We start from the raw sequence: 54,238 nt of genomic DNA on the forward strand, positions 1-54,238 counted from the left end.
CGACGGGTTGAGCGCATCGTTGAGGGCATCGCCGAGCAGGTTGATCGCCAGAACGACGATGAAGATGCAGAGGCCGGGGAAGAGCGCCAGCCACCAGGCGGTCGAGATGTACGGCTGCGCCTGGTTCAGCAGTGCGCCCCAGCTCGGCCGGTTCGCGTCGCCGATGCCGAGGAACGACAGCCCCGATTCGGCCAGGATGGCGCGGGCGACCGTCATCGTCGTGGCGACGAGCACCGGGGGCATCGCGTTCGGAAGCACGTCGGACCACAGGATGCGGAGGCTCAGGAAGCCGGCGGCGCGCTGCGACTCGACGTACCCGAGCTGGGAGATGCGCATCGCCTCCGCCCGCACGATGCGGGCCACGCCCGGCCACATCGTCACCGCGAGGATGGCCACGATGATGCCGAGGTTCGCGCCGAGGATGGCGGCCGCCACGAGGGCGAGGACGATGCCCGGGATCACCTGGAAGAACTCGGAGATCTTCACCAGCACGGTGTCGAGCACGCCGCCGTAGAACCCGGCGAGTCCTCCTACGATGAGGGCGACGGTGAGGCAGAGCAGCGCCACGCTGAACCCCACGAGCAGCGACACCTGACCGCCCAGGAGCACGCGGCTGAGGTAGTCGCGCCCGAGGTTGTCGGTGCCCAACGGGTATTCGGCGTCGGGCGGGATGAACGTCGGGTGGTTCGTCGCGAACGGGTCTCCGGTCAGCAGCGGGCCGATGACCGACGCGAGGATGATGATCACCAGGATCGGCATGGCCACCCGCACGAGGGGCTTGCGGAAGTACACCCGCCAGATCGCGTCGGGGTTGCGTGGACGGCGGGCCGGGCGCGGCGGCGGTGTCGGCTCCGGCGCCGCGTCGGATGCCGCTCGGGACAACTGCTGGACGCTCACGGTTCGCTCCTTGCAGATCTCGTCACCTGGCTGCGAAGCCGTGGATCCACGAGGCCGTAGACGATGTCGGTCACGAGGTTGACGATGAGGATGGTGACGGTCAGCACGATGACGACCCCGAGCACCAGGAAGGTGTCCTGGCGCTCGATCGCGCCGATGAAGAGGAGGCCCATGCCCGGCCATCCGAAGACCCGCTCCACCAGCACCGAACCGGCGAGGACATGGGAGAGGCTCAGGCCTGCCACGGTCACCATGGGCAGGAGCGCGTTCGGAAGGGCGTGCCGCCAGAGCGCGAGGTGTTCGGCGAGACCCTTCGACCGTGCCGTGTCCATGAAGTCCTGCCCGAGGGACTCGATCATCGATGCGCGCATGATGCGGGCCTTGAAGGCGAGCTCGGCCGTGGCCATCGTGATCAGCGGGAGGATCATGTACTCGATCTGGATGCCCTCCACGCCGTATGGCGCCTTGCCCTGCGTCGGCAGCCAGCCGAGCGTGATCGAGAAGACGATGATCAGCATCAGTCCGAGCCAGAAGTTCGGCAGTGAGAACAGGGCGACCGAGCTGCCCGAGAGCAGGGTGTCGAGCCAGCGCTTGCGCGTCCGCGCCGCGATCGAGCCGATGATGACGGCGCCGATGGTCGAGAGGATGAACGAGGGGATGGCGAGGGCGAGCGTATTGCCGATCCGCTCGCCGATGAGCTGGGTGACCGGTACCTCGGTGCCGAACGAGACCCCGAGGTTCCCGCTGAACACGTTGCCGATGTAGATGAGGTAGCGCTCCCAGGCCGGCTTGTCCAGGCCGAACGTGGCGTAGATCTGCTCCCGCAGCGCATCCGAGATGGGGACGTCGCCGACCAGCGTCTGGATGGGGTCGCCTGGGGCGACTTCGAGGAGCAGGAAGAGGATCGTGATGACGACGATGAGGAGGATGATCGAGGAGAAGAGGACCTTCCCGATGTGGAATGCCATCGCCTTCATGAGACGGCACCGCTCCGCGTCGGCCGTCGAGCGCACGTGCTCAGCATGGGGATCTCCTTTGAAAGCCCGGCGGCCCGACGAGGGTTCATCGCGGCCGACCCGTGAATAGTGGCAACACCCGGCGACGCGCTCAACGAACGCTTCCACCATGTGGAAGCGTTCCGTTCCGACGACGGCGCACCCCGGCCGGCGAGGCCCGACGACGCTCGATTTCGCCTCTCGCGCGTGCTGGCTTAGCCTCGTGACATGAGCACCGAAGTTGCTGCCGATGTCGTCGTCCGCCCCATCCGCGATTCGGATGTGGAGGCCCTTGGCCGCGTTCATGCCACGTGCTGGCACGAGACCTACGACCACCTGATCAGCGCAGCCGCCTTCGAGAACCTCTCTCCGCGCCGCATGGCCGAGCTCTGGACCCACATGGCCGCACGTGGCGAGGAGTACAACCAGTTCGCCGCGCTGGTCGACGGCGAGATCGTCGGCTTCGTCGGTTCGGGGCCCGCCCGCGACGAGAACCCGCCCCGCGAACGGGAGCTCTACTTCATCTACCTGCTCCACGCGTTCCACGGCACCGGCATCGGCCAGAAGCTCTTCGACGCGGCCTGCGGCGACCGACCGGGCTACCTCTGGGTCGCGAAGGACAACCCTCGGGCACACGCGTTCTACAAGCGGAACGGCTTCGTCGCCGACGGCGCCGAGCAGCTGCAGCCCTTCCTCGGCGAGGAGATCCTCGAGGTGCGCCTGGTCCGCTGACCGTGAGACGGTAGCGGCCGCGCCGCCCATGCGGGCGTCCAATACGCTTGGCGTATGCCGATCCCCATCGTGCTCGACGTCGACACGGGCGTCGACGACGCCATGGCCATCCTGTTCGCCGTGCGGCATCCGGGACTCGAGGTGCTCGGCATCTCGTGCGTCGCCGGTAACGCGCCGCTCGCACAGGTCGTCGACAACACGCTTCGCATCCTCGACGCCGCTGGTGCACCCGACGACCTCCCGGTCGCGGCGGGTGCCGTCAGGCCGCTGCTGGAGCCGCCACGCGCGGCACGCCACGTGCACGGCGCCGCCGGGCTCGGCGACCTCGTGCTGCCGCCCACCCGGCGCCAGGCCACCGAGGCGAGCGCGGTGGAACTCATGCGGCGGCTCATCCTCGGGCACCCCACGCCCGTCACGCTGGTGGCGCTCGCCCCGCAGACGAACCTCGCGCTCCTGCTGCGCACCTACCCCGAGGTCGCCGGCAACCTCGAGCGCATCGTCTTCATGGGCGGCTCGGCGAGTGTCGGCAACGCCACGGCCGTGGCCGAGTTCAACGTGTGGCACGACCCCGAGGCCGCGGCGATCGTGCTCGACTCGAACGTGCCGACCTACATGTACGGGCTCGACGTGTTCAACCGGGTCGCCGTCGACCACGAGGCCGCCGTGGCACTGGAACGCGGCGACGACGCCCTCGGCCGGGTCGTCGGCACGCTGCTCGGCCACCGCGTCGCGCTCTCCGAGGACGAGCGAGCCGAGTACACGGGACTGATCGGCGACGCGGGCGCCGTCTGCTCGCTCGTCGACCCGCTCGCCCTCCGCACCGAGGTGCTGCCGGTGCGGGTCGAGCTCGCGGGCTACGGTCGCGGTCAGACGCTCGTCGACCTCCGCGAGAGCTCGCGCGGCGAGAGCATGGTGCAGGCGCGCCCCGACGAGTGGACGAGTGTCGAGGTCGCCCTCGAGGTCGACGGCGAACGGTTCGCGCGTCTGTTCCTGGACACGCTCGGCCTCGCCTGACGCAGACGTTCAGTCGAGCCACTCCGCCCGATGCAACCGACCTAGCGGAGGGCGCCCACGGAAGCGAGCGCCTGCTTGAGCAGCACGCCGCGGCCGCCCTCCATCTCGGCGGCAACACCCGGCGACACCGCCTCCGCCGGGGTCATCCAGGTCACCTCGAGCGCGTCCTGACGCGGTTCGCAGGTGCCCGTCACCGGCACGACATACGCGAGCGACACGGCGTGCTGGCGCTCGTCGGTGAACGGCGAGAGGCCGGGCAGCGGGAAGTACTCGGCCACCGTGAAGGGCACGGGGCTCGCCGGCAGCAGCGGGAACGCCATGGGTCCGAGGTCCTTCTCGAGGTGGCGGAACAGCGCGTCCCGCAGGGTCTCGCCGTACATGACGCGCCCCGAGACGACCGTGCGGGTCATCTCGCCGATGGCGTTCGCGCGGAGGAGGACGCCGACCTCGGTGACCTGCCCGACGCCGTCGACCCGCACGGGTACCGCCTCGACGTAGAGCAGCGGCAGCCGACCCCGGATCTCGGCGAGCTCGAGGTCGCTCAGCCAACCGGGGTTCGTCGCCGGCCGTGCGACGGGCTCGTCGCCGGGAGACCAATCGGGGTCGGGAGTGCGAACGCTCATGCCTCGATTCTGCCCCACGGGGCGCCATACCCCACGGAATCGGCGGGTACGCTCGAACACGGGCGTGAATCCGGACGGCCGGCTCGCGGCATCCGTCGCCCGGACTGGAGGATCCATGCCCGACCTGCGTGTCGACGACGAGGCCGTGATCTGGTCGGCATCGGAGGCCGACCGGGAGGGGCGACCGCTGCTCCTGCTGCTGCACGGGTACAACTCGAACGAGGGCGACCTCTTCGGCCTGGCGCCCTATCTGCCGCTCGAGCCCGCGATCGCGTCCCTCCGGGCGCCGATCTTCACGGGCTACGGCCATGCCTGGTTCCCGCTCCTCGCCGAGGGCGCCGAGCTCGCGATGGCGGCGGCGGATGCCTCGACCGACGCGATCCTCGCCTGGCTCGACCGCGCGGCGCCCGACGCGTCCGCCATCGGGCTGCTCGGATTCTCGCAGGGTGGCGCCATGGCGTTGGAGCTCCTGCGCCGGGCTCCCGAGCGCTTCGCGTTCGCGGTGAACCTCTCGGGGTTCGCGCTCCCCGGCGAGCGCGACGGCGACGCCCGGCTCGCAGAGCTCGCGACGCCCGTGTTCTGGGGTCGCGGCACGGCCGACGGCGTCATCTCCCCCGACTACATCGCCCGAACGCAGCAGTGGCTGCCCGGGCACGCCGACCTCGACGAGCGCATCTACGAGGGTCTCGGGCACTCGATCGCCGAGCGCGAGCTCGCCGACATCGCGGCATTCCTGCGCGCCCGTTACTCGCGCGCCGCCTGAGCCCGGGCGCCGCCTCGCGTGACGACCTCTTGCGCGGTGGAGGACACTCGCATCACGTCGTCAGACGGCAAACGGTCGTGACGCGGCGGTCAGACGCCCCCGCCGCCCTTCGCCGAGCGCTCCGCGTCGCGCTCGGCGACGCGTCGCTTCTCGGCCCGCACGGCGGCCTGCGTGGCCCGTTCCTGCACGAGCCACTGGGGCGGCGCCACGAGGAGCGCCTTGATCTCGGCGGTCGTGAGCGGCTCGGTGATGCCGCCGCGAGCGAGTCCGGAGTTGGACACGCCGAGCTTGGCGGCCACGACGCTGCGTGGGTGCGGCCCTTCGCGGCGGAGCACCTGCAGCCACTCGGGCGGGTCGGCCAGCAGCGCGCTGAGCTCGTCCCTCGTGACGACGCCCTCGCGGAAGTCCTCGGGCGCGGCCTCGAGCAGGATGCCGAGCTTCTTCGCGGCGGTCTCGGGCTTCATCGACTGGCTCTGGCTCACCCTGACACCGTAGCCGATACCCTGAACGGATGGTCCTGAGGCTCCGCTACGTCGCCGGGGTGAGCCCCGCCAAGTGGCTGAGGGTCTGGGCCGAACGTCGCCCCGACCTCCCCATCGAGGCGGCCCGGGTCGAGGAGCCGCGACAGCTCGACGAGCTCCTCGCCGGCGATGCGGATGTCGCGTTCGTGCGCCTTCCCGTCGAGGCCGAGGGGCTGCACCAGGTGCCGCTGTGGGAGGAGCTCGCGGTCGCAGTACTGCCCGCGGACCATCCGCTCGCCGAGGCCGAGGCGCTCACGCTCGCCGACCTCGAGGGCGAACCGCTCTCCCCGGTGCAGCCCGAGTCCGGCATGACCGTCGAGCTCGTCGCAGCCGGTACGGGCCACGCGCTGCTCCCCCAGGGCGTCGCTCGGCTGCACCACCGCCGCGACGTCATCGCCATTCCGGTGACGGATGCCCCGACCACGCGCATCGCGCTCGTGTGGCGCGTCGAGCGCGACGACGACGACCTGCAGGAGTTCGTGGCCGTCGTGCGCGGTCGCACCGCACGCAGCTCCCGCGGCGAGTCGGCGGACCCCGAGGCATCCGCCCCGTCCGCACCCGCACCGACCGCCCGGCGCGCGCAACCGGCGCGCCGTGAGCCCAATGCCCGGCGTGGGGCATCCGCTCGACGTGGACGGCCGGCGCGCAAGCGCGGTCGCGGGCGATGAAGTCGTTCCTGTTCCTCTCGGCGCGTCCCGAGATCGAGGCGGTCGGGCCCGAGTACGAGTCGGTGCGCCGGGCGATGGGCGTCGACGCCTCTCGGCTCGAGCACCTGCGGCTCGATGCGGAGGCGCTCGGCGACGTGCGGCTCGAGGAGTTCGCGGGCGTCGTGGTCGGCGGCAGCCCCTACAACGTGACGACGCCCGACGCGCACAAGCACCCGGTGCAGCGCCGCGTCGAGGCCGACCTTGCACGCCTCGCCGAGGCCGCCCTGGAACGCGACCACCCGCTGCTCCTCACGTGCTACGGCATCGGCGTGCTCACCCGGGTGCTCGGTGGGTACGTCGGCACCCTGCACGGCGAGCAGGCCGCGGCGGTCGAGATCACGGTCAGCGCCGAGGGTCTCGCCGACCCGCTCGTCGGCGTGCTGCCCGTACGGTTCGACGCGCTCGTCGGCCACAAGGAGGCGACCGAACGGCTTCCGCCGGATGCGGTGCTGCTCGCGTCATCCGCTGCCTGTCCGGTGCAGGTCTACCGTGTGGGCCGGCGCGTCTACGCGACGCAGTTCCATCCCGAGGTGTCGGCGAGCGACTTCGTGGCACGAGCCCAGGTGTACCGGCACCACGGCTACTTCCCGGCGAGCGAACTCCGCGCGGTGAGCGAGCGGCTGGCGGCGGCATCCGTCACCGAACCGCAGCGGATGCTTCGCCGATTCGTCGAGCTCGCGGACTCGTGATTCGCCCGGGCCGGGCCCATCTGCCCGGGCCGGGCCCATCTGCCCGGAACGCGATCGAGCGGATGGCGGGAGGCCCGCCATCCGCTCGAATACGTGGTGTTCCGGATCAGGTGGTGCGGCTCCGGTTCCGCGTGATGAGACCCCAGATGAGCAGCACGATGATCGCACCCGCGATCGCGAGCAGCCATGTGCTCAGGTCCCAGAACTCCTCGAGGCCGACGCCGAAGAGGAGGCTGCCGAGCCAGCCGCCGAGCAGGGCACCCACGACGCCGAGCAGCAGCGTCACCAGCCAGCCGCCACCCTGCTTGCCGGGCAGGATGAGCTTGGCGATGGCACCGGCGATCAGGCCGAGGATGAGAAATGCAAGGAAACCCATTGTGTGCTCCTTCTTCCTTTGAGGGGTCCCCAATTCAGGGGTGATTCACGAAACCACGTGCTGAGAGTTTGCCGCAACCCCTTGCCGAGGGCTCGGATTTCGCAGTATGCGCACGCGATCGTGCCCGCGGGGGGCAAACTGGTCGCGTGAGCCTCCATGGCCGGTATTGGGCGCTGCACGTCGACCTCGACCAGTTCATCGCTGCCGTCGAGGTGCTGCGGCATCCGGAACTGGCGGGAAAGCCGCTGATCATCGGCGGGCGAGGGGACCCGACCGAACGTGCTGTGGTGTCGACCGCGTCCTATGAGGCGCGCGAGTTCGGGGTCGGTTCGGGGATGCCGCTGCGGATCGCGGCGCGGAAGGTGCCCGACGCCGTGATCCTGCCGGTCGACCACGAGGCGTACACCGCGGCATCCGCCGAGGTCATGGCAACGCTGCGGGCGCAGCCGGGCGCGACCGTGCAGGTGCTCGGCTGGGACGAGGCGTTCATCGGCGTCGTGACCGACGACCCCGAGGCGTATGCCCGGCAGGTGCAGCGCGCGGTGTTCGACCGCACCGGGCTGCACTGCAGCGTGGGGATCGGCGACACGCTCGTGCGGGCCAAGGTCGCCACCGGCTTCGGCAAGCCCCGCGGCGTGTTCCGGCTCACGGCAGGCAACTGGCTGGAGGTGATGGGCGACCGGCCCACCGTCGACCTCTGGGGCGTCGGCTCGCGGATCTCGGGGCGCCTCGCCACGCACGACATCGTGACGGTCGCCGAGCTCGCCGCAGCGGATCCCGCGGTGCTGATCGGCGAGTTCGGACCAAAGATGGGGCCGTGGTACGGCCTGCTCGGCCGGGGGGAGGGTGCGCAGGTCGTCGATGACACGCCGTGGGTCGCGCGCGGTCACAGCCGTGAAACGACGTTCCAGCAGGATCTGACCGAGCCCGCACAGGTCGCCGCGGCGGTGCGCGAGCTCGCTGCCAAGGTGCTCGAGGACGTCGCGGCAGAGGGGCGCCCGGTGATCGGCCTGACCCTGAAGGTGCGCTACGCGCCGTTCATCACGAAGACGATGCAGAAGAAGATCCCCGAGACCGGGGATCCGGAGGTCGTGACGGTACGGGCCCTCGAGCTCGCCGAGAAGATCGAGGAAGGTCGGCCGATCCGCCTCCTCGGGCTGCGCGCCGAGATGCCGATGCCCGAGGACGCCCGGGAGGGGCACACGCCGACGCGGAGCGGGTGGTGAAGGGCCGCCGAACGTGGCCGAGATGCTGATACTCTTTTAGAGATATGTACGTACTTGTGTAAGAAACGCAGCACACCACGCGCCACCGCACGAAGGGACCCTCCCCATGCCGATCCCCACCGGACTGAAACCGTGCCCGTTCGTCGATCGGGTGCCCACCGATCTGAGCGAGGACGAGTGGTCGGATGTCGCCGGGCAGGCGACGCCGAATCGCGTCGCCGGCACCGAGCTCGAGTACCGGGCGATCCGCACGGGGGCCGGGTTGCTCGACTTCTCGATGCTGCCGAAGTGGGAGATCGTCGGCGACGGGGCGCTCGACGCGCTTAACGCGATCTTCAGCCGAGACGTCACCGCGCTGCGCGCCGGCAGCATCGCCTACGGGGTGATCGTCGACGAGTCGGGCATGATGCTCGACGATTGCACCGTGCTCGTCTACGGCCCCGATCGGGTGCGCATCACGGGAGGCAACCTGCAGGTGGAGGACGTCATCCGGCGCTACCTCGCACCTGGGCTCGAGTTGGTGGAGCTCCGCGACATGCTGGCGACGCTCTCGGTACAGGGCCCGAAGAGCAGGGAGATCCTGCAGCGCCTGACGGCCCACGATCTCAGCAATGAGGCGTTCCCGTACTACACCTTTCAGACGGGGATCGAGTTGGCCGGCATTCCGGCCCACGTCAATCGCATGGGCTTCACCGCCGAACTCGGGTACGAGGTCATGGTCCCCGTCGAGCGCGGCGTCGAACTCTGGGACGCCATCGTCGCGGCGGGACGCGACTTCACCGTAGCCGGATGCGGCGGTGATGCGCTGATGATCGTACGCACGGAGGCCGGCCTCATCATGGGCGGACTCGAGTACGACGACGAGACGACGCCCTTCGAGTGCCGCATGGGTTGGGCCGTCGATCTGGAGAAGTCGTTCCACGGGCGGGACGCCCTGCGCGCCATGGGGCCGGCGCGACGAACGGTGGTCAGCGTGGTGACGGATGGCCCGGCTGAAGACGTGGACGCCGCCGTGCTGGTCGACGGTGATGCCGAGGTGGGCCGCATCACCATGGCGGTGACCTCGCCGTACCTCGGTGGCCGAACCCTCGCCCTGGCCCGCGTGGCGAAGGGGCACCATCTGCCGGGCACGCGCCTCAGGGTGAGGACGCCGTCTGGCGAGGAGATCCCGGCCGAGATCGTGGAGACCCCGGTATACGATCCGCAGCGGCTGAAGGTGCGCTCCTGATGGAGAGCGGCCTCATGAGCCGAAGCACCTCGTACGTCCTGACCCTGCACTGCGTCGATCGGCCGGGCATCGTCGCCACCGTGTCGCAGGCCGTCTTCGCGACGGGTGGCGGCAACATCATCGACAGCGCCCAGTACGCGCACGCGCGCAGTGGGACCTTCACGCTCCGGATGGAGATGGAACTCCCATCCGAGCAGCATTCGGGTTTCGGCGAACAGCTCCGCAACGGCCTCGCGCGATCGACCCGGTGATCTCGATCGGCCGCGACGTCGAACGCCGGGTGCTGACCCAGGCGATCCGCTGGCACGCCGAGGATCGCGTGATGCTCACGGGTCAGCGCACCGTCGTGTTCGAGTGAATGCCCGAGACGTGGGCCCCTCGCTCGGGGGCCTTGCCGCAAGCGCGCCATGCGCATATTCTTCGAGGAATCCTCGCTTTCCCGAAGCCTGCGCCAACCCGAATTCCCCGTCGTCGTGACGTTGCCTCCGTGCTGCGGGGAGGGGGAGCGCAGCCGCGTTCCCAATGAGCCGGGCAGCGACGCCCGGCAGATTCCAAAGGGGAATCATGCGGAAGATGCTCGCAACACTCGCACTCACCGGCTTCCTGGTCGGCGCGTCTGCGATGGGTGCGGTGGCGGCGCCACTTCCCGACAACTGTGAGCGCGTCCAGGGAACTGTGACGTGCACCACGTTCGAGGGACCCGGCAACAACCAGGCCGGCGTGGGCTCCACCTCCACGGATGAGACTCAGGGCAACACCAAGAACACGAGCCCGGAGCCACAGGACCTCTCGTCCGACTGCACGGTCAAGCCGCCGAAGAGCCAGGGGCACCCGACTCCTGTCCGTGACGGCTGCTGAGAGCCCCCTCTCCTGCACGATGGAGGGGGCTCTCGCATGCCCGCTCAAGTCACGAGCGGCGACCTCAGCCGCGCCGTGCGGGCGACCCCAGGGCGCGAATCCGCTGCGTCACCAAGTGCGCCTGCTCGAGGAGCAGGCGGCCGAGCTCGGGTTGGCGGTCGCGGTTGAACCGCGATTCGATGCCGGTGAGGCTGAGGGCCCACGCCGGTCGGCCGGATGGGTCGAACACCGCGGCGCCCATCCCCCAGCTGCCCTCGACGATGAGGCCGGGGTTGACCGAGTATCCCGTGGAGCGGGTGGCGGCGATCCGTCGTCGCAGCGGCCGGGCGGCGTGCGACGGACCGTAGCGGTCGGTGAGGTCGGCCGAGGAGAGGTAGGCCGTCACCGCCTCGTCGGGCAGGAAGGCGAGGATGGCCAAGCCCGCCGATGCCACCCCGAGCGGGAATCGCACGCCCTCATGGAGCACGAAGGACCGGATCGGGAAGCTGCCCTCCTCGCGGAGCAGGCACACGGTCTCGTCGCCGCGGCGGGCCGAGAAGAACGCGCTCTCGCCAGTGGCGGCGGCGAGTTCGCGAACGCTCCCGCGGGCGAGCTCGGTGACGTCGTACCGCTCGGCCGCGATCGCGCCGAGGAGGTAGAGCTCGGGCCCGAGCAGCCATCGGCCCGTGGCGGCGTCGTGGTCGAGGAAGCCCTCGGCGGCGAGCGAGGTGAGGATCCGGTGCGCCGTCGGCCGGGAGAGGCCGGTCGCCACGGCCGCACTGCTCGTGCCGATGCCGGCCGGCATGGCCACGCTCACCGCGCGGAGCACCGACGCCGCTCGGCCGATCGACTGGGTGCCCGGGACATCCGCCATGCCCACATTGTGGACGGTGTTCGCCGAGTTCGCCAGCATGTGAGCGAAACTTGACAGCATTTGCAGTGAACTGCTTGCGTGGCGGCAGCCATATGGTGGACACGAAGGAGTGCCATGGTCTCCAAACTCTTCGATGCGACATCCGCTGCGCTGGCCGACGTCGTGCGTGACGGCATGACCGTCGCCGTCGGCGGCTTCGGGCTGAGCGGCATCCCGGTCAACCTCATCCGCGCCCTGCGGGACACCGGCGTGCGCGACCTCGTCGTCGTCAGCAACAACATGGGGGTCGATGGCAAGGGCCTCGGCGTCCTGCTCGAGAACGGACAGGTGCGCAAGGTGCTCTCGTCGTACGTCGGCGAGAACCGGTTCTTCGCAGAGCAGTACCTGTCGGGCGCGCTCGAGGTGGAGTTCGTGCCGCAGGGCACCCTCGCCGAGCGGCTGCGGGCCGGTGGCGCGGGGATCCCGGCGTTCTACACGCCGACCGGGGTCGGCACCACCGTCGCCGAGGGCAAGGAGGAGCGCACCTTCGGCGGCACCCGCGCGATCCTCGAGGAGGGGATCTTCGCCGATCTCGCCCTCGTCCGCGCCTTCGAGGCCGACCGCGAGGGCAACCTCCGGTACCGGCTCACCGCGCGCAACTTCAACCCGCTCGTCGCGACCGCGGGCCGGGTGACGATCGCCGAGGCCGAGCACGTCGTGGACGGATTCCTCGACCCGAACGAGATCCACACGCCCGGCATCTTCGTACAGCGGCTCGTCGAAGTGGAAGACCCCGTGAAGGACATCGAGCAGAGGACGGTGAGGGCACGTGTGGACGCGTGAGGAGATGGCGGCGATCGCAGCCCGGGAGCTGCAGGACGGCGACTACGTGAACCTCGGGATCGGCATCCCGACCCTGGTCGCGAACCACCTTCCCCCTGGCGTGCGCGTCACGCTGCAGAGCGAGAACGGCATCCTCGGCATGGGTCCGTTCCCCTTCGAGGGCGACGAGGACGCCGACCTCATCAACGCCGGCAAGCAGACGGTCACGCTGCAGCCGGGCGCCTCGATCTTCGACTCCGCGACGTCGTTCGGGATGATCCGCGGCGGTCACGTGGGCACCGCCATCCTCGGCGCGTTGCAGGTGTCGCAGTTCGGCGACCTCGCGAACTGGACGATCCCGGGCAAGCTCGTCAAGGGCATGGGCGGGGCGATGGACCTCGTCGCCGGCACCCCGCGGGTCGTGGTCGTGACCGAGCACGTCGCGAAGGACGGCTCGCCCAAGGTCGTCGCCGAGTGCGACCTGCCGCTCACGGGCGTGCGCTGCGTCGATCGGATCATCACCGACCGCGCGGTGTTCGACGTCGACGACCGCGGCCTGCTGCTGCGGGAGCTGGCCCCGGGCGAGACGGTGGAGTCGATTCGCGAGATCACGGGCGCCCCGTTCTCGGTCGAGGCGGACGGTATCGTGGCCGCCTGACTAAGCTGTGGAGATCCCTCACGCGGACCGCGGGCGCCTGCTCGCGTCCGATGCAGGGTTTGGGGCCTCACGAGCGTCTCCGGAAGCGGGCGAGCTGATGATCGGCAAGCGGCGAGTCCCGCCGTGTTCCGCCCTCCTCGCGACGGCGGTCGTACTCCTCACCGGATGCTCCGTGGGCGACCGTGATCGGTCACCTGTCGCCCCGTCGACGAGTGCGGCTGCGCAACCGGATCGGGCCGGCCCCGTCGACATCGGCGACGGACGCGAGATCTACCTGAAGTGCGCGGGCACGGGGTCGCCGACCGTCGTTCTCGTGTCCGGTCTCCTCGACAACGCCGAGGTCTGGAGCACGGCACCGATCGCTGCTGCGCCCTCCCCGACTGCTGACCCCGAGCCGCCGACCGTCTACGACGGCGTGGCCGAGATCTCAAGGGTCTGCGCGTACGACCGCCCGGGCACGAGCGACAGCCGATCCACCGAGGTGGCGCAGCCCACCAGCGCGCAGACCTCGGCGGACGACCTCGAGGCGCTCCTCGCCGCGTCGGGCGAGACTGCACCCTTCGTCCTCGTCGGGCATTCCTACGGCGGGCCGATCATCCGGCTCTTCGCCGCGGACCACCCCGACCGGGTGGCCGGCCTGGTACTCGTCGACGCCCTCTCCGAGGACCTCGCGTCGGGCCTCACGCCCGAGCAGCAGGCGCTGTTCGAGGCGCTCAACGCCCCGCCTCCGCAGCCGGGCGCCGAGACCTTCGACACCACCACCGTCTTCACCGAGCTCCGCGAGTCGTCGCCGGCGCCCGACGTCCCCGTCGCGGTGCTCACCGCCGACACTCCGCAGCTGACACCCGAGGTGCTGGCGTCCGGTCAGCTGCCGCCCGGCGTGGACAAGGACTTCGCCGACGCGCTGTGGGCGGCGCAGTTGGCCGCCCAGCGCGAGTTGCCCACGAAGTTCCACGACGCGATGCACATCACGGACACTCAGAGCAACCACTACATCCAGTACGGCAATCCACAACTCGTCATCGACTCGATCCGCGCGGTCGTCGACGAGGTGCGCTGAATGCGAGTTCGCTAGGCGGATGTCTCGGCTGCCACCCGTTTCTGTACGCCACGGGGCCGACCGTCGGCGTTCGGGCGCCACCGCAACCACAGCTCTGCCGCGATCACGTGCATCGAGAGGCCGAGCCAGAACGCCGGAGCGAAACTCTCCTCGAGCGGCAGCAGTTGCGTGCCGGCGAGCAGTCCCACCCAGATCCGGATGGTGCCGACGCCGAGGCCGACCGCAAAGGCGCGGATCATCCAGCGCCGATGCATCCGCACGTTCCCACTGCGGATCGCGCGGTACGCGAGCAGGAGCGAGACGAGGAACCACGAGCCGAACACAGCGGCGGCGAGCGACTGCCACGCCCCGCCGTACGAGAACGGCACGCCGAACGCGAGCGCGAACACCCCGCTCACGAGGCCCAGGGTGAGCAGTACCCGCCCGAGGCGGCGGTGGAACCTGAAGTGACGCTCGCGGAACCGGCGCCAGAGTTGCAGCGGCGCGCCGACGAGGTAGAGGACGCCCGGCACCAGATGCAGGTACGCGAGCCACGGGTACGCGACGTAGCGGAACTCGAACGTGTCACCCTCGGCCGGCGTCCCGGTCACGATCAACGGCCCGTCGGTGCCGAAACGGATCCCCGCGAACACGAGCACGACCGCGATCAGGAGGAAGATCGCACCCCACACCAGCACGTTCAGCGTGCGTGCCATGACGATCCCCCATCCGGGGCGGGCGCCGGGTGCCCGTCTCTGGCGGTCACGCTACTCGCTGCCGCTCGGCTCGCGAGCGATGTGGCAAAGATTCCTCGGCCGTTGGCAGTCGAAACCCCCTCGCGAAGGAGGGGGTTTCGATGCTCCACATGGCGGTACCGGTGGGATTTGAACCCACGGTGGGCGTTAACCCACACAACTTTTCGAGAGTTGCACCTTCGGCCGCTCGGACACGGTACCGGGATCGATCTTAGACGACCCCGCGGGATCATCCAAAACGATCGGATGCCACGAGCGCGCGCCATCCGGAGGCACCGCGGCACGCAGCATCCGTTCAGCCCGCATTCAGGATCCCCCCATACCGTCGCTCCCGTGCGTGAGGATGGCCCGGGGGCGGCCGAAGCCCTCATCCCGGTCGGCGTCGCCGCCGGCGTCGTCGCTGCGATCGTGCTCGCGGCACACGTGGCGTGGCGACGATTCCGTGCGCGCCTCACGGCGAACTCGGCCATCCTCAACGAGACCCTCCCGGTGCATTCCGCGTGGTGGCGCAGCCATGCGAAGCAGCGTGGTGAAGTGCTCTACGTCGCCATGGGCGACAGCGCCGCGCAGGGCATCGGCGCCAGCCGTCCCGACCACAGCTACGTCGGCGTGCTGGCCCGTGACATCCGCGACGTCACCGGTCGCAGTGTGCGCGTCGTGAACCTCAGCGTCTCGGGCGCCACGGTCGAGCTGGCCGTGCGCGACCAGCTGCCCAGGTTCGCGAAGTTCAGGCCCGACGTGGTGACCGTGGCGATCGGCGCGAACGACATCGCCAAGTGGGATGCCGAAGTCTTCGAGCGCGGCATCCGCGAGATCTTCGCGGCCCTCCCGCCGCACGCACTCGTCGCCAATCTGCCCTTCTTCTACTTCCCCCGCAACGAGCGCAAGGTCGCGGTCGCGAACCGCATCCTGCGATCGGTCGCCGAGGAGTTCGGCCTCACGGTCGTGCCGTTGCACACCGTCACCCGGCTCCGCGGCGTGCGGCGCATCCTCACCCACTTCGCGGGCGACTTCTTCCATCCCAACGACCACGGCTACAAGGTCTGGGCCGAGGCGTTCCGCCCGTCGCTCGTCGCCGACCTCGTCGCCAGGTTTCCAGCGGATGCCACGGCGCCGACGCCGGCGGAGGTCCCCGACGCTCCCGGGGTCGCTCCCGCATCGGCCCTGCCTTCACCGCAGTCGTCCCACGCCGCCGCCATGTGACCCGATGTCGGGGGCGACGCCTAGGCTCGACGCATGGCGAAGCCCACCTCCGCGTTCCGGTGCACCGAGTGCGGATGGACGACCGCGAAGTGGGCTGGCCGTTGCGCCGAATGCCAGCAGTGGGGCACTGTCATCGACGTCGCCGAGCAGACGGGCATCGTGCGCTCCCTGCAGGCCGTCGCGCCGAGCGCCTCGCGCGCCGCACGCCCCATCTCCGAGGTCCAGACCGAGGATGCATCGCACCGGCCCACCGGCATCGGCGAGTTCGATCGGGTGCTCGGCGGGGGCATCGTGTCGGGGGCGGCGATCCTCCTCTCTGGCGAGCCCGGCGTCGGCAAGTCCACGCTCCTGCTCGAGGTGGCGGCCCGGGTCGCGGCAACGGGCCGGCGCGTGCTCTACGTGAGCGCCGAGGAATCCACGGCCCAGGTGCGCCTCCGCGCCGGGCGCACGGGCGCGCTGCACGACGAGCTGTACCTCGCCGCCGAAACCGACCTCGCCACCATCCTGGGCCAGGTCGACGAAGTCGCGCCCGAACTGCTCGTGGTCGACTCCGTGCAGACCGTGTCGAGTTCCCTCTCCGACGGCCTGCCGGGCCAGCCGAGCCAGGTGCGCGAGGTGGCATCCACGCTCATCCGGGTCGCGAAGGAGCGGCAGCTGCCGGTGCTCCTCGTCGGGCACGTCACGAAAGACGGAAGCATCGCAGGCCCGCGCCTGCTCGAACACCTCGTCGACGTGGTGTGCCAGTTCGAGGGCGACCGGCAGACGTCGCTGCGCTTCGTTCGAGCCTTGAAGAACCGCTTCGGGCCCACCGACGAGGTCGGATGCTTCGAGATGACCGGCGACGGCATCGCCGAGGTTCCCGACCCGTCGGGCCTCTTCCTCAGCCGCTCACGCAACGCGGTGAGCGGCACGTGCGTCACCGTCGCACTCGAGGGTCGCCGCGCCCTACCCGTCGAAGTGCAGGCGCTCGTGGTCACCACCAAGGCCCCGCAGCCACGTCGCGTCGTCAACGGCGTCGACCCGTCGCGCGTAGCCATGATCATCGCCGTGCTCGAACGTCGGGCGGGCCTCAGACAGCTCGGCGAGCACGACGTCTACGTGTCCACGGTCGGCGGCGTGCGGCTCGTCGAGCCCGGTGCCGACCTCGCCATCGCCGTGGCCATCGCGTCGGCCATGCGCGACCGCGCCGTGCCGCATGAACTCGCCGCCTTCGGCGAGATCAGCTTGGCCGGCGAGGTGCGGCCCGTGACCTCGGCCCGCCAGCGAGGCAGCGAGGCGCGCCGCCTCGGGTACACGACGATCCTCGACGTCGAGGCCGGCAGCGTGCACGCCGCGGTGGAGCGGGCCATGATCGCCGCCTCTTCGACCCGCGAACGCGAGCTCGACGCGGCGTTCTGATACGGCGTTCCGACCGCGCGGCGACGCTCAGGCCTCGAGCGCCCGCAGAAGCTCCGCTGGCGACGCCTGCATGGGGTGCGGCCCGGCGATGTCGAGGAACACGGTCGTGATGGTCGCCTCGTACCGCTTCAGGAACGAGCGCAGCCAGGCCGGGCTGTGCAGGCCGACCGCGGGCGGCAGGTTCGCGGGCTTGTTCGCCGCGTCGCTGAACAGCAGCAGGGCGACGTCGCCCGTCTTGGGGTCGCGGTACGTCCACACCTCGCCGCCGTCGAGTGGCCGATCGCGTGGGCCGGGCTTGATGAGCGGCACCACCGTGTTGCCGTTCCGAAGGGCGAGCGCCACCGCGGCCATGTCCTGTCGTTCGAGCGCCTCGGCGAGCGCCTGCGAACGGAACTCCATCGGCTCGGCCGCCTTGCCCGGTCTCCTCCGCTGCGCCATGCTTCCAGCGTATCGATCGGATGCCGCGAGGCCGCCGCCGTCCGCGGGCGGCGAACCCGCGGCATCCGCCGGCTACGACCCGCCGAGGTCGCCGTTCAACAGGCCGATACGCTGCGAGGGGTCGAGCTCGTCGCGTTGCCGCTCGGCGCGCTCGAGCCGGTCGACGTCGCGAGCGTCCACCGCGGCATCACCCGCCGGGGTCGGAACGGCACCCTCGGCGCGCAGCCGTTCACGCACCTCGTGTTCGACGAGCACGGGCACGAAGTCCCGGATCGGATGCCCCTCCAACTGGAGGTGCTTCTCCGCGACGATGGACGCGACGTGTTCGCGTGCCACCGTTGGAAACCGCTCAGCCAGGCGGTCGACCACGTCGTCGAGGGCCCGCGCTTCGTCATCGGTGTGCATGCGACGAGTCTCCTGCCCGAGGACCGTCGGATCAACCCTCTTGTGCACGTGAATCGCGAGGAGTCACGACTCCACCCCCTCGGGGCCCGCGCCCACGGCGAACCGATCTCGACACCGCAGCTCGGCCTCCTCCAGGAGGTCGTCGGTGAGCTCCGCCACGAACTCGACGTCATCGAGGAGCGGCTCGCCATCCGGACCACGGCCGACGATCCTGGGAGTCGATGCGGCGGTCGGATGAATCGGTGTGGCGCACCCTCGAACGCGAGAACGGAAGCAGGCACCGCGGGAGGGATTGACCCGGTCGCTCGAGCGCGTCAGCATCGGGTGACGGAGAGGCGGCCCTCTTGTCTCACTCGAGCGGTTCGGGCACCACCGTGAGTCCCCGGGTCGACCCGGCCGCCTCCGCGAGATGCTCGAGCCAGGTGCGATTGAGCACCGGGTAGCGGTTGCCGTGATACACGAACTGCAGCGGCGTCTCGGGGGTCATCCAGATGACGCGCTCGTACTTGCCGTCGTCGACCACGAGGGGGAACCGCTCGTCGCGGCGCAGCTTGTCGATGATCACGACTTGGAGGTGCGCGAGGGTACGATCCTCGATGTCCAGTTCGAAGTCACGGTCATACACCAAGACGCCCACGCCTGCTCCTGCCGATCGCTTCCCTGAAGCTACTCTGCCCCCTCGATGAGGGTTTTCGCCAGTCACACCCACCGTGGGCACGCGCACGCTGAAGCGTCAGAAGAGCAGGAACTGCTTGTCGGCCTCGGACTCGAACCCGTCGACGCTCACCCCGAGGTGGTACGACGCGCCTCCGGCCGGCACGGCCTCCCGCGGGCCGTCGCACGTCTCCGCGCTCGAGCGAGTGCGGTCCCACACGATCGGAACGCTCGAGCTCACGGGCGTACCCGGCGTGAGCGAGATCTCGGCGTCGACAGGGTCGACCTGGCAGTGGGTCGAGAGCCAGTACACATCGGAGCCGCTCGTGATCGTGAAGACCTGCGCACTCGTGCCGGCGTTCAGGACGCAGACGTTCTTGCCGGTGTTCGTGATGGTGAGCGAGAGCTGCGGCTGCTCCGCGGCGTCATAGCTCGACTTGTCGGTCACCGCCTCGACGATGACGTTCTTCTCCGCGCACGCGGCGCCGTCAACGGCAGCGGCCTCTGTCGGGATGGCCGTGGTGGCCGGGTCGGTGGCATCCGCTGTGGCGGGCGCGTTCGTCGCCGCCGGGGCAACCGACTCATCGCCCTGACTCGAACCGGGGCGCACGATGATGAGCACGATCGCCACGATCACGGCGATGAGGCCGAGGAGCACCATCAGCCGACGACGCCGGTACACCTGCGGCGATTGCCGCCGTGCCGGGGCCGGGTTCGTCGACATGGTCACAGGGTACGACCGGGTCGCCCCGGCGGGCGGCATCCGCTCGGCGCGCCGGAGGCCTCTCAGAGAAGCTTCAGCATGCGAGTGTTGCCGAGCGTGTTCTGCTTGACTCGCGCGAGATCGAGGAACTCGGCAACGCCCTCGTCGTGCGAGCGCACCAGTTCGGCATAGACCTCGGGATCGACGGTGTCGTGTCCCATGTCCTCGAAGCCGTGGCGCGCGAAGAAGTCCACCTCGAACGTGAGGCAGAACAGGCGGCTGAGGCCGAGCTCGCGCGCATCGGCCTCGAGCGCGTCGAGCAGCGCATGCCCGACGCCCCGGCCCAGCCAGGCATCATCGACCGCGAGGGTGCGGACCTCGCCGAGGTCCTCCCACATGACGTGGAGCGCGCCCGCGCCGATGAGTCGTGCGTCATCGCCGGCCGCCTCGGCCACGCGGAATTCCTGCACGTCGCCGTAGAGATCGACGCGTTCCTTGCCGAGCAGGATGCGTCGTTGCACGAGCGGCTCCACCAGCGCGATGATCTTCGGCACGTCGCTCGTGCGCGCACGGCGCACCGTGAAGTCGGTCACCAGATCATCGTAGGCGCAGACGAAGAGGGCGGATGCCGCAGCATCCGCCCTCTCGTCGTTCACATCATTCGCCGGATGCCGCGGCGAGGTCGGGGCTCACGGGACCCGTGCCGATCGCAGCGCTCGTGTTCACGCCGACACCCACGGGCAGCGCCCGCTGCGTCGTCGTGAACAGGAACTCGCCGTCCTTGAAGTCGACGTGCACGTGGTCACCCGAGTTGAGCTCGCCGTGCAGGATCTTCTCCGACAGGCGGTCCTCGATCTCGTGCTGCACCGCGCGACGCAGCGGCCGGGCGCCGAGCGCCGGGTCGAATCCGACCTCGATGAGGCGCTCCTTCGCGGGAACCGTGAGCTCGACCGTCATGTCGCGGTCGAGCATGCGCTCGCTCAGCCGCTTGATGAACAGGTCGACGATCTGCAGCAGTTCGGGCTTCGAGAGCTGCGGGAAGACGATGATCTCGTCGACGCGGTTCAGGAACTCGGGCTTGAAGTGCTTCTTCAGCTCCTCCTTCACCTTGCCGCTCATGAGGTCGTAGCCCGTGCGGGTGTCTCCCTCGATCGAGAAGCCGACCGGCCCGCTCGAGATGTCCTTCGTGCCGAGGTTCGTGGTCATGATGATGACGGTGTTCTTGAAGTCCACCACGCGACCCTGGCCGTCGGTGAGGCGGCCCTCCTCCAGGATCTGGAGGAGCGAGTTGAAGATGTCGGGGTGGGCCTTCTCGATCTCGTCGAAGAGCACGACGCTGAACGGCTTGCGGCGGACCTTCTCGGTGAGCTGGCCGCCCTCTTCGAAGCCGACGAATCCGGGAGGCGCACCGAACAGTCGCGAGACCGTGTGCTTCTCGCCGTACTCCGACATGTCGAGCGAGATCATTGCCGCCTCGTCGTCGAACAGGAACTCGGCGAGCGCCTTGGCGAGCTCGGTCTTGCCGACGCCCGTGGGGCCGGCGAAGATGAACGAGCCCGAGGGGCGCTTCGGGTCCTTGAGGCCGGCGCGCGTGCGGCGGATGGTCTTGGCGAGGGCCGAGATGGCCTCCTCCTGGCCGATGACGCGCTCGTGCAGCGCCTTCTCCATGAACACGAGGCGCGAGCTCTCCTCCTCGGTGAGCTTGAAGACCGGGATGCCGGTGGCCTGGGCGAGCACCTCGGCGATCAGGCCCTCATCGACGACCGCGGTGGTCTTGACGTCGCCCGACTTCCACTGCTTCTCGAGACGAAGGCGCTCGCCGAGCAGGTTCTTCTCCTCGTCGCGCAGCGACGCGGCCTTCTCGAAGTCCTGCTCCTCGATCGCGGTCTCCTTCGCGGCGCGGACCACGGCGATCTTCTCGTCGAACTCGCGCAGCTCGGGCGGCGACGACAGGATCGACAGACGCAGGCGAGCGCCGGCCTCGTCGATCAGATCGATCGCCTTGTCGGGGAGGAATCGGTCGCTGACGTAACGGTCCGCGAGATTGGCGGCCGCGACGATCGCGCCGTCGGTGATGGACACCTTGTGGTGCGCCTCGTAGCGGTCGCGCAGGCCCTTGAGGATGTTGATCGCGTGGGGCAGCGACGGCTCCTGCACCTGGATGGGCTGGAAGCGGCGCTCGAGCGCGGCGTCCTTCTCGAAGTGCTTGCGGTACTCGTCGAGCGTGGTGGCGCCGATCGTCTGGAGCTCACCACGGGCGAGCAGCGGCTTCAGGATCGACGCGGCGTCGATCGCGCCCTCGGCAGCTCCAGCACCCACGAGCGTGTGGATCTCGTCGATGAAGACGATGATGTCGCCGCGCGTGCGGATCTCCTTGGTGACCTTCTTCAGCCGCTCCTCGAAATCGCCGCGGTAGCGGGAACCGGCGATGAGCGAGCCGAGGTCGAGCGAGTAGAGCTGCTTGTCCTTCAGCGTCTCGGGCACCTCGCCCTTGACGATGGCCTGCGCGAGGCCCTCGACGACGGCGGTCTTGCCGACGCCGGGCTCGCCGATCAGCACGGGGTTGTTCTTGGAGCGGCGGGAGAGGATCTGCATGACCCGCTCGATCTCCTTCTCGCGCCCGATCACGGGGTCGAGCTTCGACTCGCGCGCGGCCTGGGTGAGGTTCCGGCCGAACTGGTCGAGGATCTGCGAGCCCCCCTGCGGCTGCTGCTGGTCGTTGGCGCCCACCTGCACCTGCTCCTTGCCCTGATAGCCGGAGAGGAGCTGGATGACCTGCTGGCGCACGCGGTTGAGGTCGGCGCCGAGCTTCACGAGCACCTGGGCGGCGACGCCCTCGCCCTCCCGGATGAGACCGAGCAGGATGTGCTCGGTGCCGATGTAGTTGTGGCCGAGCTGAAGGGCTTCGCGGAGCGAGAGCTCGAGCACCTTCTTGGCGCGCGGCGTGAACGGGATGTGACCCGTCGGCTGCTGCTGACCCTGGCCGATGATGTCCTGCACCTGCTCGCGCACGGCGTCGAGCGAGATACCGAGCGACTCGAGCGCCTTCGCGGCGACGCCTTCGCCCTCGTGAATGAGGCCGAGCAGGATGTGCTCGGTGCCGATGTAGTTGTGGTTCAGCATCTTGGCCTCTTCTTGGGCCAGGACGACGACACGACGGGCTCGGTCGGTGAATCTCTCGAACATCTCAACTCCTCACGACCCCTCTGGGCAGGGGCGCCGATACATCGAGCGTAAACACTCCGGATGTCGCGTGGGCCGCTGTTCGCCGTGGGCGCAGCGGGGCGTGCGGCGCTTGACGCCGATCTCGCGGTGTGCATAACATATCGATCATCATTATTATCGATATTCGTTATGCATGGAGGATGCGCCCTGATGACCGAGACCACGACCCAGACCCGGCTCGATCGGGCCGACCGCATCGGCATGTACCTCACGATGGCCATCGCCGCCGGCGGGGCAGCCGTGGCTGCCTGGCTGGCGATCGTACGGCTCGTCGAGGTGCTCCCCGGCCGCGACGTGCCGGTGCTCGTGCCCTTCGTGGCCGAGGGGGCCCGCCTGCCGATCGGCCCCGGCGGGGCGATGGTCGACGTCGAGGTCGACCAGGCCATCGTGACCGTGCCGCGGCCGGCGCCCGCGACGCAGTTCGCGCTCATCGCCGAACCGCTCGTGCACGGGTTCGCGATCATTGCCGGCATCGCGCTGCTCGCGCTGTTCTGCTGGAACCTCGCGGCCGGCCGTGCCTTCAGCCGGGGCAATGTGCGGCTCGTCACCTGGAGCGCCGTCGTGCTCGCGGCCGGATGGTTCGTCGGCACGATCCTCACGAACATGACCGTCAACGGCGCGCTCTCGGCGATCAGTGAGTACGAGTACGACGGCGTCGTCTTCGCGTGGAACTGGGTGCCGTTCTTCGGAATCCTCGCGATCGGTGCGATCGGTGCGGCCTTCCAGGTCGGCGAGCGGCTGCAACGCGACATCACGGGTCTCGTCTGATGGCCCCGGCCGAGCCCGACGAGACATCCGACATCCACTGCCGGCTCGACGAACTGCTCGAGGCACGCGGCCTCACGCTCACCCGGCTCAGCGAACTCGTGGGCGTGAGCGTGGTGAACCTCAGCATCCTGAAGAACGACCGTGCCCGAGCCATCCGCTTCTCGACGCTGCAGGCCATCTGCGAGGCGCTCGACTGCGAGGTCGGCGAACTCCTCGTGATCCGCCCGCAGGCGGGAACGACGCGGGCTACTTGACGGGGACCGTGACGGTCTCGCCCTCGACTTCGACCGTGAGCTCCTCGGTCGTGATGACGTCCACCGGCGTCCAGAACACCGTGGTGTGCGGGACGAGGTCCATGGTGCAGACCTCGTTCTCGTCGCGCTCGACCACGTCGATGGCGACGCGGTTGCCCTCGCCGGCCTCCTCGAGCACGCGAATCCTGCTGCCGACGACCGGGCAGGTGGAGCTGCCGGGGATCGTCACCGCGAGCTGCCCGCCCTGCTGGAGGTACACCGCCTGCACCCCTTCCTCGGCTCCCGCCTCGTGACCCTCGGCGTCTCCGGCATGATCGCTCACCGGAAGGCCGCGATAGTCCTCGACGGCCGCGCTGCCGGGATTGCACGCGGAGAGCAGGAACGCGGATGCCGCCGCCGCGGCCACGAAGCCCGCACGGCGGAGGAGGAGAGGGGTCGACATGCCGCCATGGTATCGGCGCGCGGGTAGCATGCGGGAGATGAGCAACCTCGAACGCGATCCGGTCGAACTGACGTGTCCGCCCGACGAGCCGTCGAGCCCGATCGTGCAGGTGCTCTCGCCGCGCGACGTTCCGCTCGGCGGCCCGCGTGCGATGAGCGTGCGGCGCACGCTCCCCCAGCGGGGCCGCACCACCATCGGCGCCTGGTGCTTCGCCGACCACTACGGTCCCGATGACGTCGATGTCTCGGGCGGCATGGTGGTGCCGCCGCATCCGCACACCGGACTGCAGACCGTGAGCTGGCTTTTCGAGGGCGAGATCGAGCACCGCGACAGCGCCGGCAGCCATGCCCTCGTGCGGCCGGGCGCCGTGAACCTCATGACCGCGGGGCGCGGCATCTCGCACTCCGAGGTCTCGACCACCGGCACCATGCGGCTGCACGGCGTGCAGCTCTGGGCCGCGCTGCCCGAGGGATCCCGCCACATCGGTCCGTTCTTCGAGCATGCCGACACCGTGCCCGTCGCCATCGACGACGCCACGGTGCGAGTCTTCGTCGGCACGCTGGGCGGCAGCGCGTGCGACGTCACGGTGTTCTCGCCGCTCCTCGGCGCCCAGGTCGACCTGCCCGCGGGTGGCCGCGTCGAGCTCGAGGTCGAGCCGGCGTTCGAGCACGGGGTGCTCGTCGACGCGGGTCCGGTTACCGTCGAAGCCGATGGCACGGATGCCGTGACCGACGTGGCGTGGTCGGAGCTCGCCTACCTCGAGCCGGGCCGTCGGCGACTCACGATCAGTGCTCCCCACGGGCCCGCGCGGGTGGTGCTGCTGGGCGGCGTGCCGTTCGGCGAGGAACTCGTGATGTGGTGGAACTTCATCGGCCGCACCCACGACGAGATCGTGGAGTTCCGCCGGCAGTGGCAGGCCGACGTCATCGGCCGCGACAATCCCGACGGGCGCTTCGGCACGGTCGCGGGGTACGACGGCCCACCGCTGCCCGCCCCTGAGCTGCCCACGGTTCGGCTGAAGCCGCGGTCGTGACGAACGTGCGCCGCGGCATCCGCCCCCCGCGACATCCGCTCGGCGGCGCCCTACTGCAGCGCCGACGTGAGCCGGGCGAGGTTGTCGAGCACGGTGGAACGCAGCGGCTGGCGCTCCCACTCCTCGAGGGTGAGCTCGCGGCTGTCGCGACGATAACCGTCTTCGATGGCGCGCATCTCGCGCACGAATGAGGCGCCGCGCACGAGGAGCGACACCTCCATGTTGAGCTCGAAGGAGCGGATGTCCATGTTGCTCGAGCCGATGACGGCGACATCCTCGTCGATCGTGAAGTGCTTGGAGTGCAGGATGTACGGCGCCTGGTAGAGCCAGATCTTCACGCCGCCGCGGAGCAGCGCCTCGTAGTAGGAGCGCTGCGCGTGGTACACGAGGGCCTGGTCGCCGATCTCCGAGACGAAGAGCTCGACGTGCACGCCGCGCTGGGTCGCCCCGGTGATCGCGCGGAGCATCGCCTCGTCGGGCACGAAGTAGGGGCTTGTGAGGATGATGCGCTCGCGCGCGGCGTACATGAGCGCGAGGAAGAGCTTGAGGTTGTTCTCACTCGTGTACCCGGGCCCGCTCGGCACGACCTGGCAGTCGAGGTCCTGCGCCTCGCTCTCCTGGCCGAGCGGCACGATCTCGCGCATCGGCGCCTCGCCCGTCTCGAGGTACCAGTCGGTCGCGAAGATGGCCTCGAGGCCCGAGACGATCGGCCCCTCCACGCGGACGACGAGCTCTTTCCATTTCAGGCCTCGACGGATGTTGCCGCGCTTGTTGTACGACCGGTCGATGATGTTCTGCGAGCCCATGAAGCCCACCTCGCCATCGACGACGAGGAGCTTGCGGTGGTTGCGCAGATCGGGACGCTGGTACTTGCCGCGCCAGGGCTGCACGGGCAGCATGAGCTGCCAGCGTACGTCCATGGCGTTGAGCCGCTTGATGGTCTTGCGGTAGCCCGCCACCCGCGCCGAGGCGATGTGGTCGAAGAGCACGCGCACCTCGACGCCCCGGGCGACGGCCTCGCCGAGCGCGTCGAAGAACGCAGCGGTCGTGCGGTCGAAGGCGAAGATGTAGAACTCGACGTGCACATACCGCTCGGCCCCGCGGATCGCGTCGGTCATCGCCGCGATCGAACCCTCGTAGTCGCCGATCAGGCTCGCGCTGTTGGAGCCGATCAGGGGCATGGCGCCGAGGTTGCGGTTCAGGCGCACGATGCCGTCGAACCACGTCGGCCAGGTCGTGCTGTCGCTCACGCGCTCGATGCCGTGGGTCGACTCGCGGATGTACTCGTCGACCTCGGCCTGCTTCTCACGGCGCCGCTTCGGCAGCTTCGGGTTGCCGATGAGCAGGAAGATCAGGACCCCGATGATCGGGATGAAGAAGATGGCGAGCAGCCACGCCATGCCCGCAGTGGGCCGGCGGTTGCGCGGCACGACGATGATGGCGATGACGCGGATGATGATGTCGACGAGGATGATGGCGGCGGCGATGATCGCAGTGACCGTCGTCGCCGTGATGTCGATCGTCATCCGGCTGGGCGTTCGCGACCGAGCTTCGCTCGCTCCTCGGCTTCGATGCGGGCGTAGGCGTTGCGCTCACTGCGGTCGGCGCGGATGACGGCGCGCAGCACGAACCAGAAGATGAGCCCGATGAGCACGGTCGGCGCGAGCGACCAGATCGCATTCGCCCAGAATTCGTCCATAGTCCCCCCAGACTACGGTCAAAACCTCGGAATCCGCCCATCGCACCGGCGACCCCGGGTTGCGCGGCGCCGACCGCCGGTCCGCCCGGCGCGAATGCAGGACGACACGCCCTGGCGGCATCCGGAACATGCGCGATCGACATGCCGCGACCCTCCGCACCTGCATTCACCCCACCCGTCGGAGCGGCGCGCCACCGGCCAGCAGCTCCGCGATCACCTCGATGCACCCGTCGAGGTCGCTTATGATCTGCTCGTAGCCGAAGCGGTGCCACCGGTACCCGCGCCGCACCAGCGCCGCGTTGCGCTCACGATCACGCCCGACGGCCTCGTGATCGTCATGCCAAGCTGAGCCATCGGCTTCGATCACGAGCCATCCGTCGATGACCAGGTCGACCCGCCCGACTCCCGAGATTTCCACCTGAACCTCGACCTTCCATCCCACGGCCCTGATCGCCATGCGCAACAGGCTCTCCAGGCCGGATTCGGCGCGCCCGTCGAGGTGCTTCCGCAGGCGACGGATGCGACGGGGCATCCGCTGCATCAGCTGGTCGATGTCGTGCGCGGTGACGAGCCGACGATTGAGCGCGCTGTCGAGCGTCGCCACCGCGTGGAAGGGATCGGTCACACGCGGCAGATGCTGCGCGAGCGCGTCGACAACGCCAACGCGCCATGGCGTGCGCGACGACGGCGGCGCGTCACGCCGAATGCGGTACTCGCCGCGGCGCAGCGTCGGGAGACGGCTCGCCGACGGCGGGCTGACGATGCAAGTGCCCGAATGCTTCGAAACCCAGATGCCGTAGCTGCGGAGGGCGCTTTCTCCGCCGAGGATGCCACGTGCCGCGACGGCGCGCAGGGCCTCAGCATTCGCGCCCGGCCGCGCGACCCACGAACGGCCGACTCGGATCGCCTCCCCCGTCGCAAGGGCGGCGCGGATGCGTCGATCCGACTGCCCCATGGCGCGGAGCTGAGCACGCGTGGCGAGGCCGCCGCGTCGGCGGAGGTCGAAGTCGATCGAGGACATGCGGAGATCATCGTCGGCGACGAGGCATCCGCTCAGGGGCCCTGATTTGCTGGCCGCTGAAGCGCCCCACCGACGGTTGGGGAGGACGAGTGCGGGCGGTGCGGATGCATGGGCCCGCCGCCGGAACCGGTCAATTCGCCCTGTTCTCGCGCCCGCCACGGCGTGTCCTCATGTTCTGGGGACGGGCGAGAGGGAGCGGGCGGCGAGTGCCGGCGGGTCAGCCGCCCGTGACGATGCCCCAGATGCCCGAGCCCACCAGGTAGACGCCGATCGCGCCCACGACGATCCAGATCATGACCCGCGCGTTCGACGGGCGCTTCGGATCGGGGTCGGGTTCGAGTTCCTTCTTGGGGAGGTAGTCGTTCATTCGCGGCATCCGTTCATTCGGGGCATCCGCTCACTTGACCAGCGGGAACAGGATGGTCTCGCGGATGCCGAGCCCCGTGATCGCCATGAGGAGCCGGTCGATGCCCATGCCCATGCCTCCCGACGGCGGCATGCCGAACTCGAGCGCGCGCAGGAACTCCTCGTCGAGGCGCATGGCCTCGGGGTCGCCGCCGGCGGCGAGCTTCGCCTGCTCGACGAAGCGCTCGCGCTGCACGACGGGGTCGACGAGTTCGGAGTAGCCGGTCGCGAGCTCGAAGCCGCGCACGTAGAGGTCCCACTTCTCGACGACGCCGGGGATCGTGCGGTGCTGGCGCACGAGCGGCGAGGTGTCGAGCGGGAAGTCCATGACGAAGGTCGGCCGCTCGAGCCGCGGCTTGACGTGGTGCTCCCAGAGCTCCTCGATGTACTTGCCTGGAAGAGGGTGGTCGACCTCGATGCCCTCGGCATCGGCGAGCTCCTCGAGCCGCGACATGGGCGTCTCGGCGGTGATCCGCTCCCCCAACGCGGCGGACAGCGAGTCGTACATCGACAGCCGCTCCCAGTCGCCGCCGAGGTCGAACTCGGTGCCGTCGGCCCAGGTCACGACGTGCGTGCCCGAGACGGCCATCGCCGCGTCCTGCACGAGCTGCTGGGTGAGGTCGGCGATGGTGTGGTAGTCGCCGTACGCCTCGTACGCCTCGAGCATCGCGAACTCGGGGCTGTGCGTCGAGTCGGCGCCCTCGTTGCGGAAGTTGCGGTTGATCTCGAACACCCGCTCGATGCCGCCGACGACCGCGCGCTTCAGGTAGAGCTCGGGCGCGATGCGCAGGTACAGCTCGGTGTCGAACGCGTTGGAGTGCGTCACGAACGGGCGAGCGGATGCCCCGCCGTGCATGACCTGGAGCATCGGCGTCTCGACCTCGATGAACCCGAGGCTCGTGAAGGTCGAACGGAGGCTGGCGTTGACCTTGGCGCGGTCGATGACGTTGCGGCGCGCCTGCTCACGGGCGATCAGGTCGAGGTAGCGGCTGCGCACGCGCGTCTCCTCGGAGAGCTCGTGGTGCAGGTTCGGTAGCGGCAGGATCGCCTTCGACGCGATGCGCCACTCCTTCACCATGATCGACAGCTCGCCGCGGCGGCTCGTGATGACCTCACCGGCGACGAAGACGTGGTCGCCGAGGTCGACGAGCTCCTTCCACTCGGCGAGCGACTCCTCGCCCACCTCACCGAGCGACACCATCGCCTGGATGCGGCTCCCGTCGCCCGACTGCAGCGTCGCGAAGCAGAGCTTGCCCGTGTTGCGGGAGTACATGACGCGGCCGGCGAGTCCGACCTGTTCGCCGCTCGCCTCGTCGACGCCGAGGCCCACGAAGCGATCCCGCACCTCGGGGATCGTGGCCGTGATCGGCAGGCGCACCGGGTACGCTCCGAGGCCGAGGTCGTCGGATGCCGCGATCAGCCGGTCTCGCTTGGCGAGCCGCACGGCCTTCTGCTCGGAGATCTCGTCAGCACTGATCTCCTCGGCGGTCGGCTCGGCTGCTACGTCCGTGGGGGTTTCGGCCATCGTTCACTCTCGGTTCGCGGAATCGTGCGTGCACCAGCCTACTTGGGCCGGCTCGGCCGCTCGATCGGCGGAACGCGCTCAGCCGACCTCGACGTACGCGTTGTCGATGAGGCGCGTGCTGCCGACGTATGCGGCGACGAGCACGAGGGCCCGCCCCCGGAAGTCGTCGGAGATCGGCAGGAAGGTCTCGGGGTCGACGACGACGAAGTAGTCGAGGTTCACGCCGTCATGGTCGCCGAACGCGGCCACGCCCTCGGCGAGCAGCTCCGACGGGCCGTCGGCGGCGGCGGCCTCCGCCGCCCGCACCGACTCGACCAACACGAGGGCCGCCTTCCGCTGCTCGGCATCGAGGTAGCGGTTGCGGCTCGAGAGGGCGAGCCCGTCGGGCTCCCGCACCGTCGGCACCACTTCGAGGCGCAGCGGCAGCTCGAGATCGGCGACCATGCGCGACACCAGGAAGACCTGTTGCCCGTCCTTCTGGCCGAACACGGCCACGTCGGGCTGGGCGATGCCGAAGAGCTTCGCGACGACCGTGAGCATGCCGTCGAAGTGACCCGGCCGCGACGCCCCGTCGTAGCGGGCGCCGATCGGACCGGCGTGAATCGTGGTGCCGCCCTCGGCGCCGCGCGGGTACATCTCGTCGACGCCGGGCGCGAACACCGCGTCGACGCCGAGGCCCGCGAGCGCCGCGACATCCGCCTCGAGCGTGCGCGGATACTTCTCGAGGTCTTCGTTGGGCCCGAACTGCAGGGGGTTCACGAAGATCGACACCACGACGACGTCGGCGACCTCATGGGCCCGCCGCACGAGCGCGAAGTGCCCGTCGTGCAGCGCCCCCATGGTCGGCACGAGGGCGACGGATGCCCCGGCCGCGCGTCGCTCGTCGAGCAGCGCCCTGAGCTCCGCGATCGTCGAGACCGTGCGTGTGCCTGCGGCGACCTCGGTCACTCGCCACCTCCCAGCGGCCGGTCGATGCCGGCCTCGTCGATCGTACCCGCCCCGTCGGGGAGCGGCCCCGCGTCGTGGCGCGAGAGCGCGTTCTCCACCGTGCTGCGTACGAGCGAGGCGAGCACCGCACCGGCTCGCGGCACTCCGATGCCTTCGAGGAGCCCGCTCGCCTGGTCGACCACGGCCGTCGAGAACGAGACGGCCGTGTCGATGGCCTCGCCGTAGGCGGCGCGGTCGTGCTCGGCGACCACGAACGGCTCACCGCCCATCTCGACGACGAGCGCCTGACCGATGGGCAGCACCGGAGCGGGCGCGGTCACGGCGAACCAGGTGCCCGGCAGGCGCGCGAGGTCGATGCTCGTTCCCGTGAAGCTCATCGCGGGGTGCACGGCGAGCGGGATCGCCCCGGCACGCATGGCGGGAGCGAGCACCCCCGTACCGAAGCGCGCGGCCGTGTGCAGCACGAGTTGCCCGGGCTGCCAGACGCCCGCCTCGGCGAGGCCGGTGACGAGCGCCTCGAGCTCGGACTCGGGCACGGCGAGCAGCACGAGTTCGCTGCGTTCGACGATGTCGGGGATGGGCAGCACGGGCACGGCCGGCAGCATCGCCGCGGCGCGCTCCCGACTCGCCTCGGAGACGGCGGCGATGCCCGTGAGGGCGTGGCCGGCCCCGGCGAGGGCCGCGGCCAACACGGCGCCCACGCGACCGGCCCCGATGGTGCCGACGCCGAGCCGACCGGCGCGCTCAGCCGGCATCGGCGACCTCCGGTCGCACGCCCCAGTGGTCGGAGGTGTCCGCCACGGCACGCTCGACCGCCTCGTCGGCGAGCCGCTCGAACAGCGCGAACGCCTCAGTGCGATCGGCCACGGGCAGGCTGGCCGTCACGGGCCCGGCGACCGTGTGGATGCGCACGGACGCGAGCCCGAGCATCCGGCCGATCGGACCTGCGGCAACCGCCACCGACTGCATGCGCGCGAGCGGCACGAGGATGAGGCTCCGCTGCAGCCAGCCGCGGCGAAGCAACGCGACGCCGTCGGCGAGGGCCCAGCCGATGCGCCGCCATGACAACGGCCGCAGCCAGGCGCCACGCGTGGGGGTGCGCGAGAATCCGCCGCGGTCGAACCGGCCGATGAGCCCGGCCTCGATGAGCGGGTCGACGGCGGATGCCGCGTCGGGCAGCAGCAGCGCGAGCACGCGGTGTACGTCGGCGACGGTGCCGACGGGCAGCACGAGCGTGCGCTGGGCCGCGTCGTTCGAGGCGCTCACCGACTGCCCGGCCACGTTGATGCGGATCGACCACCAGCCGAAGGGCCGCCAGAGGATCCACTGCGACACCTCGATCGCGTGGATGCGTCCGGGGGGAATGGTCTGGTTGCCCGTGGAGAGCAGGCCGTGGCCGATGCGGACGCCGTCGGGCGTGCCGGCGATCGAGTACCGGAGCGACTTCGTGATGCGCGACCAGACGTAGCTCACGAGACCGATGAGCGCGGGGACGAAGGAGAACAGCACCCACCACTGCCCGGTGGTGAAGCCGACCGCGATGACGCCGACGAGGACCGCGAGCCACACGATCGAGCCGCCGAGGAAGGTGGAGGCGATCACGCGACCGAGCGGCAGGTGCACGATCGACTCGGGCGGGGCGAGGGAGGGATCGAGCTCGGGCGCGAGGAACTCGTCGACGCGCTGGCCGATCACGGCCGGCACGTGCAGGCGGCCGTCGTGCGGCAGCTCGCCGTCGCCCTCGCCGCCCGGTGTCACGGCCGGGCCGCGGGCGGCCGCGGCATCCGCCGCCTTCGCGGCCCTCGCGCCCGACGCGAGCCGGAGGATGTCGGCACGGAGCCCGTCGGCGAGCGCCGACCCCAGGTAGGCCAGCTGCACGTTCGCGGACTGCCCGGCCACCGAGACCTCGAGCTTGGCCGTGCCGAACAGCCGCGCGAACAGGGGGCGATTGACGTTGATGCCCTGGATGCGATCGAGCCGGGCGCTCCGGTGCGAGCGGAACAGGATGCCGCTTCGCACCTCGACCGCCTCCTGCGTCACGCGGAAGGTGTGCATGCGCCACGACAGCCAGAAGCCCGCGACGAGCGCGGCGATGATCACGGCAAGACCGGCGAGCGCCCAGCCGACCAAACCGTTCGAGACGATGCCGCCGATCGGGTCGTTGGCCCAGTCACCGCCCGAGTCGCCGGCCCCGGGACGGAAGGCCGGGCCGAGTTCGGGCGCGAAGAGCACGAGGAACATGTCGACGAGCCGTTCGCGCAGGTTCGCGATGATGAACCCCAGCACGGCGAGCAGCGCCAGGCCGCCGCGCAGCAGCGGGCTCGCCGGATGCAGCCGGTGCCACTCGCCGTCGGCGAGGTTCGTGACCCGCGCGGGGCGCACGAGTGCGCTCACAGCCCCGCCCGTCGGGTTTCGGCGAGCGCGACCAGCCGGTCACGCAGGCGGTCGGCCTCCTCCATGGGAAGGCCTGGCACGGTGACGGCGGTCGCCGCCGCCGCGGTGACGAACTTGAGGTCGGCGAGCCCGAGCGCGCGAGCGACAGGGCCTCGCGTGATGTCGACGAGCTGCATGCGACCGTAGGGCACGGCGACCTGCCGCTGGAACATGATGCCGCGACGGAACAGCAGGTCGTCGTCGCGGAGGCGGTAGCGGATGGAACGCACCCGACGCGGCTCGAGGGCGATGCCGACGAGCGAGATGACGCCGACCCCGATCGCGGCCCAGAGCCACCACCACTGCCCCCACACGAGGTAGGCGACCGTGAACGCGCCGACGAAGATCGCCATGCCGATGAGCGAGCCCACGACCTCGACGACGACGTACTTCGGCGACACGCGGTGCCAGTCGTCGTCGGATGCCGCGACGGTGTCGGATGCCGCGCCCGCATCGTGTGCTGCGTGCGCCGCCTCGGGGATCTGCGCCGCCTCGGGGATCTGCGCCGCCTCGGGGATCTGCGCCGCCTCGGGGATCTGCGCCGCGTCGGGGATCTGCGCCGCCTCGATCGGTTCGTCGTGGTGGGCGGCCTCAGGCATGTGCGTGTTCTTCCTTCTCGGTCTCGGTGTCGTCGGGCGGCAGCGTGCAGAAGTGCTCGGCGATGAGGCCGCCGGCGAGGAGCAGTGCCGCGCCGATCGCGGTCCCGAGGGCGAGCCACACCGTCTCGGCCGACGGCAGGACGCTCCGGGTCACGAGGAACAGCGTGATGCCGATGCCGAACCCGAGCACGAGGGCGCCGCTCAGGCTGCAGGCCTTCGCGAGCACCGCCGTGCGCATGGCCCGGAACGGGTCGAGGTGCTTCGTGGTCTTGCCCTTGACGGCCCGGCGGATGGGCCACGCGAGGGCCACCACCATGATGGCCACGCCCGTGAGCGTCACGGGCAGCGAGATCGGCGGCACGATGGCCTTGCCTCCGGTCGACACCGTGGCGAGGTCGCCGAGGTATCCGAGCACGACGCCGGCGAGGGTGAACGCGATGATCGCCGACGGATGCGTGCGCCTCATCGGCGAACCACCTCATCGGTTGCAGCCCGACGCAGGTCGGCCACGGATCCGCGCCCCGGCAGCACCGCATCGGGTTCGACGTCGAGCCACGGCTGCAGCACGAAGGCGCGCTCCCACGCGCGTGGATGCGGCAGCTCGAGCCGGGCGTCGAACTGCCGCCGCCCGCCGAAGTCGATGAGGTCGAGGTCGAGGGTGCGGTCGCCCCAGTGCTCGGTGCGCACCCGACCGTGCGCGGTCTCGATCGCCTGCAACACGTCGAGCAGGCGGTGCGGCTCGAGCGCCGTCTCGATCACGAGTACGCCGTTGAGGTAGCCAGGGGCGTCGCGGTCGACTCCCCCGTCTTTCATGGCGGGGCTCTGGTACACCGGCGAGACGGCCACGAGCGTGATGCCCTGCGTGTCGGCGAGCTCCCGGGTCGCGGAGGCGATGGTGGCCTCGCGATCGCCGAGGTTCGCACCGAAGGCGATGACTGCCCGCGTCATGCGCGCCCCCGCACGATCGTGACCGAGACATCCGTGAACGGCACGGTGATCGGGGCCTGCGGCTTGTGCACCGTGACCTCGACCTCTTCGACGGCTTGGAAACCGAGTGCGATGTCGGCCACTCGCTCGGCGACCGTCTCGATGAGGTCGACTGGATCCCGCTCGACGGCGGCAGCGACGGCCTCGGCGAGCTCGCCGTAGTTCACGGTGCGGTCGAGGTCGTCATCGGATGCCGCGGCCGAGAGATCGACCGCCACCGCGATGTCGATGACGAACTCCTGGCCCTCGACCCGCTCGAACTCGAACACTCCGTGGTGCGCGCGCACTCGGATGCCCGTCAGGGCGATGCGATCACGAGTATTGGCCACGTCGTCCACTCTGCCACGCCCCGAGGACGTCGAGCGCGCGTCTCGTGGAGCGGACGTCGTGCACGCGAACGCCCCACGCACCTGCTTGTTCCGACAGCACGCTGATCACGGCCGTGGGCAGGTCGCGCTCCTCCATGTTCGCGTCATCGGGCAGCATCGCGCCGAGGAACCGCTTGCGAGATGCGCCCACGAGGATCGGCAGCCCGAGCTCACCGAGCACGTCGAGGCGGCCGAGCAGTTCCCAGTTCTGGGCGCCGCGCTTGGCGAAGCCGAGTCCGGGGTCGAGGATCAGGCGCTCACGCGACACGCCGGCCGCGACGAGCGCGTCGACGCGGGCGGCGAGCTCGTCGCGCACCTCGGCCGCGACATCCGTGTACTCGGCGAGGGAGTCCATGCGGTCGGAGTGGCCGCGCCAGTGCATCGCGACGTACTGTGCGCCCGTCTCGGCGGCGATGGCGGCCATCGCCTCGTCGGCCAGGCCCGCCGACACGTCGTTGATGATCTCCGCCCCGGCCTCGACGGCGGCGAGGGCGGTGGCCGCCCGCATGGTGTCGACGCTGACCCGGATGCCGCGGCCGGCGAGCTCCCTCACGACGGGCACCACGCGGCGCAGCTCCTCGTCGGGCTCGACGCGCGCGGCGCCCGGACGCGTGGATTCGCCCCCGACGTCGAGCACGTCCGCGCCGTCGGCGACGAGTTCGAGCCCGTGCGCGATGGCCGCTTCGGCATCGAGCCAGCGGCCGCCGTCGCTGAACGAGTCGGGCGTGACGTTGACGACGCCCATGATGAGCGTTCTCGTCGGCTCGTCACGCATCGCGGGCTCCGATGAGGTGGATGATCTCGGCACGCGCCGCCGGCTCGGCGAGGGCGCCGCGGCTCGCGATCGTGATCGTCGAGCTGCGCTCCTGACGTGCGCCGCGCGTCGTCACGCAGCGGTGCTGCGCATCGAGCACGACGAGCACGCCCTTGGGGTCGAGACCCTCCTGGAGGGCATCCGCGATCTCCTCGGCGAGCCGCTCCTGCAGCTGCGGCCGGGCTGCGAGCGTGTCGATGACGGCGGGGATGCGCCCGAGCCCGACGACCCGGTCGCCCGGCAGGTATGCCACGTGGGCGGTGCCGACGAACGGGAGCAGGTGGTGCTCGCACACCGAGCGGAATGCCAGGTCGCGCAGCACCACGGCGTCGGACGTCGCTGGCACGCCCTTGTCACTCGAGCCGATGGGCACCGAGTCGGCGAGATGTGTCAGCGGATCGACGTGCAGGCCGTCGAAGAACTCGGCGTACGCGGCCGCCACGCGCTGCGGTGTGCTCTGCAGCCCGGGTCTCGTCGGATCCTCGCCGATGGCGAGCAGGATCTCGCGCACGGCGCGCTCGATGCGCGCGGTGTCGACCTCGGCCATGGCCACCCCTCTTCGGGTCGGTGAATGACTACGCCGTCGCAGGGCGCGGCGTCGTGCGCGGCGCGCGGGACGCGGCCGGCTCCTCCACCGGGGTCTGCCCCGAGTCGACGCCGCCGTCGACGGCGCCCTGGTCGATCGGCATCTTCTCGGTCGGGAACGAGATCGGCGGGCGGTCGGAAACGGGCCGCTTGTCGCTCGAGAGCCAGAGCGGGCGCTCGGGGAGCTTCTGCACGTCCTTGAAGATCTCGGCGATCTGGTTGTGGTCGAGCGTCTCGTTCTCGAGCAGTTCCGCGGCGAGCCGGTCGAGGATGTCGCGGTTGGCGTTGAGGACCTCCCACGCCTCGTCGTGCGCCTGCTCGATGAGTTTGCGCACCTCGGTGTCGACGACCTCGGCGATCTCCTCGGAGTAGTCGCGCTGGTGGCCCATGTCTCGGCCGAGGAAGACCTCGCCCTGCGACTGGCCGAGTTTCACGGCACCGACGGTGGCACTCATGCCGTATTCGGTGACCATCTTGCGAGCGGTCGACGTGGCCTTCTCGATGTCGTTCGAGGCGCCTGTCGACGGGTCGTGGAAGATGATCTCCTCGGCGACGCGGCCGCCCATGGCGTAGGTGAGCTGGTCGAGCAGCTCGTTGCGGGTGACCGAGTACTTGTCTTCCAGCGGCAGCACCATGGTGTACCCGAGGGCACGGCCACGCGGCAGGATCGTGATCTTCGTCACGGGGTCGGTGTAGTTCATCGCCGCCGCCGCGAGTGCGTGTCCGCCCTCGTGGTACGCGGTGATGAGCTTCTCCTTGTCCTTCATGACCCGCGAGCGACGCTGCGGACCGGCGATGACCCGGTCGACCGCCTCGTCGAGCGCGCGGTTGTCGATGAGCTGCGCGTTCGAGCGGGCGGTGAGCAGCGCGGCCTCGTTGAGCACGTTCGCGAGGTCGGCGCCGGTGAAGCCCGGCGTCTTGCGTGCGAGCACCTCGAGGTCGACGCCCTTCGCGAGCGGCTTGCCCTTGGCGTGCACCTCGAGGATCTTCTGGCGGCCCTTGAGGTCGGGCGCGTCGACGCCGATCTGCCGGTCGAAGCGACCGGGGCGCAGGAGCGCGGGGTCGAGGATGTCGGGACGGTTCGTCGCGGCGATGAGGATGACGTTGGTCTTCGGGTCGAACCCGTCCATCTCGACGAGCAGCTGGTTCAGCGTCTGCTCGCGCTCGTCGTGCCCGCCGCCGAGGCCGGCGCCGCGGTGGCGGCCGACCGCGTCGATCTCGTCGACGAAGATGATGGCCGGCGCGTTCTGCTTCGCCTGGTCGAACAGGTCGCGCACGCGCGATGCGCCGACACCGACGAACATCTCGACGAAGTCGGAACCCGAGATGGAGTAGAACGGCACGCCCGCCTCACCCGCGACGGCGCGGGCGAGCAGCGTCTTGCCGGTGCCGGGAGGGCCGTAGAGCAGCACGCCCTTGGGGATCCGAGCCCCGACCGCCTGGAACTTGGCCGGGTCCTTCAGGAAGTCCTTGATCTCGTGGAGCTCCTCGATGGCCTCATCGGCGCCCGCGACGTCGTCGAAGGTGACCTTCGGGCTCTCCTTGGAGACGAGCTTGGCCTTGGACTTGCCGAACTGCATGACGCGGTTGCCGCCGCCCTGCATGCCCGAGAGCATGATCCAGAAGAAGAGGCCGATGAGCACGAGCGGCAGGAGGATGCCGAGCATCGAGAGGAACCAGTTGGGCTGCGGCACCTCGTCGTTGAAGCCGTCCTTGGGGTTGGCGTCGTCGATCGCGGCGATGACATCGAGGCCGCGCGGGGTGACGTAGTAGAACTGCACCTGCGTTCCCAGCTCCTCGTCGGGCTGGGCGAGCGTCAGGTCGACGCGGTTCTCGCCGTCGACGATCTTGACCGCCGACACCTTGTCGTCCTTGAGGAGCTCGAGGCCCTCCTGCGTGGAGACCTCGCGGAAGCCCGACGCCGTGATCAGGCTGGATCCGATCCACACGGCGACGATCGCGAGCAGAATGTAGATGATCGGCCCGCGCAGGATCTTCTTCATGTTCATGGTCCTGCAAGGCTACATTGGCGGCGCTGAGGGGCGGCCGTATGTTCGCTGAGGGCTGCGCAGCGCTATGCCGTGTCGGCGACCGGCGGGAGCTCGAAGCATCCGAGTATCGTTTCAGCGGCGTCGACGTCGCCATCGACGTGTGCCGCGCCTTCGGCGGTGGCCAGCCGCAGCGGATGTCCGTCCAGGGTGATGCGCGCGAGCGTGATGGGGTCGGTCGCGACGGTGGCTGCGACATCCGCCGCCTCGCCGGGTTCGACCGTGAACCGGCCGTCGGCCACCGACGCCACGAACGGAAGCCCGCCGAGGCGCAGCCCGATGCGCAGGTCGTGCTCGGGAAGGCGCTCGGGAACCACGTTGGTGCGCAGCGCGAGCACCGACGTCGCGACGCTGATCGGCAGGTCGCGGCGGAGGTTCGGCGAGGCGGCTCCCCACCGGCCGAGGGCCCTGATGATCGGTTCGAGCTCGGTGCCCCACGCCGTGAGCTCGTACACGGTCGCGGAGACCGGCACCGGAAGCGCGCGACGGCGCACGACGCCGGCCGCGACCAGGTCGGCGAGGCGTTGGGCGAGCACGGCCGTGCCGATCGTGGGCATGGCGGCGAGGAGGTCGCTGTAGCGCCGGGGGCCGAGGGTGAGCTCGCGCACGACGAGCAGCGCCCATCGTTCGCCGACGATGTCGAGCGCCTGGGCGGCGCCGCATCCGTCCTGATAGCTGCGCTTGGCCATGGATCGAGTCTATCAGTCAACTTCAGGTTTTGAAGTTATTACTTGCAATTCTGAAGTCGAGCCTGCTTGACTGGGCGGCATCGACGAGGAGGACGACATGACGGCATCGACGACGACCACGACGGAAGCGACCACGAGTGCACCTGCGGGACCGCGCCAGTGGGTCGGGCTCGGGGTGCTGGGCCTGGCCAGCCTGCTCGTCTCGATCGACGTGTTCGTCCTGCTCCTCGCCCTGCCGAGCATCAGCGTCTCGCTCGGCGCGTCGAGTACCGAGCAGCTCTGGATCATGGACGTCTACTCGTTCCTGCTCGCCGGCTTCCTGGTGACCATGGGGGCGGTCGGAGACCGGGTGGGTCGCCGGCGACTGCTGCTCATCGGCGCGACGGCGTTCACCGTGGCATCCGTCGTCGCGGCCTTCTCGACGACGCCGCTGATGCTGATCCTCGCGCGCGGCGCGATGGGCATCGCCGGAGCGACCCTCGCCCCGTCCACGCTCTCGCTCATCAGCACGATGTTCCCGATCGCTCGGCAGCGCTCGGTCGCGATCGGCATCTGGCTCACGTGCTTCATGTCGGGCGCGGTGATCGGGCCGATGGTCGGCGGCATCGTGCTGGAGCACTTCTGGTGGGGCGCCGTGTTCCTGCTCGGCATCCCGCCGATGCTGCTCCTGCTCGTGCTCGGCCCGCTGCTCCTGCCGGAGTACCGCAACGAGGGCGTCGGACGGCTGAACCTCGCGAGCGTCGCGCTCTCGCTCGCGGCGATCCTCCCCGTCGTCTTCGGCGTGAAGGAGATCGCGCGCATCGGCTGGCAGCCCCTGCCCATCGGCGCCATCATCGCAGGCGTGATGATCGCCGCGCTCTTCCTGCGGCGCGAACGGCGACTCGCCGAGCCCCTCCTCGACGTCACGCTGTTCCGGAACCGCCGGTTCAACGCGGCGCTCGTCGGCATGCACCTGATCACGGTCACCGGCGCCTTCATGCTGCTGATCGCGCAGTACCTGCAGCTCGTGCGGGAGTTGCCCCCGTTCGCGGCCGGCGTCGCGATGGTGCCGGCGATCGCCACGGGCGTGATCGGCATGCTCATCGCGCCGTGGCTCGCCCGACGCATCCGCCCGGCCATCCTCATCGCGTCGGGCATGCTCGTCTCGATCGCCGGCTTGGGGATCGTCGTGGCCGCCACGTCGGGGGACCTCGCCTGGATCGTGGTCGGCTACGCGTTCTGGCAGTTCGGCTGCGGCCCGATGGTCGCGCTCGGCACCGACCTCGTGGTCGGCTCGGTTCCGCCGGAGCGCGCGGGCGGCGCCGCCGCACTGTCCGAGACGAGCAGCGAGCTCGGGTTCGCGATCGGCATCGCGGTCATCGGCTCGGTCACCGCCGCCGTGTACCGACTCGGGTTCGCGGATGCCGCGACCGGGCTCCGCCCCACGGAGGCGAGCACCGCGACCGACAGCCTCGTTGGCGCGGCCGAGGTCGCCGTGACCCTGCCCGCCGCGGCCGGAGAGGCGCTCCTCTCGGCCGCGCGCGACGCCTGGCTCACGGGCATGTGGGTGGGCACCGCGCTCATCGCCCTCGTCATGGTCGCGGTCGCGCTGATCGCGCTCGTGTTCCTGCGAGGCGTGGCCGCGTACCGGCCGGAGGCGCCTGCCGAAGAGGTGCCCTAGGGCGCGCCTCAGCTGTAGACGTGCGGCGCGAGCACCGCGACGTCGCGCAGGTTGCGGTAGCGCTCGGCGTAGTCGAGGCCGAAGCCGACGACGAACTGGTTGGGGATGTCGAATCCGAGGTACTTCACGGTCACGTCGACCTTCGCCGCCTCGGGCTTGCGCAGCAGTGCGCAGATCTCCACTGATTCGGCTCCGCGCGACTCCAGGTTGCCGAGCAGCCAGCTGAGCGTCAGGCCCGAGTCGATGATGTCCTCGACGATGAGCACGTGGCGCCCGGTGAGGTCGGTGTCGAGGTCCTTGAGGATGCGAACGACGCCGCTCGACTGCGTACCCGCGCCGTAGGAGGAGACGGCCATCCAGTCCATGTTCACGTGCGACCGGAGCTCGCGGGCCAAGTCGGCCATGACCATGACCGCGCCCTTCAGGACACCGACGAGGAGGAGGTTCTTGCCCTCGTAGTCGGCCTCGATGCGGCGCGCGAGCTCGGCGAGCTTCTCCTGGATCTCGGTCTCGGTGACGAGCACCTCGTTGAGGTCGGACTCGATCTCGCGCGCGTCCATGCTGCTCCCTGTGTCGGTGGGCGAACGGATGCCACGAGCCTACCGCCGTGCGCCGCCGCGCCTCGCGGCGCTCAGGGCTCGGCCCCGTCGGCGGCCTCCTCCGGCTGCACGTCGCGGCGCGCATCGCGAAGCCAGAGCGAGGTCACCACGATGAGCGGCACCTGCATCCCCGCGTAGAGCGCATGGAAGACGTAGTGCATGGGCGTCTGGGCGGGCTCGAACGGCAGGATGCCGAGCGGGAGCACGCTGATCACGCCGCCGATCAACGAGATCCACGCCCACACGAGGAGCGCCCACGTGATGGCGCGCCGGATCGGCCGCACGAACCAGTGCACGACGAGCACGAATGTGATGAGCGTCGGCACGAACGTCTCGACGCTCAGGAGGTCCTGGCCGGGGAGATCGGCGACGTTGTGCAGGACCATTCCGAACCAGGCAACCAGGGCGGAGGCGACGACGGCCGCCGGCCACGTCCGCACCGCGGGGCGATCCATGACCTGACCGTGGCACAGCGCGGCCCCGGCCGCAAGGTCGCCCGGGTTCGCACCGCCCTTCGACGGTCAGCCGGCGGAGAAGACGACGAGTCCGCCCTCTCGACGCGCGCGCACCCTACCCGGCAGGTCGATCGGACCCTGCCCGCGCCAATCCGTCACGAGCCGTGCCACCTCGAGGGTCTGCGTGCGCGTGAGCGGGACGCCGAACTCGCTCCGCACGACGTGCCGGATGATGCGTTGCCTGAGCGCGGCCGGATTCGCCGCGAGCGCCCCGACAGACACTGCGATGCCCGCCTCGGCGGGCTCGCAGATCTCCTCGATGAATTCGTCGATCTGGCTCGTGAACGCCTCGTCGTCTTCGCGCAGCTGCTCGGCCGTGCGCGCCAGCGCCTCGGCGACCCCCGGCCCGAGCTCGGCCTCCAGCACGGGCAGCACGCGCTCGCGCACGCGCACGCGCGCGTACGCGGGATCGAGATTGTGCGGGTCGTCCCACGGAGCGAGGCCCGCATCCAGGCACGCCTGCCGCGTGGTCGCACGGCGGATCCCGAGCAGCGGGCGCGCATACCGGCCCGCGCGTGCGGGCATCCCAGCAAGGCTCGCCGTGCCCGACCCGCGGGCGAGCCCGAGCAGCACGGTCTCGGCCTGGTCGTCGAGCGTGTGGCCGAGCAGCACGAGCGCGGCGCCGGTCTCGTCGGCCGCAGCGTCGAGCGCGGCATACCGGGCGGCGCGAGCGGATGCCTCGGGGCCGCCCTCCCCCATCACCTCCACGCGTCGCACGAGCATGGGGTCGAGCCCGATCGCCCGGGCGGAGTCGGATGCCGCGGCCGCGACATCCGCTGACGCGTCCTGCAGCCCGTGGTCGACGATGACCGCGCCCGCCCGCAGTCCCGCCCGTGGCGCCTCGAACGCCGTGGCCGCGGCGAGCGCGAGCGAGTCGGCCCCGCCCGAGAGCGCGACGAGCACCAGGCCACGCTCGGGCAGACCCGGCAGCACCGCCCGCACCGCCCGGCGCACGTCGGCGATCGGCGGGGTGAGGCGCGGCTTGCGCGCCGAGGGTTCCTCGGAAGGCATCAAGTAACCTTATTCCGCCGCACGCGCCGCACCCCCTGCGGGCGATCGCGGGCCAAGCTTCCATCACCAGAGGAGAACCCAGCATGGGCGAGTACGCCGCCGTCATCGAGATCCCCAAGGGCAGCCGCAACAAGTACGAGGTCGACCACGAGACGGGCCGGGTCTTCCTCGACCGCGTGCTCTACACGTCGTTCTCCTATCCGACCGACTACGGGTTCTTCGAGAACACCCTCGGCGACGACGGCGACCCGCTCGACGTGCTCGTGCTCACCCAGTACCCGCTGTTCCCCGGTGTCGGCGTGAAGGTGCGGCCGGTCGGCGTGTTCCACATGACCGACGACGGCGGCGGCGACGCCAAGGTCATCGCGGTGCCCGCCGGCGACCCCCGGTGGGACGACATCCAGGACGTCGACTCCATCCCCGAGTACACCAGGAAGGAGATCGAGCACTTCTTCGAGCACTACAAGGACCTCGAGCCCGGCAAGTGGGTCAAGACCGAGGGCTGGGCGGATGCCGCCGAAGCCGAGTCGCTCATCGCGAAGGCGATCGAGGCGTACCCGGGTCACTGAGCGGCGGCGCCCACCTCCACGACCCTTTGGCGGCACACGACCTTCTGCTGAAGTCCTCCAGCCGCCAAGAGGTCGTCACGCTGGCATCAGAAGAGCCGCATGCGGCGCGCGCCGACCGGCAGGCCGAGACGTCGCAACCGGTCGACGAGCGGGGTCCTTGCCCACATCTCCGACCAATCCCAGCGCTCGAACGCGCGGAGCTGTCGACGCACGGCGTCTTCACGCTTCTTCTCGCGCACGACGGCCCGGGCGGATGCCGCTGCGCTGCCGCCGCTGAGGTACTTGCCATCGCCATCGGCCTCTCCGCCAGCGCCGAAGTCCTCCCAGTAGAAGTCCAGATGGGCCCGTTCGCGCCACTCGGGCAACCACAGCGCGTGCTGGAGCGTGGGTGCCGGGACGCCGAACTCCTCCATCACGAGCCTGCTGCAGGTCTCAAGTGGAGTGGCCGCCAGCGACGTCGCACGACGGAGCACCGCCACGGTTCGCCGGCTCCGTGCATAGGGCAGCAGTCGTTCATGCTCGGCCGTGAGCCGGTCGATCGTCGTCCTCGGCGGAGTCGGATCCCAGGGCATGGAACAGAGCGCCGCATCGACCGCCACCAGGGCCGCGCCCAGCGTCGCGGAACGGCAGAGCTGGATCAGGCTGTGCTCGACGGAGGTCACGACGACGCCGTCGATCGACTCGACCGCGAAATCGCCGATCCGGGCCATCGCGATCGTGGTGGGCCGCCGATGGCCATGTCCATCGGGAGCCATGACGAACACCTCCGCCGGCCACGCTCCGATGATCGGCAGCCCGTGGACGGCGATCGCCGAGTACGACGTGAAGATCGGAGAGCGCAGGGTTTCCGCGGCAGCGAACACCTGCGCCCGATATTCGAGCGCGGCCCGCTTCGACCTCGACAACGATGCATCCGGCGCCGGCGGCTCGCGATACACGCCGCGACGCACTCGCTCGAGCGATCCCTCGGCGACGGCTGCCGCCAGTGCTGAGGTGAGTCCGGCGGCGCGAGCGTCGCGTGCGAGCACGAACCCGTCACGGTTGGTCAGGAATCCCGGATGCATCCGGTCACGCTGCCACGCCGCGGCATCCGTGATGCATCCGGAGCCCTCGCTGTCGACAACCCGAACGCACCGCATACCTGTGGAGGGACGGCTGGCGGCTCGCCGTGACGACGTGTTGGCGGTCCACGGCGAGATGCAACCGGCCTCCGACCGGCAAAGGGTCGTCGCGTACGACAGCGATCGGGGGGGTGGAGCGCTCAGCCCGCGGGGCGGGCGGCCGCCGACGGGGAGCCCCAGATGAAGTACTCGCGCACGGGCACCCCGTCTCGGGGCGCTTCGAGGATGCGTCCGCCGCCGAGGTAGATGGCGACGTGGTAGTAGTCACCGCCCGATCCCCAGAACAGCAGGTCGCCGCGCCGGATCTGCGAGACGGGCACCGCGAGTCCACGACCGGCGAGCGTGTAGTACTGGTTCGTCGCCGAGTGCGTGCCGATGTAGATCCCCGCGTTGGCGTAGGCCACCTTCGTGAGGCCCGAACAGTCCCAGACGTTCGGTCCGGCGCCGCCCAGGCGGTACGGCTCGCCGAGTTGCTGGCTGGCGAACCAGATCGCCGCCTCGACGGCGCCCGAGTCGGGCGGGGCCGGGGCGGGCGCGGGGGCGGGGGCAGGCGCGGGGGCAGGCGCGGGCGCCAGCGGGGCGGGCGCCCCGGGAGCGGGCGGAGGCGCGGGAGCGGGAGCGGCGGGCTGCGCCGGCTGCGCGGCCTGCGCAGCGGCTGCAGCCGCGGCCGCGGCCTGCGCGGCTGCGGCGGCCGCGGCGGCCGCAGCGGCGGCATCCCGCGCCTGACCCTCCACGCGCTGCCGCTCGAGCTCGGCCGTCGTGTCCTTCATGCTCGCGAGCTGTGCGTAGAGCTCTTCCGACTTCTGCTCCTGCGTGGCGACTGCGGCATTCGCCGCGGCGGCGGCATCGCGTGCCACGTCGGCGCGGGCCTCGGCGAGGGCGGCGAGCCGGTCGCGCTCCTTCGCGGCAGCGGCGGCCTGACCACGCAGCGCGTCGGCGATGTTCCGGTCGGCGATGGCCTGCTCGTAGATGTCGTTCGCCTGCTGCCCCAGCTGCGAGGCCATGCCGAGCTGCTGGAGGAGCGCCTGCGTGTCCTGCCCGGAGAACACCAACTCGGCCGTGAGGTCGTTGCCGGCCGTCTTCGCCAGGTGCGCGGCGAGGAGTCCGGCGCGCATCTTCGAGATCTCGGCGACCGCGTCGGCCTCATCGGCCTGCCGGCCGAGCGCACGTTCCCGCTCGGCAGCGCGGTCGCGTTCGTCGATGGCGATGCGCCAGGCCTCGTCGGCCATCATCGAGGTCTGCACCGCGGCATCCGCTGCCTGCTGCAGTCCTGTGAGGAGTTCACCGACGCGGGCGATCTCGGCCTGCTTGGTCTGCTCGTTCTGCTTCGCCTGCTCGATCTCGCTCCACGAGGGGTAGTCGGGCTCGGCCATGGCCGGTCCGCCGGATGCGACGACCGACGCGGTGACCGCGCCGACGGCGACGGTGGAGAAGAGGGTCGCGGGCTTCACCCGCGACACCGGACGCGTGCGCTGGTCAGCCAAGGTGCACCCCGCGGTCGGCCATGAACCTGTACGGGTCGATGCGGCTGCCGCCCGAGTACACCTCGAAGTGCAGATGGCACCCGGTCGAGGCGCCCGTCGTGCCACTCGACGCGATGTTCTGCCCGGAGCCGACCCACTGGCCGACACCGACGAACCGTCCACCGTCGCGGATGTGCGCGTAGCCCGTGGAGATCCCGCCGCCGTGGTCGATCTTGATGAAGTTGCCGTAGCTGCCCGACCACCCCGAGTAGGTCACGACGCCGCTGTTGGCCGCATAGATCGGCGCGGAGCATCCGGTGGCGATGTCGACGGCGTAGTGGAAGGGACTCGAGCAGTACCCGCCGCCGCAGATCACCTGCCGAGGACCGTAGCTGCCGCTGATGTAGCCCCCCGCGGGCTTGGCCCAGCCCGAGCTCGCGACCGTGCTGGGCCCGCCGCTCGCCATGGCCGCACGCCGCGCGGCCTCTTCCTCCTGGCGACGCCGCTCCTCCTCGGCCTTGCGGATCCGCTCGCCCTCTTCGTAGGCCGCGGCCGTCTTCGCCTCGGTGTCCTTCAGGAAGGCGAGTTGCTGCTCCAGTTCGATCTTCTTCGCCTGCGACTCGGCAAGCGCCGCCTCGGCCGCGGCCTGTGCGGCCTGTGCCACCGCAAGGGCCTCCTCGGCCGCGATGCGGAGCCGCTCGCGCTCGGCGCGAGCCACCTCGGCCTGGTCGGCGAGCGAGCGGGCGGCGTTCTGCTTCTCCTGTGCGCGGTTGTAGATGCCCGACGTGCGCTCGACCATCTTCTCCATGCTGCCGAGCTTCGCGAGCAGGGCCTCGGTCGCGGCGGCATTGCCGGCGTCGAGGAAGAGGTTCACGCCGACGTCGCCAGAGCCCGCGCGGTAGAGCTGCGCCGCCACCTGCCCGGCGTTCTTCTCGGCGGCGGCGGCCTCGGCAGCCGACTGGTCGGCCTGCGCCTGGATCTGGTTCGCGCGCATCACGGCGTCGTCGAACTTCTGCTGCGCCACCATGAGTTCGTCGGTGCGGCGTTCGGCCTCGGCTCGAGTCGCGACGACGTTCGCCTCGAGCTGCGCGATGAGGGCCGTGACCTGCACGACGGCGGCGGCAGCAGCGACGGTGTTGGCCTTCGCGGCCTGCAGTTCGTCCCACGTGGGATACGCCGCCGCCTGCGCACCGGCCGGCACCGCGACCGCGCCGACCACGGCCATCGCGGCGACCGAGAACCCCGCGACGAAGTGCCGGATGCGCCGGCCGAGCAGGCGCGCGCCAGCCCTCCGGCGGCTCCACGTTCGGGGAGATCGTCGGGCTCGGACGGACGGCCTGCGGTCGGTGGTTCGGTTCATGGTTCCCCGGTCCACGCGGGCTCTGGGCCCCGCGCTCCTGGCTGTGGTGCGGACAGGTGCAGCCCTCACGATAGGCACGCCGCCCGCGGTATCCGGGGATTTCGGTCGCGCGTGGCGGATGCCGCAGACGGGTGTCCCTGATGCCGCAACCCGGGCTTCGAGGCATCCGGCGCTCGCGTTTTGCCATTGCGGGCGATGGCACGTATGCTTGCTTGTCGGCGGTCATGCCCTCGGGCACGGCCACTCGGCCCCATCGTTTAGTGGCCTAGGACACCGCCCTTTCACGGCGGCAGCACGGGTTCGAATCCCGTTGGGGTCACCACGACGAGGTCCACTACAATTGAAAAGCCGGTGTTCGAGAGAACACCAACGAGGCCCTGTAGCGCAGTTGGTTAGCGTGCCGCCCTGTCACGGCGGAGGTCGCGGGTTCAAGTCCCGTCAGGGTCGCTCAGGCGACAAGCCCTTTCCCTTTCGAGAGAAGGGGCTTTCTCCTTATCGAGGCACCTGGTCCGGTTTCGATCGGTCGGATGCCCCGAGGCTCTGTAGCTCAGTTGGTAGAGCGTTCGACTGAAAATCGAAAGGTCACCGGATCGATGCCGGTCGGAGCCACCATCAAAACCCCCGGGCAACCGGGGCTTCTGTCGTCGCTCGTGCGGTTCAGAGCGTATGCACCCATCCTGATCACCGTTCTACTGCGAAGAACGACCCCGCCGCGGAACATGAGGAGAATCCGCACAGACGACCGCTGATGACCGCGATGAGGGCGACGTCTCCGTCGAGAGTTCAGCGCAGCTGCGCGAACCCCTCCGCCTTGCGGGTTGGCCCGACGATGAGAATCCTGTCCCCTTCGACCAGCACCGTCTCGGCGTCGGCATTGTGCCACTCAGCGCCAGGATGCTTGTAGGCGGCGATCGTGACGCCGTACTCCTTGCGGAGCCCGGTCTGTCCGAGGGGGACGCCGTGCAGGCGCGCCGGCGGCGAGGACTTCACGATCGCGTACCCCGGTTCGATCTCGATGTAATCGAGCGCCGCGCCACGAACGAGGTGCGCGACGCGCTTGCCCATGTCGGCCTCGGGCCGGATGACGTGGTGCACGCCGAGCTGTTCGAGGATCAGCGCATGCTGCTCGGTGACGGCCTTCGCCCAGATCACCGGCGTCTTCATTCCGAGGAGGACCGAGCAGGTGAGGATGGAGGCGGTGATGTCCGAGCCGATGGCGACGACCACCCGGTCGAACTCGTCGACGGCGAGCTGCTTCAGCACCTCCGCTTTCGTAGAGTCGGCGCGCACCACCTGGGTGAGCTGCCCATTCAACGACTGCACGATGTCCATGGACGCGTCGATGCCGAGCACGTCGGTGCCGGCTCGCATGAGTTCGAGGGCGAGCGAACTGCCGAACCGTCCGAGGCCGATCACCGCCACGGAGTCGGCCTCGGCGATCCGGCGAGACGTGTCGGCAGCTCCGCCGCCGAAGATGGAGAACCTAGCCAATGGCGGGCCTTTCCTTGGGGAGTTCGTAGAGAACGCGGCGCTCTCGGAGCGCGATCGCCGAGCCGAGCGTGAGCGGGCCGATGCGGCCGAGGAACATGAGCAGCACGAGCACGACCTCGGCGGAGGGCGGCAGGTTCGACGTGATGCCCGTCGAAAGGCCGACGGTCGCGAACGCGGAGACCGCCTCGAACAGGACGCGATCGAACGCGAGTCCCGTGAGGTGCATCAGCAGCACAGTCGCGGCCATGACCGCCCCGACGGCCACGAGCACGACGGTGATCGCCTGGCGGTGCACCGCACGTGAGAGCCGCTTGCCGAAGATGTTCACCGCGCCCTCGCCCCGGAACTCGGTCAGCACGATGAAGAACAGCACCGCAAAGGTCGTCACCTTGATGCCGCCCGCGGTGCCCGCCGGGCCGGCGCCGATGAACATCAGCACGTCCATGGCGACCCAGCTCTCGTCGTGCATCAGCCCGATGTCGACGCTGTTGAACCCGGCGGTGCGCGTCTGGACCGACGCGTAGAAGCTCGCGAGGAGTTTCGCCGCCGGGTCGAGCGGACCGAAGGTGTCGGGGTTCGACCACTCCACGGCCGTGAGGTAGGCCGTGCCGCCCACGAGCAGCGCGGCCGTGCCCCACAGCACGAGCCTGGTGTTCATCGACCAGTGCAGCGGGCGCGTGAACTCCTTGCGCAGCTGCATGATGACCGGGAAGCCGAGCCCGCCGAGGATGACCGCCGCCGACATCGGCAGGCAGATGAACGGGTCGGCGACGAAGTCCATCATGTTGTTCGAGTACAGGGCGAAGCCAGCGTTGTTGAACGACGACACCGAGTGGAACAACGCGTGCCACGCGGCATCCTGCGGTGCGTAGTCGTAGCCGAACAGGAACCGCGGGAACAGGAACGTCCATGTCGCGCCCTCGATGGCGAAGGAGATCAGTACGATGCCGCGCACCAGGCCGCGGACATCGTCGTGGCCGATCGCCTTCGCCTCTGTCACCGTGTTCAGGCGCGCCCGCACTGACAGCTTGCGCGCCAGCACGAGGCCGATCAGCGACGCGAAGATCATGATGCCGAGCCCGCCGAGCTGGATGAGCAGCAGGATGACCGCGTGCCCGAGCGGGCTCCAGTGAAGTTCGGTGTCGACGACCGTGAGCCCGGTCACGCAGACTGCGCTCGTCGCCGTGAACAGTGCGTCGATGAAGCTGGTGCCGCTGGGTTCCACGCTCATCGGCGGAAGCCACAGCAGTAGGGTGCCGGCCAGCACGGCGGCGGAGAACCCCATCACCACGGCTTGCGCCGGGTGGAGGCGGGATCCGGGTCGGGTGCGGAGGCGCCGAACGGCGTGCACCGACTCCCGAATAGTCACCCTTCGAGTCCAGCTCAGAATCCGGGGCGCCGGCGTCGGCGTACCGTCAGGATTCCGTTCGCGGCCGTATGGATTCCGTTAGGAGCCTCGGATCAGGGGTCGAACCGGTACCCCATGCCCGGCTCGGTCACGAGGTGACGCGGCTCGGACGGCACCGGCTCGAGCTTGCGCCGCAACTGGGCCATGTAGAGCCGCAGGTACCCGCCGTCATTCGCGTGGTACGGCCCCCACACCTCGCCGAGCAGCATCTGGCGGGTCATGAGCTTGCCGGGGTTGCGGAGCAGCAGCTCGAGCAGCCGCCATTCGGTGGGGGTCAGCCGGATGCTGCTCGGCCGCCCGTCCGGGGTTCGCACCGTACGGGCGGCGAGGTCGACTTCGAGGTCACCGATGCGTACGGATGTCGCGTCCTCCTCCCCCGCCGGCCGCCGCGACCTCGCTCGGATCCGGGCGAGGAACTCGTCCATCGCGAACGGCTTGGTGACGTAGTCGTCGGCGCCTGCGTCGAGCGCCTCGACCTTCTCGGTCGAGTCGGTGCGACCCGAGAGCACGAGGATCGGTACGCTCGACCAGGCGCGAACGGCTCGGATGACGTCGAGGCCGTCGACCCTCGGCATGCCGAGGTCGAGCACGATGAGGTCGGGATGCCCGTTCGCCGCGAGGTCGATGGCCTCCGCACCATTGCGAGCCTGCAGCACCTCGTAACCGCGGGCGGTCAGCGTGATGCGCAGCGCGCGCTGCAGCTGCTCGTCGTCGTCGGCCAAGAGGATCCTCACGCGACCTCCTCCGCGGGGAGGGTGACCACCATCGTCACGCCGCCGCCCGGCGTGTCCTCCACGTCCAGTGTGCCGTCCATCCCCTCGACGAAGCCCTTCGACAGCGCGAGACCGAGGCCGAGGCCCGCGTCGTTGTCGGTGTCGCCGAGCCGCTGGAACGGTGTGAACACCTGATCACGACGCTCGACCGGGATGCCGGGCCCGCGGTCCACAATCCGCAGCTGCACCGAACCCCGGAAGGTACTTGCGGTCACCCGCACACGCTCGCCCGGTGGTGAGAACCGTAGGGCGTTGGCGAGGAGATTCACGACGACGCGCTGGAGCAGCACGCCATCCGCGAGCACCCGCGGCGCGTCATCCGGCAGCTCGAGCTCGAGCTCCCCGGGACCGGCCCGCAGCTCCTCGAGGGCAGGGAACACCACGTCGGCGACCTCGGCAGGCGCGATGGTGACGGCGAGCACGCCAGCCTGCACCCGACTCACGTCGAGCAGGTTCGTGACGAGTTCCGCGAGCGACTCCAGACTCACCGCGGCGGTATCGAGCAGCTCCCGTCGCTCGGTATCCCCGAGCTTCACGTCGTCGGTCCGTAGCGCGCTCACTGCGGCACTTGCGGCAGTCAGTGGACGGCGCAGGTCGTGCCCTACGGCGGCGAGTAGGGCGCTGCGCACCCGATCGGTCTCGGCGAGCGAGTCGGCCGCCGACGCCGCGCTCGCGAGCGCGCCCTGCTCGATCGCCGTCTCCAGTTGGGTCGCGATCACCGCGAGCAGTCGACGCTCGGATGCCTCGAGCTCGCGCCCGTGGAGCTCGAGTAGGCCGCGGGCGCCGATCGGCACGTCCGCGTGGTGTTCGTCGGGCGTGGGCTCCCCGTCGGTGACGAGGACCTCTCCATCGACGAGCAGCCGGACGCCGGTCAACCCGAACGCCTCCCGGGTGCGCGTCACCATCGCCTGCAGGGCGCCCTCCCCGCGCAGCACGCTCCCGGCAATCGTGGCGAGCAGTTCCGACTCAGCCGCCGACCGCCTCGCCTCACGCGTGCGGCGGGCCGCCTGATCGACGACGTAGCTGACCAGCAGCGCATTGACCACGTAGAAGACAAGGGCCAACAGCTGCCTGGGCTGCCCGATCGCGAACGTGTACTGCGGCTCGATGAACAGGAAGTTCAGCGTGATACCCGAGAGCACCGCCGCGAACAACCCTGGCCACAGTCCCCCGACCAACGCGACGACGATGACGAGCAACTGATAGGCGAGCACGTCGCCCGTGATCGATGACTCGGAACGAAGCAGCCAGAGGAGCCAGCTCAGCAACGGGCCGGCGACGAGTGCCACGGCGAAGCCGGCGATGCGTCGACGCCCGCTGAGCGCCCCGCCGAGCCGCGGCAGCGAGAAGCCCGATCCTGCCGCCGCGTGCGTCACGATGTGCACGTCGATGTCGCCGGACTCGCGGATCACGGTCGCACCGATGCCCGGACCGGTGAACGCGGCGGCGAGCCGTGACCTGCGGCTTACCCCGATGACGAGCTGCGTGGCATCCGATGCCCGCGCGAAATCGACGAGTGCCCTCGGGATGTCTCCGCCGACCACCTCGTGGAAGGTACCCCCGAGGCGCTCGACGAGCGTGCGCTGCCGATCGAGGGCTTCCGGATGCCGCGTCCGCAGGCCGTCTGGACTGGTCACGTGCACGGCGAGGAGCTCACCGCCCGACGAGCGCGCCGCGATGCGGGCGCCGCGCCGCAGCAGCGTCTCCCCCTCGGGCCCGCCCGGCAGCGCGACGACGACACGCTCCCGTGCCTCCCACCTGCCGGTGATGCCGTGCTCGGCGCGGTACGCCTTGAGGGCCTGGTCGACCTCGTCGGCGAGCCAGAGCAGTGCGAGCTCCCGGAGTGCCGTGAGGTTGCCGAGCCGGAAGTAGTTCGACAGGGCCGCGTCGATGCGCTCGGCCGGGTACACGAGGCCGGTCGCGAGCCGGTCCCGCAGGGCCTGCGGCGCCAGGTCGACCACCTCGACCTGGTCGGCAGCGCGCAGTACGGCGTCTGGGACGGTCTCGCCCTGCGTCATGCCCGTGATCTCGGAGACGACGTCGCCGAGCGATTCGATGTGCTGCGTGTTCACGGTCGAAATGACGTCAATGCCGGCGTCGAGCAGGTCGTCGACGTCCTGCCAACGCTTCACGTGACGGGAGCCCGGTGCGTTCGTATGGGCGAGTTCGTCGATGAGGGCGATCTCGGGCTTCCGCGCCAGCAACGCGTCGACGTCCATCTCCTCGAGCCGGAGGCCGCGGTGCGTCTCGACGCGTCGCGGGACGACCTCGAACCCGTCAACCATCTCCGCCGTGGCGGCTCTGCCGTGCGGCTCGACGAATCCCACGACGACGTCGTGCCCCTCGTCGCGAAGGCGCCGACCCTCCTCGAGCATCGCGTACGTCTTGCCGACACCGGGAGCCGCGCCCAGCAGCACGCGGAGCCGTCCCCGTCCCATAGCGCCCAGTCTCCCACCATGCGACCGCGAGGCCGCAGCCTCTTTGCCGCGGCGCCCCACCGCGACGCGGCACCGGCGGTAAGACCCGTCGCCGTCGGTGCGCTGGCCCTGGCCGTCACCGCCAGGCCGTCCAGCCAATGGATATGGTCGATCCCGTACGGGTACGTGTCGAGTGGAATGGACGGGGATGGGATGGTCGAGACGACGGTCGTGGTCGAGCGGGGAGACGAGCTCGGCGAGGGATATCGGCGCCGCATCGCCGAGGTCTACGTGCGGAGCTTCGCAGATGACTTCGTCGCGTTCTCGCGAGACACCGGCAAGCTGGCCGACGCGTTCGAGCACATGCTGCTGCTCGAACGGTTCTACGTCGCGCTCGTGGACGGGGAGCCTGCCGGCCTCGCCTCGCTCACCGAGGGTGACCAGACCCTGCTCGCGCCGCGATGGCGGGAGG

General features: G+C 70.1%; 60 protein-coding genes and 4 tRNA genes (2 of these 64 only partly in view). 23 read left to right on the top strand and 41 right to left on the bottom strand.

The annotated features are described in order from the left end of the window. Both AB0K73_RS09050 and AB0K73_RS09055 read right to left on the bottom strand, forming a co-directional pair. A protein-coding gene (locus AB0K73_RS09050; protein ID WP_360517229.1) for an ABC transporter permease crosses the window boundary here: on the bottom strand, positions 1-897 show its 5' portion. The gene continues 18 nt to the left of window position 1, outside the view; 897 of the gene's 915 nt are visible here — the first part of the coding sequence; its start codon is at positions 895-897; its stop codon lies off the left edge, out of view. Continuing rightward, complete coding sequence (locus AB0K73_RS09055; protein ID WP_360517232.1) at positions 894-1,865, bottom strand: ABC transporter permease; 972 nt, start codon at positions 1,863-1,865, stop codon at positions 894-896. The genes AB0K73_RS09050 and AB0K73_RS09055 overlap by 4 nt, the downstream gene beginning before the upstream one ends. A 255-nt stretch (positions 1,866-2,120) precedes the next feature. On the opposite strand from AB0K73_RS09055, the gene AB0K73_RS09060 reads away from it, so the two are divergent. Together AB0K73_RS09060 and AB0K73_RS09065 are read left to right on the top strand one after the other, a co-directional pair. Further along, positions 2,121-2,624, top strand: a complete 504-nt coding sequence (locus AB0K73_RS09060) for a GNAT family N-acetyltransferase (protein WP_360517235.1) — start codon at positions 2,121-2,123, stop codon at positions 2,622-2,624. 54 nt (positions 2,625-2,678) lie between these two features. Continuing rightward, positions 2,679-3,638: a nucleoside hydrolase gene (locus AB0K73_RS09065; RefSeq protein WP_360517238.1), complete on the top strand. Its 960-nt coding sequence runs from the start codon at positions 2,679-2,681 to the stop codon at positions 3,636-3,638. A 41-nt stretch (positions 3,639-3,679) separates the two neighbouring features. Here the strand turns inward: AB0K73_RS09065 and AB0K73_RS09070 are convergent, their stop codons facing one another. Beyond that, positions 3,680-4,261, bottom strand: coding sequence for an NUDIX hydrolase family protein (locus AB0K73_RS09070; protein ID WP_360517241.1), 582 nt, complete (start codon positions 4,259-4,261; stop codon positions 3,680-3,682). 115 nt (positions 4,262-4,376) lie between these two features. On the opposite strand from AB0K73_RS09070, the gene AB0K73_RS09075 reads away from it, so the two are divergent. Continuing rightward, on the top strand, positions 4,377-5,024 hold the full coding sequence (locus tag AB0K73_RS09075; protein ID WP_360517244.1) for an alpha/beta fold hydrolase: 648 nt from the start codon (positions 4,377-4,379) through the stop codon (positions 5,022-5,024). An 89-nt stretch (positions 5,025-5,113) separates the two neighbouring features. Here the strand turns inward: AB0K73_RS09075 and AB0K73_RS09080 are convergent, their stop codons facing one another. Further along, complete coding sequence (locus AB0K73_RS09080; RefSeq protein WP_360517799.1) at positions 5,114-5,488, bottom strand: DUF5997 family protein; 375 nt, start codon at positions 5,486-5,488, stop codon at positions 5,114-5,116. A gap of 47 nt (positions 5,489-5,535) precedes the next feature. On the opposite strand from AB0K73_RS09080, the gene AB0K73_RS09085 reads away from it, so the two are divergent. Both AB0K73_RS09085 and AB0K73_RS09090 read left to right on the top strand, forming a co-directional pair. After that, positions 5,536-6,213 (top strand): LysR family transcriptional regulator substrate-binding protein, encoded by a 678-nt coding sequence (locus tag AB0K73_RS09085; RefSeq protein ID WP_360517247.1) that lies wholly within the window; start codon positions 5,536-5,538, stop codon positions 6,211-6,213. Continuing rightward, positions 6,210-6,941, top strand: a complete 732-nt coding sequence (locus AB0K73_RS09090; RefSeq protein ID WP_360517250.1) for a glutamine amidotransferase — start codon at positions 6,210-6,212, stop codon at positions 6,939-6,941. The genes AB0K73_RS09085 and AB0K73_RS09090 overlap by 4 nt, the downstream gene beginning before the upstream one ends. Positions 6,942-7,047: 106 nt before the next feature. On the opposite strand, the gene AB0K73_RS09095 is transcribed toward AB0K73_RS09090, so the two are convergent. After that, on the bottom strand, positions 7,048-7,317 hold the full coding sequence (locus AB0K73_RS09095; RefSeq protein WP_360517253.1) for a GlsB/YeaQ/YmgE family stress response membrane protein: 270 nt from the start codon (positions 7,315-7,317) through the stop codon (positions 7,048-7,050). A 146-nt stretch (positions 7,318-7,463) separates the two neighbouring features. On the opposite strand from AB0K73_RS09095, the gene AB0K73_RS09100 reads away from it, so the two are divergent. The 4 genes from AB0K73_RS09100 (at position 7,464) to AB0K73_RS09115 (ending at position 10,629) form a co-directional block, all read left to right on the top strand. Continuing rightward, on the top strand, positions 7,464-8,543 hold the full coding sequence (locus AB0K73_RS09100) for a DNA polymerase IV (RefSeq protein ID WP_360517256.1): 1,080 nt from the start codon (positions 7,464-7,466) through the stop codon (positions 8,541-8,543). Between the two features lie 106 nt (positions 8,544-8,649). Continuing rightward, on the top strand, positions 8,650-9,771 hold the full coding sequence (locus AB0K73_RS09105) for an aminomethyltransferase family protein (protein WP_360517259.1): 1,122 nt from the start codon (positions 8,650-8,652) through the stop codon (positions 9,769-9,771). 14 nt (positions 9,772-9,785) lie between these two features. After that, a complete protein-coding gene (locus AB0K73_RS09110) occupies positions 9,786-10,022 on the top strand; it encodes a hypothetical protein (protein ID WP_360517262.1) in 237 nt (78 codons plus the stop codon). 322 nt (positions 10,023-10,344) lie between these two features. Then, entirely contained in the window at positions 10,345-10,629 is a 285-nt protein-coding gene (locus tag AB0K73_RS09115; RefSeq protein ID WP_360517265.1) for a hypothetical protein, read from the top strand. Positions 10,630-10,693: 64 nt separating this feature from the next. On the opposite strand, the gene AB0K73_RS09120 is transcribed toward AB0K73_RS09115, so the two are convergent. Further along, positions 10,694-11,482 carry an IclR family transcriptional regulator gene (locus tag AB0K73_RS09120; protein ID WP_360517268.1) on the bottom strand — a complete coding sequence of 263 codons (789 nt, stop codon included), beginning with the start codon at positions 11,480-11,482 and terminating at the stop codon, positions 10,694-10,696. Between the two features lie 114 nt (positions 11,483-11,596). Between AB0K73_RS09120 and AB0K73_RS09125 the strand changes: the two genes are divergently transcribed. The 3 genes from AB0K73_RS09125 to AB0K73_RS09135 all read left to right on the top strand — a co-directional run bounded on the left by AB0K73_RS09125 (position 11,597) and on the right by AB0K73_RS09135 (position 14,001). Then, a complete protein-coding gene (locus AB0K73_RS09125; RefSeq protein WP_360517271.1) occupies positions 11,597-12,304 on the top strand; it encodes a CoA transferase subunit A in 708 nt (235 codons plus the stop codon). 4 nt (positions 12,305-12,308) lie between these two features. Then, positions 12,309-12,941 (top strand): CoA transferase subunit B, encoded by a 633-nt coding sequence (locus tag AB0K73_RS09130; RefSeq protein WP_360517274.1) that lies wholly within the window; start codon positions 12,309-12,311, stop codon positions 12,939-12,941. Positions 12,942-13,113: 172 nt separating this feature from the next. Further along, positions 13,114-14,001 (top strand): alpha/beta hydrolase, encoded by an 888-nt coding sequence (locus tag AB0K73_RS09135; protein WP_360517277.1) that lies wholly within the window; start codon positions 13,114-13,116, stop codon positions 13,999-14,001. Positions 14,002-14,012: 11 nt separating this feature from the next. Here the strand turns inward: AB0K73_RS09135 and AB0K73_RS09140 are convergent, their stop codons facing one another. Both AB0K73_RS09140 and AB0K73_RS09145 read right to left on the bottom strand, forming a co-directional pair. Continuing rightward, entirely contained in the window at positions 14,013-14,696 is a 684-nt protein-coding gene (locus tag AB0K73_RS09140) for a DUF2306 domain-containing protein (protein WP_360517280.1), read from the bottom strand. A 150-nt stretch (positions 14,697-14,846) separates the two neighbouring features. Continuing rightward, positions 14,847-14,936 (bottom strand) — tRNA-Ser (locus AB0K73_RS09145). 132 nt (positions 14,937-15,068) lie between these two features. Between AB0K73_RS09145 and AB0K73_RS09150 the strand changes: the two genes are divergently transcribed. Further along, entirely contained in the window at positions 15,069-15,938 is an 870-nt protein-coding gene (locus AB0K73_RS09150) for an SGNH/GDSL hydrolase family protein (RefSeq protein ID WP_360517283.1), read from the top strand. A gap of 33 nt (positions 15,939-15,971) precedes the next feature. Further along, a complete protein-coding gene (gene radA, locus AB0K73_RS09155; protein WP_360517286.1) occupies positions 15,972-17,336 on the top strand; it encodes a DNA repair protein RadA in 1,365 nt (454 codons plus the stop codon). A 27-nt stretch (positions 17,337-17,363) separates the two neighbouring features. On the opposite strand, the gene AB0K73_RS09160 is transcribed toward radA, so the two are convergent. The 6 genes from AB0K73_RS09160 to AB0K73_RS09185 all read right to left on the bottom strand — a co-directional run bounded on the left by AB0K73_RS09160 (position 17,364) and on the right by AB0K73_RS09185 (position 22,722). After that, on the bottom strand, positions 17,364-17,774 hold the full coding sequence (locus AB0K73_RS09160; protein WP_360517289.1) for a dehydrogenase: 411 nt from the start codon (positions 17,772-17,774) through the stop codon (positions 17,364-17,366). 72 nt (positions 17,775-17,846) lie between these two features. After that, a complete protein-coding gene (locus tag AB0K73_RS09165) occupies positions 17,847-18,179 on the bottom strand; it encodes a three-helix bundle dimerization domain-containing protein (protein ID WP_360517292.1) in 333 nt (110 codons plus the stop codon). 349 nt (positions 18,180-18,528) lie between these two features. After that, positions 18,529-18,816, bottom strand: coding sequence for an ATP-dependent DNA ligase (locus AB0K73_RS09170; protein WP_360517295.1), 288 nt, complete (start codon positions 18,814-18,816; stop codon positions 18,529-18,531). Positions 18,817-18,912: 96 nt separating this feature from the next. Then, a complete protein-coding gene (locus AB0K73_RS09175; RefSeq protein WP_360517298.1) occupies positions 18,913-19,557 on the bottom strand; it encodes a hypothetical protein in 645 nt (214 codons plus the stop codon). A 62-nt stretch (positions 19,558-19,619) separates the two neighbouring features. Beyond that, entirely contained in the window at positions 19,620-20,132 is a 513-nt protein-coding gene (locus AB0K73_RS09180) for an amino-acid N-acetyltransferase (RefSeq protein WP_360517802.1), read from the bottom strand. Positions 20,133-20,193: 61 nt separating this feature from the next. Beyond that, a complete protein-coding gene (locus tag AB0K73_RS09185) occupies positions 20,194-22,722 on the bottom strand; it encodes an ATP-dependent Clp protease ATP-binding subunit (RefSeq protein WP_360517301.1) in 2,529 nt (842 codons plus the stop codon). A gap of 189 nt (positions 22,723-22,911) precedes the next feature. Here AB0K73_RS09185 and AB0K73_RS09190 point away from each other — a divergent pair, with 189 nt between their 5' ends. Continuing rightward, positions 22,912-23,529 (top strand): hypothetical protein, encoded by a 618-nt coding sequence (locus AB0K73_RS09190; protein WP_360517304.1) that lies wholly within the window; start codon positions 22,912-22,914, stop codon positions 23,527-23,529. Continuing rightward, positions 23,529-23,783: a helix-turn-helix domain-containing protein gene (locus tag AB0K73_RS09195; protein WP_360517307.1), complete on the top strand. Its 255-nt coding sequence runs from the start codon at positions 23,529-23,531 to the stop codon at positions 23,781-23,783. The genes AB0K73_RS09190 and AB0K73_RS09195 overlap by 1 nt, the downstream gene beginning before the upstream one ends. On the opposite strand, the gene AB0K73_RS09200 is transcribed toward AB0K73_RS09195, so the two are convergent. Then, positions 23,776-24,225 carry a hypothetical protein gene (locus tag AB0K73_RS09200; RefSeq protein WP_360517310.1) on the bottom strand — a complete coding sequence of 150 codons (450 nt, stop codon included), beginning with the start codon at positions 24,223-24,225 and terminating at the stop codon, positions 23,776-23,778. The genes AB0K73_RS09195 and AB0K73_RS09200 overlap by 8 nt on opposite strands. Positions 24,226-24,262: 37 nt before the next feature. Between AB0K73_RS09200 and AB0K73_RS09205 the strand changes: the two genes are divergently transcribed. Beyond that, positions 24,263-25,258: a pirin family protein gene (locus AB0K73_RS09205; protein ID WP_360517313.1), complete on the top strand. Its 996-nt coding sequence runs from the start codon at positions 24,263-24,265 to the stop codon at positions 25,256-25,258. A gap of 50 nt (positions 25,259-25,308) precedes the next feature. Here AB0K73_RS09205 and cls read toward each other — a convergent pair whose 3' ends face one another. The 16 genes from cls to AB0K73_RS09285 all read right to left on the bottom strand — a co-directional run bounded on the left by cls (position 25,309) and on the right by AB0K73_RS09285 (position 39,379). Next, positions 25,309-26,784, bottom strand: a complete 1,476-nt coding sequence (gene cls / locus AB0K73_RS09210; RefSeq protein WP_360517316.1) for a cardiolipin synthase — start codon at positions 26,782-26,784, stop codon at positions 25,309-25,311. Beyond that, positions 26,781-26,957 carry a hypothetical protein gene (locus AB0K73_RS09215; RefSeq protein ID WP_360517319.1) on the bottom strand — a complete coding sequence of 59 codons (177 nt, stop codon included), beginning with the start codon at positions 26,955-26,957 and terminating at the stop codon, positions 26,781-26,783. The genes cls and AB0K73_RS09215 overlap by 4 nt, the downstream gene beginning before the upstream one ends. A 166-nt stretch (positions 26,958-27,123) precedes the next feature. Further along, on the bottom strand, positions 27,124-27,978 hold the full coding sequence (locus AB0K73_RS09220) for a DUF559 domain-containing protein (protein ID WP_360517322.1): 855 nt from the start codon (positions 27,976-27,978) through the stop codon (positions 27,124-27,126). Positions 27,979-28,195: 217 nt separating this feature from the next. Then, positions 28,196-28,345 carry a hypothetical protein gene (locus AB0K73_RS09225; protein WP_360517325.1) on the bottom strand — a complete coding sequence of 50 codons (150 nt, stop codon included), beginning with the start codon at positions 28,343-28,345 and terminating at the stop codon, positions 28,196-28,198. A gap of 30 nt (positions 28,346-28,375) precedes the next feature. After that, positions 28,376-29,908 carry a lysine--tRNA ligase gene (lysS, locus tag AB0K73_RS09230; protein ID WP_360517328.1) on the bottom strand — a complete coding sequence of 511 codons (1,533 nt, stop codon included), beginning with the start codon at positions 29,906-29,908 and terminating at the stop codon, positions 28,376-28,378. Positions 29,909-29,986: 78 nt separating this feature from the next. Next, positions 29,987-30,856, bottom strand: coding sequence for a pantoate--beta-alanine ligase (gene panC / locus AB0K73_RS09235; protein WP_360517331.1), 870 nt, complete (start codon positions 30,854-30,856; stop codon positions 29,987-29,989). Further along, positions 30,853-31,611: a DUF2520 domain-containing protein gene (locus AB0K73_RS09240; protein ID WP_360517334.1), complete on the bottom strand. Its 759-nt coding sequence runs from the start codon at positions 31,609-31,611 to the stop codon at positions 30,853-30,855. Before AB0K73_RS09240 ends, panC begins: the two co-directional genes overlap by 4 nt. Next, positions 31,601-33,250: a PH domain-containing protein gene (locus tag AB0K73_RS09245; protein ID WP_360517337.1), complete on the bottom strand. Its 1,650-nt coding sequence runs from the start codon at positions 33,248-33,250 to the stop codon at positions 31,601-31,603. Before AB0K73_RS09245 ends, AB0K73_RS09240 begins: the two co-directional genes overlap by 11 nt. Next, a complete protein-coding gene (locus AB0K73_RS09250) occupies positions 33,247-33,888 on the bottom strand; it encodes a PH domain-containing protein (protein ID WP_360517341.1) in 642 nt (213 codons plus the stop codon). The genes AB0K73_RS09245 and AB0K73_RS09250 overlap by 4 nt, the downstream gene beginning before the upstream one ends. After that, positions 33,881-34,354: a DUF3180 domain-containing protein gene (locus AB0K73_RS09255; RefSeq protein WP_360517344.1), complete on the bottom strand. Its 474-nt coding sequence runs from the start codon at positions 34,352-34,354 to the stop codon at positions 33,881-33,883. The genes AB0K73_RS09250 and AB0K73_RS09255 overlap by 8 nt, the downstream gene beginning before the upstream one ends. Continuing rightward, positions 34,351-34,836: a 2-amino-4-hydroxy-6-hydroxymethyldihydropteridine diphosphokinase gene (gene folK / locus AB0K73_RS09260; protein ID WP_360517347.1), complete on the bottom strand. Its 486-nt coding sequence runs from the start codon at positions 34,834-34,836 to the stop codon at positions 34,351-34,353. The genes AB0K73_RS09255 and folK overlap by 4 nt, the downstream gene beginning before the upstream one ends. Further along, complete coding sequence (folB, locus tag AB0K73_RS09265; RefSeq protein WP_360517350.1) at positions 34,833-35,204, bottom strand: dihydroneopterin aldolase; 372 nt, start codon at positions 35,202-35,204, stop codon at positions 34,833-34,835. Before folB ends, folK begins: the two co-directional genes overlap by 4 nt. Next, the gene (gene folP, locus AB0K73_RS09270) at positions 35,188-36,018 is read right to left on the bottom strand and encodes a dihydropteroate synthase (RefSeq protein WP_360517353.1); all 831 of its coding nucleotides are present in this window, start codon (positions 36,016-36,018) and stop codon (positions 35,188-35,190) included. Before folP ends, folB begins: the two co-directional genes overlap by 17 nt. Next, positions 36,011-36,604 carry a GTP cyclohydrolase I gene (gene folE, locus AB0K73_RS09275; RefSeq protein WP_360517356.1) on the bottom strand — a complete coding sequence of 198 codons (594 nt, stop codon included), beginning with the start codon at positions 36,602-36,604 and terminating at the stop codon, positions 36,011-36,013. Before folE ends, folP begins: the two co-directional genes overlap by 8 nt. Positions 36,605-36,632: 28 nt before the next feature. Then, positions 36,633-38,651: an ATP-dependent zinc metalloprotease FtsH gene (ftsH, locus tag AB0K73_RS09280; RefSeq protein WP_360517359.1), complete on the bottom strand. Its 2,019-nt coding sequence runs from the start codon at positions 38,649-38,651 to the stop codon at positions 36,633-36,635. Between the two features lie 65 nt (positions 38,652-38,716). Further along, a complete protein-coding gene (locus tag AB0K73_RS09285) occupies positions 38,717-39,379 on the bottom strand; it encodes a helix-turn-helix domain-containing protein (protein WP_360517362.1) in 663 nt (220 codons plus the stop codon). Between the two features lie 97 nt (positions 39,380-39,476). Between AB0K73_RS09285 and AB0K73_RS09290 the strand changes: the two genes are divergently transcribed. Then, a complete protein-coding gene (locus AB0K73_RS09290) occupies positions 39,477-41,039 on the top strand; it encodes an MFS transporter (protein ID WP_360517365.1) in 1,563 nt (520 codons plus the stop codon). Between the two features lie 8 nt (positions 41,040-41,047). Here AB0K73_RS09290 and hpt read toward each other — a convergent pair whose 3' ends face one another. The 3 genes from hpt to tilS all read right to left on the bottom strand — a co-directional run bounded on the left by hpt (position 41,048) and on the right by tilS (position 43,164). After that, complete coding sequence (hpt, locus tag AB0K73_RS09295) at positions 41,048-41,599, bottom strand: hypoxanthine phosphoribosyltransferase (protein ID WP_360517368.1); 552 nt, start codon at positions 41,597-41,599, stop codon at positions 41,048-41,050. A gap of 71 nt (positions 41,600-41,670) precedes the next feature. Beyond that, positions 41,671-42,093: a hypothetical protein gene (locus AB0K73_RS09300; protein WP_360517371.1), complete on the bottom strand. Its 423-nt coding sequence runs from the start codon at positions 42,091-42,093 to the stop codon at positions 41,671-41,673. Positions 42,094-42,159: 66 nt separating this feature from the next. Beyond that, positions 42,160-43,164 (bottom strand): tRNA lysidine(34) synthetase TilS, encoded by a 1,005-nt coding sequence (gene tilS / locus AB0K73_RS09305; RefSeq protein WP_360517374.1) that lies wholly within the window; start codon positions 43,162-43,164, stop codon positions 42,160-42,162. A gap of 62 nt (positions 43,165-43,226) precedes the next feature. On the opposite strand from tilS, the gene ppa reads away from it, so the two are divergent. After that, positions 43,227-43,733: an inorganic diphosphatase gene (gene ppa, locus AB0K73_RS09310; RefSeq protein WP_360517805.1), complete on the top strand. Its 507-nt coding sequence runs from the start codon at positions 43,227-43,229 to the stop codon at positions 43,731-43,733. 86 nt (positions 43,734-43,819) lie between these two features. Here ppa and AB0K73_RS09315 read toward each other — a convergent pair whose 3' ends face one another. From AB0K73_RS09315 to AB0K73_RS09325, 3 genes are all read right to left on the bottom strand, one after another. Further along, positions 43,820-44,797, bottom strand: coding sequence for a type IV toxin-antitoxin system AbiEi family antitoxin domain-containing protein (locus AB0K73_RS09315; protein ID WP_360517377.1), 978 nt, complete (start codon positions 44,795-44,797; stop codon positions 43,820-43,822). Positions 44,798-44,994: 197 nt separating this feature from the next. After that, positions 44,995-46,338, bottom strand: a complete 1,344-nt coding sequence (locus AB0K73_RS09320; protein ID WP_360517380.1) for a C40 family peptidase — start codon at positions 46,336-46,338, stop codon at positions 44,995-44,997. Further along, the gene (locus tag AB0K73_RS09325; protein ID WP_360517383.1) at positions 46,331-47,677 is read right to left on the bottom strand and encodes a M23 family metallopeptidase; all 1,347 of its coding nucleotides are present in this window, start codon (positions 47,675-47,677) and stop codon (positions 46,331-46,333) included. The genes AB0K73_RS09320 and AB0K73_RS09325 overlap by 8 nt, the downstream gene beginning before the upstream one ends. A 246-nt stretch (positions 47,678-47,923) precedes the next feature. Between AB0K73_RS09325 and AB0K73_RS09330 the strand changes: the two genes are divergently transcribed. The 3 genes from AB0K73_RS09330 to AB0K73_RS09340 all read left to right on the top strand — a co-directional run bounded on the left by AB0K73_RS09330 (position 47,924) and on the right by AB0K73_RS09340 (position 48,289). Beyond that, a tRNA-Glu gene (locus tag AB0K73_RS09330) sits at positions 47,924-47,999 on the top strand. 51 nt (positions 48,000-48,050) lie between these two features. Next, a tRNA-Asp gene (locus AB0K73_RS09335) sits at positions 48,051-48,124 on the top strand. Positions 48,125-48,213: 89 nt separating this feature from the next. Next, positions 48,214-48,289: transfer RNA gene (locus AB0K73_RS09340), tRNA-Phe, on the top strand. Between the two features lie 171 nt (positions 48,290-48,460). On the opposite strand, the gene AB0K73_RS09345 is transcribed toward AB0K73_RS09340, so the two are convergent. From AB0K73_RS09345 to AB0K73_RS09360, 4 genes are all read right to left on the bottom strand, one after another. Next, positions 48,461-49,168, bottom strand: coding sequence for a TrkA family potassium uptake protein (locus AB0K73_RS09345; protein ID WP_360517386.1), 708 nt, complete (start codon positions 49,166-49,168; stop codon positions 48,461-48,463). Further along, positions 49,161-50,537: a potassium transporter TrkG gene (locus AB0K73_RS09350; RefSeq protein ID WP_360517389.1), complete on the bottom strand. Its 1,377-nt coding sequence runs from the start codon at positions 50,535-50,537 to the stop codon at positions 49,161-49,163. Before AB0K73_RS09350 ends, AB0K73_RS09345 begins: the two co-directional genes overlap by 8 nt. Positions 50,538-50,629: 92 nt before the next feature. Then, the gene (locus AB0K73_RS09355; protein ID WP_360517392.1) at positions 50,630-51,310 is read right to left on the bottom strand and encodes a response regulator; all 681 of its coding nucleotides are present in this window, start codon (positions 51,308-51,310) and stop codon (positions 50,630-50,632) included. Next, entirely contained in the window at positions 51,307-53,787 is a 2,481-nt protein-coding gene (locus AB0K73_RS09360) for an ATP-binding protein (protein ID WP_360517395.1), read from the bottom strand. The genes AB0K73_RS09355 and AB0K73_RS09360 overlap by 4 nt, the downstream gene beginning before the upstream one ends. 192 nt (positions 53,788-53,979) lie before the next feature. On the opposite strand from AB0K73_RS09360, the gene AB0K73_RS09365 reads away from it, so the two are divergent. Then, positions 53,980-54,238: the beginning of a GNAT family N-acetyltransferase gene (locus AB0K73_RS09365; protein ID WP_360517398.1), read on the top strand. Its footprint extends 386 nt past the window's final position; the window shows 259 of its 645 coding nt (coding positions 1-259); the start codon lies at positions 53,980-53,982; the stop codon falls past the right edge of the window.

This window comes from Agromyces sp. NPDC052230 (genome assembly GCF_040679595.1).
Taxonomy (GTDB): Bacteria; Actinomycetota; Actinomycetes; order Actinomycetales; family Microbacteriaceae; genus Agromyces.

Bases quoted from the DNA above. Each gene is read 5' to 3' on its own strand.
- AB0K73_RS09220 (WP_360517322.1), bottom strand. From the start codon at position 27,978: ATGTCCTCGATCGACTTCGACCTCCGCCGACGCGGCGGCCTCGCCACG.
- AB0K73_RS09160 (WP_360517289.1), bottom strand. From the start codon at position 17,774: ATGGCGCAGCGGAGGAGACCGGGCAAGGCGGCCGAGCCGATGGAGTTC.
- AB0K73_RS09070 (WP_360517241.1), bottom strand. From the start codon at position 4,261: ATGAGCGTTCGCACTCCCGACCCCGATTGGTCTCCCGGCGACGAGCCC.
- AB0K73_RS09165 (WP_360517292.1), bottom strand. From the start codon at position 18,179: ATGCACACCGATGACGAAGCGCGGGCCCTCGACGACGTGGTCGACCGC.
- hpt (WP_360517368.1), bottom strand. From the start codon at position 41,599: ATGGACGCGCGCGAGATCGAGTCCGACCTCAACGAGGTGCTCGTCACC.
- radA (WP_360517286.1), top strand. From the start codon at position 15,972: ATGGCGAAGCCCACCTCCGCGTTCCGGTGCACCGAGTGCGGATGGACG.
- AB0K73_RS09240 (WP_360517334.1), bottom strand. From the start codon at position 31,611: ATGCCGGCTGAGCGCGCCGGTCGGCTCGGCGTCGGCACCATCGGGGCC.
- AB0K73_RS09185 (WP_360517301.1), bottom strand. From the start codon at position 22,722: ATGTTCGAGAGATTCACCGACCGAGCCCGTCGTGTCGTCGTCCTGGCC.
- AB0K73_RS09175 (WP_360517298.1), bottom strand. From the start codon at position 19,557: ATGTCGACGAACCCGGCCCCGGCACGGCGGCAATCGCCGCAGGTGTAC.
- folE (WP_360517356.1), bottom strand. From the start codon at position 36,604: ATGGCCGAGGTCGACACCGCGCGCATCGAGCGCGCCGTGCGCGAGATC.
- AB0K73_RS09055 (WP_360517232.1), bottom strand. From the start codon at position 1,865: ATGGCATTCCACATCGGGAAGGTCCTCTTCTCCTCGATCATCCTCCTC.
- AB0K73_RS09360 (WP_360517395.1), bottom strand. From the start codon at position 53,787: ATGGGACGGGGACGGCTCCGCGTGCTGCTGGGCGCGGCTCCCGGTGTC.
- AB0K73_RS09140 (WP_360517280.1), bottom strand. From the start codon at position 14,696: ATGGCACGCACGCTGAACGTGCTGGTGTGGGGTGCGATCTTCCTCCTG.
- cls (WP_360517316.1), bottom strand. From the start codon at position 26,784: ATGACGATCGACATCACGGCGACGACGGTCACTGCGATCATCGCCGCC.
- AB0K73_RS09290 (WP_360517365.1), top strand. From the start codon at position 39,477: ATGACGGCATCGACGACGACCACGACGGAAGCGACCACGAGTGCACCT.
- AB0K73_RS09250 (WP_360517341.1), bottom strand. From the start codon at position 33,888: ATGCCTGAGGCCGCCCACCACGACGAACCGATCGAGGCGGCGCAGATC.
- AB0K73_RS09190 (WP_360517304.1), top strand. From the start codon at position 22,912: ATGACCGAGACCACGACCCAGACCCGGCTCGATCGGGCCGACCGCATC.
- AB0K73_RS09315 (WP_360517377.1), bottom strand. From the start codon at position 44,797: ATGCATCCGGGATTCCTGACCAACCGTGACGGGTTCGTGCTCGCACGC.
- AB0K73_RS09130 (WP_360517274.1), top strand. From the start codon at position 12,309: ATGGCGGCGATCGCAGCCCGGGAGCTGCAGGACGGCGACTACGTGAAC.
- AB0K73_RS09225 (WP_360517325.1), bottom strand. From the start codon at position 28,345: ATGAACGACTACCTCCCCAAGAAGGAACTCGAACCCGACCCCGATCCG.
- AB0K73_RS09285 (WP_360517362.1), bottom strand. From the start codon at position 39,379: ATGGCCAAGCGCAGCTATCAGGACGGATGCGGCGCCGCCCAGGCGCTC.
- AB0K73_RS09095 (WP_360517253.1), bottom strand. From the start codon at position 7,317: ATGGGTTTCCTTGCATTTCTCATCCTCGGCCTGATCGCCGGTGCCATC.
- AB0K73_RS09255 (WP_360517344.1), bottom strand. From the start codon at position 34,354: ATGAGGCGCACGCATCCGTCGGCGATCATCGCGTTCACCCTCGCCGGC.
- AB0K73_RS09215 (WP_360517319.1), bottom strand. From the start codon at position 26,957: ATGGACGAATTCTGGGCGAATGCGATCTGGTCGCTCGCGCCGACCGTG.
- AB0K73_RS09105 (WP_360517259.1), top strand. From the start codon at position 8,650: ATGCCGATCCCCACCGGACTGAAACCGTGCCCGTTCGTCGATCGGGTG.
- AB0K73_RS09205 (WP_360517313.1), top strand. From the start codon at position 24,263: ATGAGCAACCTCGAACGCGATCCGGTCGAACTGACGTGTCCGCCCGAC.
- AB0K73_RS09075 (WP_360517244.1), top strand. From the start codon at position 4,377: ATGCCCGACCTGCGTGTCGACGACGAGGCCGTGATCTGGTCGGCATCG.
- AB0K73_RS09200 (WP_360517310.1), bottom strand. From the start codon at position 24,225: ATGTCGACCCCTCTCCTCCTCCGCCGTGCGGGCTTCGTGGCCGCGGCG.
- AB0K73_RS09080 (WP_360517799.1), bottom strand. From the start codon at position 5,488: ATGAAGCCCGAGACCGCCGCGAAGAAGCTCGGCATCCTGCTCGAGGCC.
- lysS (WP_360517328.1), bottom strand. From the start codon at position 29,908: ATGGCCGAAACCCCCACGGACGTAGCAGCCGAGCCGACCGCCGAGGAG.
- AB0K73_RS09300 (WP_360517371.1), bottom strand. From the start codon at position 42,093: ATGGATCGCCCCGCGGTGCGGACGTGGCCGGCGGCCGTCGTCGCCTCC.
- AB0K73_RS09125 (WP_360517271.1), top strand. From the start codon at position 11,597: ATGGTCTCCAAACTCTTCGATGCGACATCCGCTGCGCTGGCCGACGTC.
- ftsH (WP_360517359.1), bottom strand. From the start codon at position 38,651: ATGAACATGAAGAAGATCCTGCGCGGGCCGATCATCTACATTCTGCTC.
- tilS (WP_360517374.1), bottom strand. From the start codon at position 43,164: ATGCCTTCCGAGGAACCCTCGGCGCGCAAGCCGCGCCTCACCCCGCCG.
- AB0K73_RS09090 (WP_360517250.1), top strand. From the start codon at position 6,210: ATGAAGTCGTTCCTGTTCCTCTCGGCGCGTCCCGAGATCGAGGCGGTC.
- AB0K73_RS09325 (WP_360517383.1), bottom strand. From the start codon at position 47,677: ATGAACCGAACCACCGACCGCAGGCCGTCCGTCCGAGCCCGACGATCT.
- AB0K73_RS09195 (WP_360517307.1), top strand. From the start codon at position 23,529: ATGGCCCCGGCCGAGCCCGACGAGACATCCGACATCCACTGCCGGCTC.
- AB0K73_RS09120 (WP_360517268.1), bottom strand. From the start codon at position 11,482: ATGGCGGATGTCCCGGGCACCCAGTCGATCGGCCGAGCGGCGTCGGTG.
- AB0K73_RS09065 (WP_360517238.1), top strand. From the start codon at position 2,679: ATGCCGATCCCCATCGTGCTCGACGTCGACACGGGCGTCGACGACGCC.
- AB0K73_RS09110 (WP_360517262.1), top strand. From the start codon at position 9,786: ATGAGCCGAAGCACCTCGTACGTCCTGACCCTGCACTGCGTCGATCGG.
- AB0K73_RS09115 (WP_360517265.1), top strand. From the start codon at position 10,345: ATGCTCGCAACACTCGCACTCACCGGCTTCCTGGTCGGCGCGTCTGCG.
- folK (WP_360517347.1), bottom strand. From the start codon at position 34,836: ATGACGCGGGCAGTCATCGCCTTCGGTGCGAACCTCGGCGATCGCGAG.
- folP (WP_360517353.1), bottom strand. From the start codon at position 36,018: ATGCGTGACGAGCCGACGAGAACGCTCATCATGGGCGTCGTCAACGTC.
- AB0K73_RS09060 (WP_360517235.1), top strand. From the start codon at position 2,121: ATGAGCACCGAAGTTGCTGCCGATGTCGTCGTCCGCCCCATCCGCGAT.
- AB0K73_RS09085 (WP_360517247.1), top strand. From the start codon at position 5,536: ATGGTCCTGAGGCTCCGCTACGTCGCCGGGGTGAGCCCCGCCAAGTGG.